Consider the following 57,671-nt stretch of genomic DNA (forward strand, 5'->3'; position numbering starts at 1 on the left):
CCGAGATCAGTTTTGCAAATAAGTCATATTCATCTGCATCTGTGATTTCTACTTCAAGTAAATCACCTGCTTTAATCACTGACTTATCGATATCTTCAACAAATACATTACCGTCAATTTCAGGTGCATCTGCATAAGAACGCGCAACAGCAACTGGGAACTCTTCTTCAAGATCATCCACCAGTACTGTCATTTTCTGACCGATACGGCTTTGCAATTTCGCAGCAGAGATTTCTTGCTGAACTTGCATGAAACGTTCATAACGCTCTTGTTTGATTTCTTCAGGCACATGATCTGGCAAATCATTTGCAGTCGCGCCTTCAACTGGTGAGTAAGTAAAACAACCCACACGATCAAGCTGCGCTTCTTTTAACCAATCAAGCAACATTTGGAAGTCTTCTTCAGTTTCACCCGGGAAGCCCACAACAAATGTAGAACGAATCACAAGATCAGGACATTTCTCACGCCAAACTTTTAAACGCTCTAGTGTATTTTCACTGTGCGCAGGACGTTTCATGAGTTTTAAAATCTTAGGACTTGCATGTTGGAATGGAATATCCAAATACGGCAGGATTTTGCCTTGTGCCATTAAGTCAATCACAGCATCCACATGTGGATATGGATATACATAGTGCAGACGCACCCAGATACCCAATTGACCCAATGCTTCACACATGTCATAGAATTTGGTTTTAACTGGCTGACCGTTCCAGAAGTCCAATTTGTATTTGGTGTCTACGCCATAAGCCGATGTATCTTGAGAAATCACAAGGACTTCTTTTACGCCTGCTTTTTTCAGCGCTTGAGCTTCAGTCAATACTGAACCTACTGGACGAGAAACCAAATCACCACGCATGCTTGGGATGATGCAGAATGTGCAACGGTGATTACAACCTTCTGAAATCTTCAAATAAGCATAATGTTTTGGTGTTAAACGAATACCTTGTTCAGGTACTAGATCAATAAACGGATTGTGTTTCGGTGGCTCAGGCACGTATTCGTGCACAGCTTCCATCACTTCTTGATATGCCGCAGCACCTGTCACTTTTAAGACATTTGGGTGCATTTGGCGAATTTTGTCTTCGTCTTTACCTAAACAACCAGTCACAATTACGCGACCGTTTGAACTCATCGCTTCGCCAATGGCATCTAGCGACTCTTGTACTGCAGATTCAATAAAACCACAGGTATTTACAACTACTAAATCTGCACCATCATAATCTGATGCTACATCATAACCTTCAGTCTTTAACTGAGTTAAAATTCGTTCGGAATCTACCAATGCCTTAGGACAACCTAAAGAAACAAAACCGACTTTGGGGGATTTCATGAATCTGCGCTCCACTATAATCCGCGTATTGTATGTCTTTTCAAAACATAAAAACAGGTGAAAAGGCCACTCTTTATATCACGCACCAAAATAATGCTATAAATTCATCCATATAATTTCATTTGCACCATTTTAATGCATTTTATATTTACAGCCTGTTTTTAATCGGCTATACACTTTATTTAAAGTCTTAAATAAGCGCATTTATTCAAATAAGCATCAAAACTTAGCGTATTTCTCAAATAGTTGGCTTATATCTTGCATAACTTGCATCAATTCGAACCTTATTAGATTGAACGATTTGCTTTATGAAGATGCCATTGCGCCATTTTAAGACAGGAACCTCTCGCTAATGGATCAGACTATGACGATTGATTACCGGCTTTTAGTGGATAATTTAACCACTGCCATTTTATTGGTCGATAGCAACCTGAATATTTTTTATTTAAATTCATCATGTGAAGCGCTTTTTGACATCAGCTTACTTCGTGCATCAGGTCAGCCTGTATTAAATTTACTCCATATGCCCGATGATGAGTTCAATACGCATGATGCATTAATGAATACACTAACTTCCGGTCAGCACTATACGCGCCGAGAAGCAACGATTAATGTCAACTTTAAAGACATTCATGTTGATTACACCGTGTCACAGCTCAACTCTGGCAAACCCTACCACCCGTTGCTATTGATTGAACTCAATCAAATCGACCGAATGTTAAAAATCTCTAAAGAAGAAAACCTAATTCAACAGCATCAAGTTGCACGACAACTGATTCGTGGTGTTGCTCATGAAATTAAAAATCCACTTGGTGGTATCCGTGGGGCGACACAACTTTTAGCGCGTAGCTTAAATGATCCGAAGTACAGTGAATTCACCGACATTATTATTAGTGAAGTGGATCGATTAAGAAATCTTGCTGACACCATGCTGGGTTCAAGACAATTACCAAGTTACGAGCCAGTCAATGTGCATGAACCACTTGAACGTGTCCGTTCACTGATCGTCAACCAAACCAAGAAGAAAATTAAGATCACCCGTGATTACGACCTTTCTTTACCGGATGTTTTCGCAGATCGTGATCAATTGATTCAGGTCATGCTGAATATCAGTGTTAATGCCGTTCAGGCAATGACGGAAAACAAAGAATTCTTTGTTGAGCACCAACCAGAACTCACTTTGCGCACACGTATTCAACGTTTAGTCACCATCAACGGTGTATTAAAACGCTCTGCGGTACGCATTGATATCGAGGACAATGGACCAGGTGTCCCACAAGAAATATTAGAATCCGTATTTTACCCATTAGTGACAGGACGAGCGAAAGGCACAGGTCTCGGTCTAAGCATTGCACAAAATATTATGCATCAACATAACGGAATGATTGAATGCCAATCAGTTCCTGGAAAAACAGTATTTAGCCTATATTTACCTTGGGAGTCAGATCATGTCGCGTAATAAGATTTGGGTCATCGATGATGATCGCGCCATGCGTTGGGTGCTGGAAAAAACATTCAAAGAAGAAGGTTTTGATGTTACCAGTTTTGAAGAAGCACAATCCGCTTTAGATCAATTAAGTGTCGATGCGCCAGATGTTATTTTGACAGACATCCGTATGCCGGGTATTGATGGACTGACCTTTTTAGGTAAAGTCAAAGGCAACTACCCTGACTTACCTGTAATTATCATGACCGCACATTCAGATTTAGAATCTGCTGTGTCGAGCTATCAAACGGGTGCTTTTGAATATCTACCAAAACCTTTTGATATTGATGAAGCTTTAGCACTTGTAAACCGTGCAATTTTGCATATTGCCAAATTACAACAACAAGAATCTGCTAAAACCGTTCAACCGATTCAATCTACAGAGATTATTGGTGAATCACCTGCTATGCAGGAAGTCTTCCGTGCCATTGGTCGTCTTTCTCAATCACACATTACTGTATTAATTAATGGTGAATCAGGCACAGGGAAAGAATTGGTTGCGCATGCGCTGCATAAGCATTCACCACGTGGCAACAAGCCTTTTATTGCGCTCAACATGGCGGCAATTCCAAAGGATTTGATCGAAACTGAATTATTTGGTCATGAAAAAGGAGCGTTCACCGGTGCCAACACACAGCGTCAAGGGCGTTTCGAACAAGCCAATGGCGGGACTCTTTTCCTTGATGAAATTGGCGACATGCCATTTGAAACCCAAACACGTTTACTGCGTGTTTTAGCGGATGGCGAATTCTACCGCGTTGGTGGTCACATCCCAGTCAAGGTGGATGTCCGTATCGTTGCGGCAACGCACCAAGACTTAGAAAAGTTAGTACATGAAGGTCGCTTCCGTGAAGACTTGTACCACCGTCTAAACGTCATTCGTATTCATATTCCAAAACTTGCACATCGTAGTGAAGATATTCCGATGCTTGCACAGCATTTCCTTGCAAGTGCAGGTAAAGAACTTGGGGTGAGTCCGAAGATTCTGCGTCCTGAAACGCAAGAATACATGCAAAAACTGCCATGGCAAGGTAATGTGCGTCAGCTTGAAAATACCTGTCGTTGGTTAACGGTTATGATCACAGGCCGTGAAGTGTATCCAGAAGATTTACCATCTGAATTAAAACAGATTCCAATTCAAGGCACAGATGGCAATCCTGCTACTCAAGGGATTGATCGTATTGGTGTGCATCACTGGGATGAGTTACTTGGTCAATGGGCCGTACAAAAACTTAAAAATGGTGAGATGAAAATTCTCGACATTGCCACACCAATGTTTGAACGCACCCTCATCAATGCTGCACTACAGCAAACACGTGGGCGTAAGCGCCATGCAGCAGAACTTTTAGGTTGGGGTCGCAACACTTTAACCCGTAAACTTAAAGAACTCGGTATGGACAGTGCCGAAGATGATGTCGAAGAAGAATTAGAAAGTTAATTTTCTGATTTTCATTAAAAAAGCCAGTCACTTGACTGGCTTTTTTATTTTGAGATTTTTTAGCAATATTTTATGCCGTAAAGCCGACATAGCGTGAATAACCTTCCACCCCTAAATCAGACTTATATATCAGAAACTCAGGGAAACTTGAGGCGGTAATTTCAGTAAACATATGATACTGATCATCATTGGCATGTAAGTCATCGACTGTATGCTGCATGGTTTGCTCAAATTCATCGGTAATAAACTCAAAACCAATATCCATTGCAATAAACAGCACATGCTCACATGGCTGCACATACTGTTCTTCTGACCAATCAATCACTTGCTGCTGGCAATGTGGACACTGAATGTTATCTGACGGAGAAATATCAAGTTCGATCAATTGATAAGACATAAAAGTAAATTTATTCATAAATATTAGATTTATTCTAACAAAACTTAGTTTCAGCTAAAGATATTTATTCAATAAAAAAGGAGCCGTAGCTCCTTTAAATTTGACTGATTTCGATTATTTCTTAAGGGATGACTTATAGGCAGATAATGCAGCCACCGCGATAGCCGACAAAGCAATACCCGGCGCACTTGCAATTAAAATACCTGTCGTTCCTAGACCTAACGCCAAAATCTTGCCTGTAAGTAATGGACCTGTCATTGCACCCAAACGTCCCCATGAAATTGCACTTCCCACACCTGTCACTTTCCCAGCTGGTGTATAGAAAATTGGAGAGATCCCATACAAAATCGATTGACCACCTGTAGAGAAAATTCCGCCCATGATGCCTGCTGCAATGAGTACAGGAATGGAATTTGTTGTAAACAGCACAAACAATGCCACAAACAAACCTGAATAGATAATCACTGCCATTTGCCATAATTTTAGGCGATCCAGCAAGTAGCCTAAACCCAGCGTACCAATCACTGCGCCCACTTGGAACATCAACATGATCATAAAAGCTTGTTGCTTTTCCAACCCTTGTTCCATAAGCAAGTTAGGCAACCAACTGATCAGAATATAGTTCACCATTAAGGTAAAGAAGAAACTCAGCCAAAGCGGCAATGTATACTTATAACGCTGTTCAGCAAAAAGGATTTGCCCCATCGGTGGAACCGTTTCCTTGGTTTCTGCCTGAACTTTTTCTGTACGCTTATCTTTTAAGATAATCGCCATGAATGGAATCAAGATTAAAGGCGTTAAACCACCAATTAAAAATAGTGTATGCCATGAGATATCTTTAAAGACAATACCCAAGCCAGCAACAAAGATTGCACCTACGGGTAAGCCACAGTACATCAAACTATTTAAGCGCCCACGGTTAGCATCCGTCGCTTCATCACCCACCACCGAGATCATCGTTGGCATCGCAGCACCCAAACCTAAACCTGTAAAGAATCGTGCGATATATAAAATTTCAATACTTGGTGCAACTGCCGTAATCGACATAAATACACCGAAGATAAAAATCGACAGCATCAGGACTTTCTTCTGTCCCAAATAGTCAGCGACACGCCCCCCAAAGAACGCGCCAAATAACATACCAAATACACCCAAGCTAAACACATAGCCCATTTGCACTTGATCTAAGGAAAATGTCGCTGCGATTCCTTTTGCTGCGATACCGGGTGCTTGTAGGTCAAAACCTTCAAAAAATGCCACCCAGAAACACAAAAATACTGTTAGAAATTTTTGCATTTTTCCCGATTGTTGATTTGCCATAATCGAACTCCATTCATGTAGCGTAAACCCACTTGTACGCCATGCCCTGAAGTTTCGGCTTTATTGGGTAGAATAAATACCACTACAAAGGTCGGAATTCACACGACCAAAAGCCCACCATTAAGACCTAAAACTTTGTATATCAATAGTTTTTAGATCTTATTTTTTGCATTTATAATTCATTATCAATCACTTAGGTTTATGAAAGATTTTAATAATCAAACCATAGCTAAAACTAATGATGATCAAAATATTCATTTAATCCGATCAAATACCAACAGCCAATAATTTATTGGCAATAAAAAACCCGCAACTGAGCGGGTTTTTTATTTAACTCTAAATCTTATGCAGATTTTTTTGCTGCATTATTCTTACGGATGGTAATCATCACCAATTGAACAGCCGCAGGTGTAACACCCGGAATACGACTTGCTTGTGCCAATGTTTCAGGCAATACATTTTTCAGCTTCATGGTGATTTCACGTGAAAGACCAGAAACGACATCATAATCAAAATCAGCTGGAATACGCGTATCTTCCAAACGCTTCATTTGCGCAACGTCTTCTTGCTGACGGTTAATATAACCTGCATATTTCACAGCAATTTCAATTTGCTCACCCACAAATGCTGAAACTTCAGAACCCGTCAATTCAGCAATTTGTGCAAAGTTGATATTTGGACGTTTGAGCAAATCAATTGCATTGGTTTCTTTTGACAGGTCATCGCCAGTCATTTCAACGAATTTTTTGCCTAGTGGATTGTTTGGCGCTGCCCAAAGGTGTTGTAAACGACCTTTTTCAGTTTCAACAGCTTCCATTTTTTGACAGAAAGAATCCCAACGTGCGTCATCCACCAGCCCCATTTCACGGCCAATCGCAGTTAAACGCTGATCCGCATTGTCTTCACGAAGCATCAAACGGTATTCCGCACGTGACGTGAACATACGGTATGGTTCTTTAGTACCGAGAGTAATCAAGTCATCAACCAATACACCCATGTACGCTTCATCGCGTTTTGGTGTCCATTGATCTTGATCCCATGCACGACGTGCTGCGTTTAAGCCTGCAAGCAAACCTTGCGCTCCCGCTTCTTCATAACCTGTTGTACCGTTAATTTGACCTGCAAAATACAGGTTATTAATCGATTTGGTTTCTAAAGAGAATTTCAATGATTGTGGGTTGAAATAGTCGTACTCAATTGCATAACCCGGACGCAAAATGTGCGCATTTTCCATACCACGAATCGAGCGAACCAATTCAAACTGAACATCGAATGGTAAAGAAGTTGAAATACCGTTTGGATAAAGCTCATGTGTGTCCAAACCTTCAGGTTCCAAGAACACTTGATGCGAATCTTTATCGGCAAATTTATGAATTTTATCTTCAATCGATGGGCAGTAACGTGGACCCACACCTTCAATCACACCAGTATACATTGGTGAACGGTCTAAGCCGCCACGAATGATATCGTGAGTTTTCTCGTTGGTATGTGTGATATAGCAATTGATTTGCTCAGGATGCATCGACGCATCACCCATGAACGACATAGTCGGAGATGGGAAATCACCTGGCTGTGGCGTCATCACAGAGAAATCAACTGATCGTGCATCGATACGTGGTGGTGTACCAGTTTTTAAACGACCTACAGGTAAGTTCAATTCACGAAGGCGCGCAGCCAATGAAATTGAAGGAGGATCGCCCGCACGACCGCCTGAAGCATTATTTAGACCTACGTGGATCACACCACCCAAGAATGTCCCTGTAGTCAATACAACAGTTTTCGCATCAAAGCGAATACCCATTTGGGTAACCACACCTTTTACAGTGTCGCCTTCAACAATAAGGTCATCAGCTGCTTGTTGGAAAATATCCAAGTTCGCTTGATTTTCGAGGGTTTCACGAATCGCAGCTTTATAACGAATACGGTCAGCCTGTGCGCGTGTCGCACGAACAGCCGCACCTTTACGTGAGTTTAAAATACGGAATTGAATACCACCTTTGTCGGCAGCCAATGCCATAGCACCGCCAAGCGCATCAATTTCACGGACTAAATGTGATTTACCAATACCACCAATGGCTGGGTTACAGCTCATCTGCCCTAAAGTCTCAATATTATGAGTTAAGAGTAAAGTCTGTCGACCCATACGTGCCGCAGCAAGAGCTGCCTCAGTACCCGCGTGACCGCCGCCGATAACAATGACATCGTAAACTTTAGGATAATGCATAGTGGTAAAGGAGATTAAAAAAGGATGACGGAAGATTATAGCAAAAATTCACCGATAAGTTGACTGATTAACTCGATTTTATTGTTATTGGCTACTGTTTTGTGCCTATATATTTCTTTATGAACATACATACTTTGCATATTCCACATAAAAATATACATTTCTCAAGCAAATGTTACTCGAAGATTGTTGTTTTATTCTGATGATTTTTTATTCTGTTATAGATCCCATGAGAATCATAAGGACCATAAGCATGAATAAGAATATTTTGCTATCCACGGTTTTATGCGGTTTATGTTTATCACCACTTGCTGCCTCAGCCAATGATAAAGTTGAGAAAGTGTATGATGCACAGCGATATCAACAAGTCTGTAAAGGTAAAAGCCAAGGCGCTCAAGTTTCATTTGCCTATCGCGGTATTATCTGGAATGGTACCTGCGAACCACAATTTTTTAGCTCGTCCAAAAATGCAAATCTTCATGGTGAAGAAGCCGAATTATTAAGCACATGTAGTGCAGATGCAAAAGCCACTACTGCAACGATTAATGGACAAGAAATAAAAGGAAAATGTGCTTTAGGGTTCACTCCTCCTCGTCCTAAATAAACAGTTGTCGATGAAAATATCGACCAATTAACAGATCAAAAATAAAGCGGGTAAAACATCAGTTTTTTTACTCGCTTTTATTTATTGCTTATTTATTAAACTGAGATAAACTCAAAAAATACTATAAGGATAAAAATATCAGGAAATTCCATGGATTCGGGATTATTTGCATTTTTTCTACCCATTGCTTTAGCCATTATGATGATGGGTTTGGGGCTTGAACTTTCAGTCAAAGACTTTTTACGCGTTGGACGCTATCCAAAAGTTATTTTCATCGCTTTATTTACTCAGCTTATTCTACTGACCAGTATTGCTTTTTTCCTGTGTAAGTTGCTTGAGTTACCCCCTTTACTCGCGGTCGGGCTCATGCTGCTTGCAGCTTCACCCGGTGGCCCCACAGCAAACCTTTTTAGCTACTTATATAAAGGTGACGTTGCATTAAACATTAGCTTAACGGCCATTAACTCAGTGGTTTCGTGCTTTACACTGCCTTTTATTGTCAACCTATCCATTTTGCATTTTGTTGGTGAAAGTACCAGTATTGGCATGCCTATCGACAAGATCACCCATGTATTTCTGATTATTTTGATACCGGTATGTTTCGGTATGTTTATTCGCAACTCCTTTCCGACTATTGCATATCACATCAACAAGCCGATGCGAATGTTGTCTATTTTCTTATTAATTCTTATCTTTACACTCGCAGTTTTGCGTGAACAATCCAACATTATTACGTATTTTGCCAGCGTCGGAATTGCGACCTGTTTACTCTGTTTCAGTGGCTTATTTTTGGGTTACCTAATTCCGTTCCTCGCAGGTGTACCGGAAAAGCAGGCACGTGCGTGTACCTTTGAGATTGGCATTCATAACACCAGTATCGCCCTAACCATCGCACTGAGTGTGCTTGAAAACACCACAGTGGCAATACCTGCCGGTGTTTATTCTATTTTTATGTATTTATTGGCAACCTTATTTGGTTTTATTTTGACACGCCGTGGCAGTCATCTGATCCAACAAGTGAAAACCTAAACTTTTTTTCAAACGTAATCACCATAAGGACTTTGGTGAAAAACCATTAAATATGCTCAAGGAGAATAAATAAGATGGATTCTGGAATTATTACGGTTCTTTTGCCATTAGCACTGGCCTTTATTATGATCGGGCTTGGGCTAGAACTTACCCCCAAAGATTTCGCACGTGTCACCAAACATCCTAAAGCCGTGTTAATCGCTTTATTCTGCCAACTCGTGTTACTTGTCGGCGTTGCCTTTTTATTATGTAAACTGCTGGCCTTGCCACCACTGCTTGCAGTCGGACTGATGCTACTCGCAGCCTCACCCGGTGGTAGTACAGCCAACTTATTTAGTTATCTATTTAAAGGTGACTTGGCTTTAAATATAACCCTGACCGCCATCAATTCAGTCATTGCAGCATTAACCCTTCCATTGATCGTAAATTTTTCGATCATGCACTTCATGCAAGAAGGCCAACAAATCAGTCTGCAATTTGGAAAAATCCTCCAAGTTTTCGGCATCATTATCATCCCTGTCTGTATAGGTATGTTACTTCGTCACTATGCACCTAAACTAACTGAGAAACTGCATAAACCACTCCGTATCTTTGCTGTGTTCTTTCTTATCTTAATTATTATTGGCGCCATTTATTCTGAACGACATAATATTGCGGCTTATCTAACCCAAGTTGGCTTAGCTACGGTTCTATTCTGTATTTTCAGCTTATGTATCGGTTATTTTGTTCCGAGACTATTCGGCATCAATAGTGCTCAGGCACGTGCTTGTGCATTTGAAATCGGGATTCATAACAGCACGTTGGCCATGACCATCGCCTTAACAGTGATGGCAAGCTCTGCAGTTGCAATGCCTGCGGCAGTATATTCAATCTTTATGTACATCTTTGCCGCTGTATTTGGCTTCCTAATTACACGTTTTGCACCGATCTCGACAACAACGACCGAAACAATTAAAAGTTAAGTCGCTGAAAACTTAAAAGGATGCCACGTGCATCCTTTTATTTTTTGTCAATTTTGATAATGGCTAGCTGCAAGTTGCCGAGTTCCGTTACAATAGCTTTTTATAAAACTCATTTAGGTTATGTCCGTGAAGTGGTTACAAATTCATATTACTGTTGAAAAAGCTCAAGTTGATTACACTGAAACACTGCTCAGCTCTTTAGGTGCAGTCAGTGTCACGCTAGATGATGCAGAAAATCAGGATTTACTTGAACCACTTCCAGGTGAAACACCTCTTTGGAATAAAGTGATCGTTACTGGTATCTATGCACAAGAAGATGATGAAGAAATTGATGTTGCTGCATTAGAAACATTTATTAAAGCTCAACTTACTGATGCGCCAATGCGTAGCGAATTCATTGAAGACCAAGAATGGGAACGCACATGGATGGATGCCTATGAGCCTATTCAAATTGGTGAGAAATATTGGATCGTCCCAGAATGGATGGAAGCGCCAGAAGCAGACGCCGTAAACATCAAACTAGACCCAGGTCTGGCATTTGGTACTGGCAACCATGCATCAACATTCTTATGCCTACAATGGTTAGGTAAAGTTGATCTTAAGGATAAAATCGTAATCGACTACGGTTGTGGTTCTGGTATTTTAGGTGTTGCCGCTTTACTTTTGGGTGCAAAAAAAGTTTATGCCACTGATATTGACCCACAAGCGGTTTTAGCAACACAACAAAATGCCGAATTAAATGGTGTACTGGAAAATCTGTATGTAGGCCTACCTGAAGAGTTCAACCAAGAGCTTGCTGGACAAAAAGCCGATGTGTTTGTTGCCAATATTCTTGCAGGCCCTCTAATGGCCTTGGCTGCAGAATTCTCAACTTTAATTAAATCTGAGGGAGAGTTCGCACTTGCAGGTGTAATTGAAGAGCAAGTTTCTGATGTTTCTAGTGTTTATTCTGAATTTTTTGATATATTAGACGTAGAAAAACGTGACGAAACATGGTGCCGAATTTCGGGTAAACGCCAACAGTATTAAAATTTAAAATGTGTACTTATGAGCGACAAATTAACTAACTGCCCTACTTGTTTTACAACATATAAAGTAACTGTTCCGCAGCTTACTGTCGCTCAGGGCATGGTTTGTTGCCCAAAGTGCTCTACATCTTTTAATGCACTGTCTCATTTGGTGGTAGATAAAGCGTTGTCTTTTTCTACCCCTGAGCCAGAAAATGCACCGCAAAAAAATACCAATACTATTATTAATGTCAGCGAATTTAATAATACGCTTACGCCAGTGACTGTTGAAGAAACACCAACCCACCATTTATTAAAACTATTTGATCAAAAAGTCGAAAACTCTAATATCGATCTAAAAACTTATTTAAATAACTTAAATTATTTCAGCACCGAACCAATCGGCAACCTGCCTGCTGTAAATTGGGCAGAACAGGCTGAAAAAGATAAAAAACGTACCCCACTGAACTATTTTATGTGGTTCTGTATTAATGCTTTCTTATTTGGTGCACTTATATTCCAGTTTTTCTGGTTCAATCCTCAATATTTAAAAAATAGTCCAGTGATGGGTGCTGCATTTACTGCGGTCTGTGATGTATTCAATTGTTCACGTCTAGAGGAACATTACAGTTTAATTAGTACCAAAAAAGTCAAAATTCGTAGCATTGGAAATAATGAAACACGTTTTACAGGTGAAATGATCAATTTTCATGACCGTAGCCTTGCCTTACCCAATATGAAAATTTCACTAAAAGAAAATGGTACTGAAATAGCAAACTATACGCTTTTACCTGAAGAGTATTTGGACAAAAGTCTGCATGGCATCCAACGGATCCCAAAAAGTAGTCCTTTTAAATTCCAATTTAGTCTACCAATTGCACGCAAAAGCTTCGATAATTATTCAATTGAGTTGATTCGCCCCTAATATTGGAAAAAACTATTAAAAAAGTAAAAAAAACATAAAAAAAATGCAGTTTTCTTGCTCACTTTTTCCTAGACAATGGTATGATACGCGCCACGAAAGCTTTGTGCTGCAAACTCCTCGCTAATTTTTCACAACAAATACAATCCCAACCGTGCGCTTTATTACTTATTGCGTATTGAGTAGATTTTTTGTTTGTTTTTTAGGCTGTAACAATTATTAATCTATTGTTACGCTTATTTTTCGAACAATTTTGCGAGTTGTGTCAAGCTACAAGTAATGTACAAGTTTTAGAACTCCGCATTAGGAACTAAAACGGAGTTCATTCAAGTTTATAGACCACTTTTAACAAATCACTTTACCCAAGTGATATTTGATTTTTCGGATTAATTCGCATGAATAGCAAATCTCCTATTTTTACTGCACAATCTGATGTCGCTCTTCGTATTCACGTAGATCGCGCAGTTCGCCATTACTTTGCACAATTGCAAGGCGAGCAACCATCTCAGGTATACGATATGGTGCTGGCGGAAATGGAGAAGCCTCTTCTATCTGTAGTTCTTGAATATACGCGTGGTAATCAAACCCGCGCTGCTGAGATTCTCGGCTTAAACCGTGGTACTTTACGTAAAAAGTTGAAAGCTCACGGTTTAATGAGTGAATAAATGATAAAATGCTTGCGGCTTCCGCAGGCATTTTTTTTAACCTGTATTTTGCTAATTTTGTTTTAATCTGTTCCTTGAAAACTGTGACGAAGATCATGACTATTAAACGCGCTTTAATCTCTGTGTCTGACAAGACTGGAATTGTTGAATTTGCACAAGAACTTGCTGCTCTAGGGGTAGAAATTTTATCTACTGGCGGAACATACAAATTGTTGAAAGACAATAATGTTGCCGTAGTTGAAGTTTCAGAGCACACAGGTTTCCCAGAGATGATGGACGGCCGTGTAAAAACGCTACATCCGAAAATTCATGGTGGTATCTTAGCTCGTCGCGGTCTAGACGAAGCTGTGATGGCTGAACACAACATCGATGCAATCGATCTTGTAGTTGTTAACCTTTATCCGTTTGCTGCAACTGTTGCAAAACCAAACTGTTCACTTGCTGATGCGATTGAAAACATCGACATCGGTGGTCCGACTATGGTTCGTGCTGCTGCGAAAAACCATGCATCTGTTGGTATCGTGGTAAATGCTGCTGACTATGCAACTGTCGTTGCTGAGCTTAAAGCTGAAGGTTCACTTTCACATGCAACTCGTTTTGACCTTGCGGTTAAAGCATTTGAACATACTGCTCAATACGACGGTATGATCGCTTCTTACTTAGGCGCTCGCGTAGGTAAAGATGAAGGTCAAGCTGACAAATTTGCACGTACATTCAACACGCAATTAAATAAAGTCCAAGATCTTCGTTACGGTGAAAACCCGCATCAATCTGCTGCATTCTATGTAGAAGACACAGCAACTGAAGCATCTGTTTCTACTGCGAAACAGCTTCAAGGTAAAGAACTCTCTTATAACAACATTGCAGACACTGACGCAGCACTTGAATGTGTTAAATCATTCGCTAAACCTGCATGTGTCATCGTAAAACACGCAAACCCATGTGGCGTTGCAGTATCTTTAGACGGCATCCAAGCCGCTTATGACCTTGCATATGCAACTGACCCTGAATCTGCATTCGGTGGCATCATTGCATTCAACCGTGAATTAGACGTTGCAACTGCGCAAGCTATTGTTGACCGTCAATTCGTTGAAGTGATCATTGCTCCGAGCGTTGCTGAAGGCGTGCTTGAAGTGACTGGTGCGAAGAAAAACGTACGTGTACTTGTATGTGGCGAACTTCCGAACATCGACGAACGTCAAGCTCAGTTGGATTACAAACGTGTAAATGGCGGTCTATTGGTTCAAGACCAAGACTTAGGCATGATCACGAAAGATGATCTTAAAGTTGTGACTAAACGTGCACCAACTGAAGCAGAAATTGATGATTTAATCTTCGCTTGGAAAGTTGCGAAATACGTTAAATCTAACGCGATTGTTTATGCGAAAGGCCGTCAAACGATTGGTGTTGGCGCAGGTCAAATGAGCCGCGTTAACTCTGCTCGTATTGCTGCGATCAAAGCTGAACATGCTGGTTTAGTAGTTGAAGGCGCTGTAATGGCATCTGATGCATTCTTCCCATTCCGTGATGGTATTGATAACGCTGCCAAAGCGGGTATCAAATGCATTATCCAACCGGGTGGTTCTATGCGTGATGAAGAAACAATTGCTGCTGCTGATGAAGCTGGTATTGCAATGGTCTTCACTGGCATGCGTCACTTCCGTCACTAATTTGGCGACTTGATCATGACAATTAAGCACAGTCTTTTGCTTAATACATTAGATTTCTAATCTTGCATAAAGTCCTCTCCTGCTTTCAGGTTGAGGACTTTATGTCATTTTCGATTCATGGAGTATGAACCGATGAATATTTTAGTTTTGGGTAATGGCGGTCGTGAACATGCGCTTGCATGGAAAATCGCACAAGATGATAAAGTCGCAAAAGTATTTGTAGCACCGGGTAATGCAGGTTCTGCAACTGAAAATAAATGCGAAAATGTTGCGCTTAACATTTTGGACAATGCAGCGATTATCGACTTTGCAAAAAACAATGCAGTTGATTTAATAGTGGTTGGCCCTGAAGCACCGCTTGTAAATGGTGTGGTGGATGCTTGCCGTGAAGCAGGTGTAAAAATTTGGGGTCCTACTCAATTTGCAGCGCAGCTTGAAGGCTCTAAAGCATTTGCGAAGCACTTCTTAAAACGCCACAACATTCCAACTGCTTTCTATGACGTGTTCACAGAAGTAGATGCAGCGAAAGCATTTGTTGAAAAAAATGGCGCGCCAATCGTGATCAAGGCTGACGGTCTTGCAGCAGGTAAAGGCGTAATCGTTGCCATGACCAATCAAGAAGCATTTGATGCGATTGATGATATGCTTGCAGGCAACAAATTTGGTGATGCGGGTTCTCGTGTTGTGATTGAAGAATTCCTTGCGGGTGAAGAAGCGTCTTTCATTTGTATGATTGATGGCGACAACATCTTGCCGATGGCGACTTCACAAGATCACAAACGTATCTTTGAAGGTGACCAAGGTCCGAACACTGGCGGAATGGGTGCTTACTCTCCTGCGCCTGTAGTGACTGCTGACGTGTTTGAAAAAACCATGAATGAAGTGATGCGTCCTACCGTTGAAGGTATGAAAAAAGACGGTCATGTTTATACAGGTTTCTTATACGCAGGCTTAATGATTGATGAACAAGGTCAACCAAAAGTGATCGAGTTCAACTGTCGTTTTGGCGACCCTGAAACTCAACCAATTATGATGCGTTTAAAATCATCTTTAGTTGATTTGGTTGAAGCTGGTATCGCTGGTAACTTACCTGCGGAAGCTGAATGGGATGAGCGTAAGACTGTAGGTATCGTACTTGCATCTAAAGGCTACCCAGAAACTTCTAGCAATGGTGATGTGATTTCTGGTTTAGACACAGAAATGGCTGATGCAAAAGTATTCCATGCAGGTACAAAAGCGCTTGAGAATGGTGATATTGTGACTGCTGGTGGTCGTGTACTTTGTGTGACTGCGCTAGGCAACACCATTGGCGAAGCGCAAGCGAAAGCATTAGAGCTGTGCCAAAAAGTAACGTTTGACGGCATTCAATACCGTAAAGATATTGGTTACCGTGCGATTGCGCGTGAAAATGCTTAATCATTCATCGGATTAAATAAAAACCCTGATTCGTTCGGGGTTTTTTTAGAACTATATGTATTTGGTAATCCTAAATAAAAAAATTAAATATTATAAACTACTTTATTCGTTACTTATCTAACACTAAGTATTGCTTATACTTTTTTGAGATAAACATAAATATTTATTCAAAAATATCTGCCTTACTTAATCAATAGAACTATTTCTACATATGGTTTTAAAGGTCTCTCCATTATTTTTGGCATATTTTTTCCTTATATACAAAACTATCGGTATCTATAAGCTGCCAGTCATCAATCTCACTTAAATCCTTAAAGTAATTATATTTTTCCAGCACTATTGGATTAGGGTTAGGTTTATATTCAAAATCATTCATATTAAGCGTTTTATACCAAATAGCCATGCGATGATTCTTACAATCAAATATCACACTATAAGTCGTTGATGTAGATGTTTTGTCTAAGTATTCTTCTACTTTATAAACCTTTACCTCCAATCTAAAAGGCACAAAATTAGAAATCTTATCTAAATCATTAATATTTAAGTAATGATATCTTGGTGAGTTTTCAATTCGTATAGGTATCCAACCCAATTTTTCTTGAGTTTTATTTACAAAGTCATCGAGTTTTTTAGTTTTTTTTAATTTAGAGCAATAAGTTGATATGGAGGTATCTTTTGGAATTTGCTGCCAAATTTCATCAGATAGATCAAAACTATAGTCAGGTATCAAATAACGATTCGAATGAATAATTGGCTCCGAATTAGGAATCATTAGTACATCCTCATAACTTACAGTTGCCGAACGAGAATTAAAACATTCAACTAACGAATAGATTATTTCATCCCTATCCTCAGTACTTATTCCTCCTATCGTTCTATAGGATGTTTTTGTTCTAATAATTAATGGTTCTTTATAGGTCCATCTACTTATAGTACTGATATCCATATATTCTGTGATCATTAGATCGGAATAGGCTGACTCGTTTTTTACTTCAACCCAGTTAGGCTCATTAGCCAATAAAAATTGAAAATCTGGTTCGAGATTTTCTGTATTTGAGCAAGAAATCAAACCTATAGAAATTAAAACTATAAACATTTTAAAAAGGTTAAATGAGCTCATTTTTGATTATTTTTTAAATAAAATTTATTTTTCTCTTTATATACTATAAAGTCAAGGACTTAAGCTTATTAATGATAATTCAGTTGCTGATGATTCCTATCCAAACCCCTCGCCTCATTCTCCGTCAATGGCAAGACTCCGACACCGCCCCATTTATTCAAATGTGTGCAGATGACGAAGTCATGCGCTATTTCCCTAAAAAACTCGATGCTTCTGAAGCTACTGCCTTTATACAACGCATACGTGATGCAATCGAAACACGCGGCTGGGGCTTATATGCTGTCGAGCTTAAAGCTACAGGAGAATTTATTGGCTTTATTGGTTTACATATCCATCCACCTGAGCTTGAAATAGCCGATGCACCAGAAATTGGTTGGCGCTTACTGCCACAATATTGGCATCAAGGCTATGCCACCGAAGGAGCAAAAGCTGTACTTAAACATGCTTTTCGAAACTTAAGATTAGATAAAGTCATTTCATTTACAGCGATTTTAAACACGCCTTCGGAACGTGTGATGCAGCGCATTGGTATGCAAAAAGTCCGCGAGTTCAATCATCCGCTTGTACCAGCTGAACACCCACTAAACCGTCACGTACTTTATGAAATACAGCGTAGTGATTACTTGCACATTCCATTTTGCTAATTCAATAATTATTCACGGCAAAACTAAAGTACATTAACTCTGCCAAACAGTGACTATAGGTGATGTTAAATTCTTTAATTTTAGTAACTACAGGATTTCGCATAAGAAAGCTAAATCATTCATTAAATCATATAAAAAACCCTGCTAAATGCAGGGTTAAGAAAAAATATCAAATTCGATCACTAGCGATTAAAACATCTTGAGGTGTAAGCTGAAGCAACTGCAAACTTGTCTAAGCATGCTTAATCAAAATGGAATACATAGTCGACAACATCAGTATATTGCACTTTAAAAAATTGAATCTTGAGGAACAATAAACCTTTCGCCAGAAGTATATTGAACAAACTCGACCTGCTCCCCAATTTGCACAACACACTATCTTGATGTGAATTCAACACGTTCTTTCACATGCACCTCAAACGTCATAGGTTGTTCTGATATCAAAAATACACCAATGGTTTTTTGGCTACCATCTTCAATTTTTAAAACATGGCTCACCCATCTACCGCCATAATGTACCGTAGGCTTTTTTACAATTGAGACGAAATCAAACTGATTTAACATAGCGTGCCGCACATAGCAATTTATTATGATCAATTATTAAGCAGTTTATATTAAACAATATAGTGGATTCAATCTTCATCAGATTTAGATCTAAAATTTTGAAAAACCATGAATCAAAGTTGAACTTCAAATATATCAATAAAGATTTCAACTCAGCTTAGATTGAAGCACTTCGTTATTTTCACATATGAATGTTACAAATTTTGTGTATGACAGGACTTATTTCATTTTTATCATTTTTTCAGCAATACTTTTTAAAATTTGTTATATAGACCTAAACTTATACAAATGACGTACTTAAATAGTTTAATTATAAATAATATATTGTTTTTACTTATTAAATTATTTAATTAAACATATTCCATATACATTTTTGGTGCTAAGCATAACTTTTTAAATCACTATATTGAATAATAAAAAATTGATATGATGCCTAGCGAAATATAGAGATTTGCTTTATTAAATCTTTTGTTTACAGCAGCTTGCAATGGCTATCTTTTCCCATTTGGAAATAGACTCAGATCTAATTGTATAAGTCTGTGTAGCATTTTAAATTATTAAGCATCTATCAGCCTGTCTGATAAAAGACTTAAGTAAATCTCTCCATAATATGATTTGTGAATTTATTAATTTTATAAATTTACTCGGGTGAATATATGAAAAAGCTCCTAGGATTAGTTCTCGGTTTATCTGTGGGCCTTTCAGGCTGTGGTAAACAAGAAGCTCCTGCAACTGACGCCGCACAACAAAAAGACACTGCAGAAGTGCAAACTGTTACCATGGCTTCGACTGGTTCAGATGCTGATATTTGGCGCTATATTGCTACGCTTCCTGAAACCAAAGAAGCTGGCATTAAACTTGAAGTGAAAAACTTTACTGACTATGTGTCTATGAACACTGCTGTAGCGAACAAAGAAATTGATGTTAATGCATTCCAGTCATATGCCTATATGGTTGCGTTTAATGACAACAATAAAGATAAAATCGCACCGCTTTCGACTACTTATTTAGAGCCAATGGGTATCTATTCAAGCAAAGTCAAAAAACTTGAAGAGTTCAAAACAGGTGCAACAATTGCGATTCCAAATGATGGCGCAAACGAATCACGTGCATTGTTACTACTTCAATCTGCTGGCTTAATCAAACTTAAAGCTGATTTTGACGATGTAAAAGGCACACCTGCTGACGTAACTGAAAATGCGAAAAAAATCGTAATCAAACCAATTCAAATGGCGACTGCGGTTCGTGTTAAAGACGAAGTTGATGCGATTGTTTTGGGTAATACCCTTGCGATGGAAGGTGGTTTAAACGTACTAAAAGATGCGGTTTACTATGAACCAATCGATCAAAGTACAAAAATGAACGTGAACATTCTTGCTGTTGCTGCTGACCGTCAAAATGACCCAGTTCTACAAAAAGTAGGCGCGCTTTATCACACTCCAGCAGTTAAAGCTTACATCGATGAACATTTTGGTGGTACTAAAATTGATGTAAACAAACCAACTAGCTACCTCACTGAAGCAAAATAGTAATATAATTTCTTCAAATAAACAGGCAAAGTTTACTTTGCCTGTTTTTTCATTTTTGAACCCTTTTTTGACGCTATGATCCAATTTAAAAATATCTCCAAGCATTTTGAGCTAAAAGGCCAAACCGTTACAGCACTGGATCAGATTAATCTGGACATTCCAGATGGCTGTATTTTCGGTCTAATTGGCTACAGTGGTGCAGGCAAAAGTACCTTAATCCGTTTAATTAATTTGCTAGAACGTCCTAGTGAAGGGCAAATTATTATTCATGATAAAGACTTTACTGCTTTAAATTCGGCAGAGCTTCGTCAAGAGAGAACCAATATTGGCATGATCTTCCAGCACTTCAATTTACTGCAAACCAAAACTGTTGCAGAAAATATTGAAATGCCGCTTAAACTTTTAGGTGTTTCTAAAGCTGAACGCCAAAAACGTTTAGAAGAGTTGCTCGAATTTATTGACTTAAAACATAAGAAATATGCCTATCCGGATGAGCTCTCTGGTGGTCAAAAACAACGTGTCGGGATTGCCCGTGCGCTTGCCAATCATCCTAAAATTTTACTGTGTGATGAAGCAACATCTGCTCTCGATCCGCAAACCACCAAGTCGGTATTGGCGTTATTAAAGAAAATCAATCAAGAACAAGGCATTACTATTGTGATGGTCACCCATGAAATGGATGTGATTGAATCTGTTTGTGATTATGTTGCGGTGATGGAACAAGGGAAAATCATCGAACACAGCTCAACCTTAGAGATTTTTAGTCAGCCAAAACACAATACAACCAAAAACTTTATTCAAACTGTATTGCAGCAACAGCTTCCTGTTAATATTTTAAATAATCTAGAAAATCAAAACCATAACAGTATTTATTGTTTAAAATTTCTGGGCAGTTCGGCACAGGAAACCGTCATTCAAGCAGTAATTAAACAGTTTGATATTAGCCTGAATATTTTGTTTGCCAATATGACTGAAATTAATGGTGCGGTGATTGGACAAATGTTCGTTCAGCTATTAGGTGATGCAGCATTGATTCAACAAGCGGTGGCGTTCTTAGAACAACATGGCGTTGAAGTCACTCAAGCAGGAGTTCAGCAATGAGAGATTTAATTGTTCAATGGCTGACTCAAATTACAGCACCCTTTTGGAAAAGTTCTTTGTCTATGGATCAGTTCGTTACTGCCCTACAAGAAACTTTTCACATGGTGTTCTTTGCCATGCTCTTCGGCTGTATATGGGGTTTTATCCAGGCCGTGATTTTATATGTCTCACGTCCACAAGGCATTTTGCCTAACCGTGTCATCTACCATGGTTTGAACCCGATTGTGAATGCGCTGCGTTCATTGCCATTTATTATCCTCTTGATTGCGGTCATTCCTTTGACCAAAGTCATTGTAGGGACTTCCATTGGGACTTGGGCTGCAATTGTTCCGCTCACTATCTATGTTGGTCCTTACATTGGTCGTTTGATTGAAACTTCGTTGCTTGAAGTGAATGACGGCATCATTGAGTCTGCTCAAGCGATGGGTGCATCTCCGCTGCAAATCATTACTAAATTTGTCCTACCAGAGTCTCGTAGCTCTTTGATTTTAAACTTAACGACTGCAACCATTAGCTTAATTGGCGCAACAGCCATGGCGGGTGCAGTAGGTGCAGGCGGAATCGGTGACCTTGCTATTTCTTATGGTTATCAACGTTTTGATAGTAGCGTGGTCATCATGACCGTGATTGTCTTATTGATCTTGGTACAAATCGTACAAAGTCTGGGTGACTGGTTATCAAAATTACGCTAGGCCTGCATAATTCATATATTTAAGCTCTCCTCGGAGGGCTTTTTAGTTTCTTAGATTCTAAAATTTAGTTTTTAATGCCGCAATTAAACCAAAATTTTTTTTAGTTTTAAATTATTTTGACGGCAAATTAGCAACACCATAAAATTTAAAATATGACCTTCAATATTACGTTTACAAAAACTTGAATGAGTACAAACTATCAAAAGAATAGAATTTTATATTCTCCATGCAAACAATACTGCTAACACAAATTTTCCGCTTAAATTTTTTTCACAACAGCAATATTGATCACTTCAGCTGCATCTACATCCATTGCTGATTATGACTATGTCACTAGTATTAAGGTAAATGATGTTGACTTAGCCTTACCCTTGCCTGCATCAAAAGCAAATGCATTAATCAGCAAAAATCCAGTAAAGCTTAAAATTTGAATATTCAGAATGTACCGGCAATACTGAATTTCATATCACATCAAAAGGTAAATTTCTAAAATTTGAAATTTATGCTGAGGACAATCCTCAAGTTAAAAATGATTCATTCTATAAAAATAAAAGCAGCTTCGTCCAACTTGGACAGACCAAAGGGGATGTTTGGATGGAATGGGATAAATCCACTCAAATATGCGATAAAATTCAAATTAGACAAAAAATCCTGACAAGCCAATATAACTTTCTACAATTTAAAAAAGACTTTCCCAAAAGTGCAAAATCCGCCAATCCAAATGAAGTGGCTTATGTGATTTTACTCTCACCTACTCATGCCAAATCCGTGCTGAAAGAGCCGCAAAATTATGATTTACTCTATATTGGTAATCTGGCCTTCAACTTTAAAAATGGCAAATTAATAGCTCTTTCAGTTAATCAAGGTATTGCTTGCTAAATCGTGCTTGTCATACAGCGTTTATTGCTTAAACAGTGAATTTATAAATCTGCATAAAGCCATGCAATAAACGCAAGTTTGATCTCAGAGCATGCTAAAATCAGCAGCTGTTTTCGCAGGGACTCATCTATGCACTTTGTACATCTTGGTATTTTTACAGAATTTTCCATTACTGAATCTATTGTACGTATACCTGATCTTGTAAAAGCTGCAGCTGCAGATGAAATGCCCGCTCTGGCCATTACTGACCTTTCAAATCTACATGCTGCTGTAAAATTCTATAAAAAGTGCTTAGATAAAGGCATTAAACCCATATTTGGTTCAACCATTCGTTTGAATGATGCTGAACACAAAGCTACTCTTCTAGCGATGACCAATAAAGGTTGGCGCAGTCTAACAGAGTTGGTTTCTGAAGGTTATATTTCAGGTCAACAGCTTGATATTCCTTGCGTAAAAAAAGATTGGATTTTAAATCAACACCAAGACTTGATTGTTTTACTGGGTATGCAAAGTGATGTCGGCAAAATGCTTTGCTCTTCCAACCCGCAAAAAGCTGAACCTCTGTTAGCTGAATGGGTCGAAAAATTTGGCAATCGTGCTTATTTAGCGATTACACGAACTGAGCGCTCGGGTGAAGAAGACTTCATTCACGAAGCAGTAAAACTTGCGAAGAAATTTAACATTGGTGTGGTTGCTCATAACGATGTGCATTTTATACGTAAAGAAGATTTCGAGGCACATGAAGCACGCGTTTGTATTGCCGATGGCTATGTCCTCGGTGACAATCGTCGCCCTAAAAATTACAGTCCTGAACAGTATTTTAAAACTGCCGAGGAAATGACGGAGCTGTTTGCAGACATTCCAACGGCTATAGAAAATACCTATCACATTGCGCGACGCTGTAATGTGTCATTACGTTTAGGCTTCCATGACCTTCCCGATTATCCAATTCCTGAAGGTCATACAATTGACACCTATTTTGAACATTTATCAAAAGAAGGTTTAGAAGAACGTTTAGCGCATTTGTACCCTGTCGAACAACGTGGTGACGACTGGCCAGAAATTCGTAAGCCTTATGATGAACGTTTGGCTTATGAAGTCGGGATCATCCTGACCATGCAATTCCCGGGTTACTTCCTGATTGTCATGGACTTTATTCAATGGTCTAAAGGTAATGGCGTCCCTGTTGGTCCAGGCCGTGGTTCGGGTGCAGGTTCATTGGTTGCCTATAGTTTAAAAATTACCGACCTTGATCCACTGCGTTATGACCTACTGTTCGAGCGTTTCTTAAACCCTGAACGTGTATCAATGCCCGACTTTGACGTCGATTTCTGTATTGCAGGTCGTGACCGTGTTATTGACTATGTAGCACGTACCTATGGTCGTGATGCGGTTTCTCAGATTGCAACTTTCGGGACCATGGCAGCAAAAGGTGCGATTCGTGACGTAGCCCGTGTCTTGGGTAAATCTTATGGTTTGGCTGACCGTATTTCGAAAATGATTCCAACCAAGCCTTTAGGTTTAAGTTTGGAAGAATCGATTGAGGCCGAACCACAGCTCAAAGATATTGTCACCAATCCATCAAACCCAGATAACGACGATGCTGCCGAAATTTGGGAAATGGCACTCAAACTTGAAGGCATTACCCGTAATACAGGTAAGCACGCTGGTGGTGTGGTCATTGCACCAACCAAGTTAACAGACTATTCGGCAGTACTCTGTGATGCAGATGGAACTAACCGTGTCGCCCAATTCGATAAAGACGATGTGGAAGCAGCAGGCCTAGTTAAATTCGACTTCTTGGGCTTACGTAACTTAACGGTAATTGAAGATGCCATTAAGCACATCAATGCCCGTCCAGATATCACCACACCTGTCGATATTTCCTTAATTCCTTTGGATGATAAACCTGCCTATGCCGTGTTCGCAGATGCAAACACCACAGCGGTCTTCCAGTTTGAATCCGTTGGCATGAAAAAAATGCTGAAAGAGGCACGTCCAAGTAAGTTCGAAGAAATTATTGCTTTCGTGTCTTTATATCGTCCTGGCCCGATGGATCTGATTCCTGACTTTATTTACCGTATGCATGGTGGCGAGTTTGAATACTTACATCCATTACTAGAAAGTGTCCTTGAACCGACATACGGCATTATGGTGTATCAGGAACAGGTAATGCAGGCAGCGCAGTTCTGTGCTGGCTATAGCTTGGGTGGCGCGGATTTACTTCGTCGTGCCATGGGTAAAAAGAAAGTCGAAGAAATGATTAAGCACCGTCAGATCTTTACTGAAGGTGCTGCAACCAAAGGTATTGATGCAGATACGGCCAACCATATCTTCGATTATATGGAAAAATTCGCAGGCTATGGTTTTAACAAATCCCATGCCGCAGCCTATGCCCTTGTTGCATATCAAACCGCTTGGTTAAAAGCACATTTCCCTGCTGAATTTATGTCAGCAGTGATGACCTCGGAAATGCAGAATACCGATAACGTGGTGTTCTTGATCGATGACTGTCGTATTAATGGTCTTGAAGTCTTGCCACCTTCGGTCAATATGTCTTTATATAATTTCCATGCCAGCGATCCAAAAACCATCGTCTATGGTTTAGGTGCGATCAAGGGTGTCGGTGAAGCTGCCATGCAGTCTGTGATTGACTCACGTATCCAAGATGGCCCATATAAAGATCTGTTTGACTTCTGCCATCGTATTGACCTAAAAAAAATCAATAAGCGCACGCTTGAAGCATTGATTCGTGGTGGCGCATTGGATTGTTTAGGATTAGAGCGCGCTAACTTGATGGCGCAATTGCCAGAAGCTGTACAAGCGGCGGACCAAGCCCGCACTAACCGCGAAACAGGGATGATGGATTTATTTGGTGAAGTTGAAGAAGTTCAGCGTAAACCTTCTAAACCTGTTAAACCGTGGTCTGATGAAGTTCGTCTTAAAGGTGAAAAAGATACTCTTGGGCTTTATCTAACAGGTCATCCGATCGATGTGTATCGATCGGAGCTAAAAGCCTTTATTTCACAGCGCATTAATGAGCTTACGCCTACACGACGTGGTACCACTACAGTATTTGCAGGCCTAGTCGTCGATGTTGCCAACTTCCCGAACCGCATGATGGTGACGCTCGATGATGGTACTGCACGTATTGAAGTGTCTGCGAATCACGAACGTTTTAACCGCTTCAAAGATGTGATTCAAAACGAAAAAGTGGTGGTCATTGAAGGTGAAATTTACGAACGTGAAGGTTTTGATCGGCCAATGGGTCGCTTAACTAAAGCCTTCAGCTTGAATGAAATCCGTCAAAAACGTGCCAATGCCATTCAAATTAAATTAACACCTGAACATTTTAGTAAAACGCTATCACGCGACATCCAAAATATTTTACTGCCTTTTTGCAATGTCGATATGTGTACGCATATACCTGTGCAGTTATATATAGACTATCCATATGCGACGGCCGACATTCATTTGGGCTTAAACTGGAAAGTTGCCCCACTAGATGAATTACTGTCTAAGCTGCGTGACTACTTCGGTAAAGAATCTTTGCATGTCGAATATCATGTCAAATCCAAAGCTGCCAAAGCGGTAAGTTATGAACAAGCCTCTATTCCTGCGCAGGTTCCGCCACCGCCAGATGGGATGAGCATGGATGATGCCATGGATTTATACCAAGCAGAAGCCAATCAATTTTCTTAAAGTTTAAACGCTGTTTGAACTGCTTTTTTAAATAAACATATTGGAAATATCATGAATCAAACTGACAATGCTGCGGTTTCAGCACATCTCTCCCATGTGCGTATTGTCATGGTGAATACAACATTACCCGCAAATATTGGTAGTGCATTACGTGCCATGAAAACCATGGGACTTTCAAAGTTGGTCTTAGTTGCACCGAAGACTTACCCGCATCCTGACATTAATGCTTTGGCTGCCGGTGCTGTCGATTTAATTGATCAAATTGAAATCGTTGAATCACTAGAAGATGCCATTAAAGATTGTCATATTGTCTTTGGTACTAGTGCGCGTAGTCGTACCATCCCATGGCCATTACTTGATGCTCGCCCTGCTGCCGAAATGTCTCTCAAAGCGGTCTGTGAACAACAGCAAGAAATTGCCGTGGTGTTTGGCCGTGAAGACCGTGGTTTGACCAATGAAGAATTGGCAATGGCCAACTACCACGTCACTATTCCAGTAAATACTGAATATGGCGTATTGAACGTTGCCCAAGCGATTCAAGTCATTTGCTATGAAATGCGCATGGCCGCCCTTGCACATACCGAGTTAACGGCAAATCCTGATGCCAATATGCATGTTACCGATGACATCGATATGGAATGGGATGAACCTTTGGTGACCCATGAAATGATGGAACAGTTCTACCCGCATATTGAAAAAATGCTGGCAGAGATTGAATTTATGGATCCAAAAAATCCAAGATTATTACCTTTACGCTTGCGTCGCCTATTTGGACGTATACAATTAGATCGTATGGAATACCACTTATTACGTGGCATCTTTAGCCGAGTACAGGCTTTAAATAACGGAACATGGAAAAAATCTACAGACAATGAGGATCAATCTAATGCTTAAGCAGCTCAAAGAAGATATACAGGCTGTATTCGCGCGCGATCCTGCTGCACGAAATACGCTCGAAGTCTTAACCACTTATCCAGGAATTCATGCCTTGATCATGCATCGTATGGCACATGAACTTTGGAAAAAAGAGTGTAAAGGCTCAGCTCGTCTATTGTCTTCTTTTAGCCGCTTTGCCACAGGCATTGAGATTCATCCGGGTGCGAAAATCGGTCGTCGTTTTTTTATTGACCATGGTATGGGTGTGGTAATTGGTGAAACTGCTGAAATTGGTGATGATGTCACCCTTTACCATGGTGTGACCTTAGGGGGTACAACATGGAACAAAGGCAAACGTCACCCCACCTTGGAAGATGGCGTAGTGGTTGGCGCTGGTGCAAAGATCTTAGGCCCATTTACGGTAGGTAAAAATGCCAAAGTCGGTTCAAATGCCGTGGTGACCAAAGAAGTTCCTGCGGATACTACCGCAGTGGGTAATCCAGCACGCTTTATCACGAAAGATAAGCCAAAAGATGAAGCCGAAACACGTCGTCGCGATTATGCAGAAAGTATTGGTTTCCAACCTTATGCTGCAACGCAAGACCAAACCGACCCGATGTTAGAAGGTATGCGTGTATTGTTAGATCGTATTCAGCACAATGAAAAACGTATGAATAATTTGTGTCAGCGTTTGTCTCTACTTGACCCAACGTTCAAAAAGCAACAGCTCAATGAACAACCTTTTAGTCAGGAAGAACTTAAAATCATTGAAGATGTGCGCCGCGAATGCGAAGCTCAAAGTAATCAATCTAAAGCTTAACCAAAAGCAATCATAATAAGTTGCCTTTAACTTGCATGTTGTTCAGAGTTTTTTTAGACTGACCAACATGCTTTTTTGTATAAAATAAATTAATGGATGAATCATATGACGCTTAAGCCCTTGGCAGTTGCTTGTATTGCTTTAACCCTTGCCGCTTGTGGAAGCGCCCCAACTAAAAATAATGCTCCTAAAGATGCCATGATTTTTGTAGAGCCTGAACTGACTCCACCGTTCTACGCACTCAACCCATTTAACTACGATGCACCACCTCCTTTTGAATTAAATTTACAAAAAGCTGCAGCACAGCCTGTGACTAAGATGGTGGTAACTAGCCCGACCGACCCATCTAAACAACTGACACTTGAAGAAAACCGTCTGATTATTCCAATTGTAGACAGCAAAGTACGTTCAATGAAATTTGCTGCTTTAGCGGGTGATAATGAAATCGACATTACTGAAATTGATGATTTCTTACAGCTCGTTGAAGGTAAAGCACGTCACTATCCACCTCGTTTTGTTCAACGCCAAGAACGTAAAGGGTTTGAACTTAAACTTAAAGAAGTGACGCAAAAATTAGATACCCTTGCATCTAAAGATAACGCTTCTTTTGATGTTTTAGTTCGTGCATTTAAAGCCAGTGTGATGGCACGTAACCTCGACTTAGGTTCTGTATACACCACTAAATCATTAACTTATGCACAGCGTATTTTAAAAATCAACCAAGATGATGCTGAAGCAAATTTCTGGTTCGGTTTCGGTTTATCTGAAGGTGGCGGTCAACGTGAAGCGATTCCATACCTAGACAAAGCGATGAAAGCGGGTGTTCAAGAAGCGTATCTTTCTGCAGCAAATAACTACATTGCGATGGAACAAAAAAAGAACGCCATTCAGGTTTTAAAGAACTATAAAGTGAAATACCCACAAGAAGGCGAAGTCGCTGACCGCTTAATTCAAGAAATTGAAAAGCAAGGCCGTTGGAATGTTTGGCAAGTTCTAAATCCACCTAAAGCTACATCTTAATTGTAACGATTTAGAAAATTCTTTTGAAAAAAGACCGTTTTAACGGTCTTTTTTCATTTAAGGCGAATTGAAAATCCTGACAATTATCGTATGATTTGAAAATATTCAACCCAATGTGCGACCCCTTTATGCAGCTAAATACTAAAACAATACTGCTCCTTGGAATCATGAGTACCAGCGTACTGAGTGGATGTCAGGTCGTCAGTGTCAAAAACCAAAAACTCAACGTTTCTATTGCCAATGAACGTGAAAGTATTATTTCTCGAAACAAACTCAGCGAAGCCAGTTTAAATGTCTTGTCGATGACAGGTCGTGAAGCCAAAGCGTGTATAGAAGACCCGAAAGCCTGTGTTGATGAACTACAACAGATCCCTCAAATTCAAGATGAACAATTATTGTCTACGGCAAGTGAATTATATTTAGCCAAAGCCATCGAATATGAGTCTTCTTCAGCCTGTAAATTAGGTCTTCTCAGTAGCCACAAATCAGAAGAAAAACAAAAAATTGAACAAGACACTTATAACAAATGTTTAGATCAACAGCTGACGCTACTGGATAAAAGTATCCGCTATAGCTATGCCTATATGTTTAAAACCAAACGTGCGCCTGCTGACCGTATTTTTGATAACCGCCAAGTTCAAATCCGAGATTTCTATAATCAAGGGATTGCCAAACTGGTCAGCAGCTATGCGCTACGTTATAAACCGCAAGAAGTCACCCAACAGATCAAAGTCGGACAAACCACCTATCATATTGACTTCAGCCACTATCCTGAACTCAAAAATCGTAAAATTGAACAATTGATGTCAACCTATAACCTTAACTTCTCAGGTTTACGTTCAATTACCCGACGAGATGGTTTTGGCTCCGAATTTCTTGTAGTTTTACCCGAAGAACATACGATTGAAACAGGCAAAGCAAAATATATTATCAACCCGATTGATTTTAAATATCCGTCTGGTTCAAATCCTAATATCCATCAAGCGCGCTATTTAGCTGCAACCTTAACGGCTGAACCACTAAGCGCTACAACTACAGTTGATCAAATTTTGAATCAACATGAGTTTCAAATTAAAGCTTACGATCCGTATAAATATGAACAGGTCAATATTGCCAATAAAAACTATGCGCTTGCTGCCAATTTTTCTGCTCCATATGGTCTTTGGTTAGCACAAAATAACTTGGGTAAGGCAGCTTATTTATCACTGATTGACCGAGATGAAAAACTGACGATGCCGCATCTCTACATGCTTGAACCATATAATCCTGACAAGAAAGTTATCGTCTTGGTACATGGCCTTGCTAGCAGCCCTGAAGCATGGATTCGTCTGACTAACGATATTATGGGCGATTCAGTGCTACGTGAACATTATCAAGTGTGGCAAGTCTTCTATTCAACGAATATGCCGATTATTGAAAGCCGCTTCCAAATTTATTCCATTTTGACTCAGACCTTTAGCAAAGTAGACGCCAATGCCGCAGCTAAAAAAGATGCTGTTCTAGTCGGTCATAGTATGGGCGGCATTATTGCACGACTACTGGTCAGCCAAGCCGATACCACGCAAGCAGCTTTGAAAATGATGAATTCACGTCAATTAAATCAGTACCGAAATATTCCAGTCGTGAAGCAGCGTATGGTAATTGACGATATTCCAAATTTCAGCCGTGCGATTTTCTTGGCTGCACCTCATCGTGGGACTGAATATGCAGATCGCTGGTTTACCAAAGCTGCTCGAAAAATCATTAAACTTCCAGGCGCTTTCTTATCGGCCATGGGTGATGTCTTAACCCAAGAAGAAGACCTGAAAGATTTATTCCGTGAAATCGACCATGGCTTAATCCAAAATGGACCAAGTGACTTAAGCCATCAATCTAAATTTATTGCGCTCACTGAAGATATTCAGCCGCGTAAGGGTTTGAAGTTTCATTCAATTATGGGAAATAACACCAACAGTCAAGATAAAAATATTATGACGGATGATATTGTACCATACACTAGTGCTCATCTAGAGGGTGCTGTTTCAGAAAAGATCATTAAAGGTGGTCATTCAATTCAAGAAACCCCAGAAGCTGTACTCGAACTGCGCCGTATACTACGATTGCATTTGATTGAACTTGGCCTCTATAAACCATAATCCAATACAGCATTTAATTTGATCTACATATTTTAAAACCGATCTCAGGATCGGTTTTTTTCATTTCTGCATTTACTTGAATATGCCAATATTCACATAATTATTATATAAGCCTTTATTTTTTAATCATTTTAAAACTAAAAATCACTTGTTAAATTTTATACAAATCTTATATTAGAGATAAATACGGGTTAAATATAGACAAAAAAGTTGTGCACATATCCTAAATTTTTTATGAGCATATCGAATTATGAAATTAAAAGGCTCAAAGTTACTTCATCGGGATGAAATTGAGGGTTTAATCAAAACTCGATTAAATAAAGTTTATTTTACGCCAAATTTAGAATCCATTTATCAGCCGCTCTACCGTGATGAAGCGGCGAAAGAATTTCGTTTTCGCGGGATCATTATTTTTCTCCTGTATGCCCTGTTATGTTCGGGGATTTATCAAGTGATCCCTGCGGGTCATGACGCAGTTTTATGGATTTCTCTGTACATTTGGGTGGGGATTATCATTCTGAGTGCATGGGTTTTATCTTTTATTCCGCGTTTAAACCCTTATTTTGATGCTTATACTTGTCTAGGTTCGATGTGCGCTGTTGCGATCACATTTATCATCATTACTATGATTGGTAATTATCACAATGATGCGCTATTACATGCTGCCATGATGTATGCCGTGGTCATCATCTATGCCTTTGTTGGTATGCGTTTTTATACTGCCGTGGTTGCGGGTTGGTGCGGTGGCTTGATTGGATACATCATTACTAAAGCTTTTGATTTTCAAATTGACTGGACGTTCTTAAATCGTACCTATACCTATAGTAGCTTTCTGGGTATGGCGATTGCCTATGTAATTGACCGTCAACACCGTGAAAACTTCTTACAAAATTGTATTATTGAACTGCATCAAAATGAGATGCAAAAGCAATCTGAACAATTGAAAAAAATGACAGAGCATGACCCACTGACTGGGCTAGCAAACCGTCGTCCGTTATAAGGAGCTTTAGAACAGCTATGGCATTATGCCCTACGCCATCAAAAGCCTTTAAGCATCATGGTGATCGATATCGATTTTTTGAAAATTAAAATGATCATTTAGGACATCAGGCGGGTGATATCTGCCTGACCCAAATTGCAGAGGTTTTATCTCAAATCACCAATCGAAGTGGTGAGTTAGCCGCGCTATGGTGGCGAAGAGTTTTTACTCCTCTTTCCGATGTTAACTGAAGCTGAGATTGCACCTTTGGCAGCAGATTTATTACACCGTATTCAATCACTTGAACTTCCACATCCAGCCAGCCATATTTCCAAATTTGTAACGATTAGCATCGGCACGGCAACGATCATTCCATCTGAATCTGATCAAATTCAAAAATTTATATTGGCTGCCGATCAAGCGATTTACCTTGCTAAAGGCAGCGGTCGCAACCAATATCGATTAGCTCAGGCTGAAGCGCAGCTAGATGTTTGAGTCAGTCTATCGCTTTGTGAATTTATCCATTGTTGAATTTACACACAGACTTTTTAGCGTTTATAAATAATATTTTGACTGCTTTTTTTACATGCAGACAAACCTTTTCTGGCATTTTCCTGTCACTTTTTTTGCTAGAATCAGCAACACGATTTGTTAACGTACACCTGTGGTTTTGAATGAAGAGACAAAATAAATATAAGGACTTTTTCTAAATCCAATTTTCATCAAAACAGTGTTTTTCGTTTAGCAGCGCACAAATTTTTATTTTAAGGTATTTCGTTTCATGCAAGCTGATAATTCCAAAGTTGACCTTTCAACCCTGACCCCGATGATGCAACAGTACATGTCAGTCAAAATGCAAAATCCGCATTCACTGATGTTTTATCGGATGGGTGATTTTTATGAGCTCTTTTTTGAAGATGCGCATAAGGCAGCAAAACTTTTAGGAATTACACTAACACATCGTGGTAAAGCCAATGGTGAGCCTATTCCTATGGCGGGTGTCCCATACCATGCAGCTGAAGGCTATTTAGCCCGCCTTGTAAAAAAAGGGGAAACGGTGGTGATCTGCGAACAAATTGGTGAGGTAACTGGCAAAGGGCCGGTTGAGCGCGGCATTGTTCGTATCATTACACCGGGGACATTAACGGATGATGCACTAATTGCCTCTCATCAAAGTTCAAATTTAGTCGCGATCTGCTTACAACAAAATCAGATCGGGATTGCTTTACTAGACCTCAGTGCAGGTATTTTCAAAGTTCAGCAAATGGACTATCAGCTGGAACAATTAGCAATCGAACTTTCACGTTTAATGCCGAGCGAAATTTTGATTGATGAAGATCTTATTGATCCGAATATTGTCGAGCAAATTAAACGTCAATTAGACTGCCCTGTCACTAAACGTCCAAACGTCGACTTCAATTTAAATAACGCGCAAAAAACGCTGTGTGACCAATTTGCAGTTGCCACACTTTCAGGTTTTGGTATTGACCATTTACCTTTGGCGAAAGCTGCCGCAGCGGCTTTGATTCACTATGCAAAAGTGACTCAAAAAACTGCTTTACCACATATCCGCAGCATTCAACTCGAACAAAGTAGTGATTTTGTGGCGCTCGACCCCGTCACTCGTCGTAACTTAGAACTGCTTGATCCCCTATTTGAACATGGTACTTCCCTGTTCCAACTAATCAATGATTGCCAAACTGCGATGGGTGGCCGTCTATTAAGTCGTACCTTAATGCAGCCTTTACGAGATACCGCTTTATTGGATGCACGTTTAGATGCATCACAAGCGATGCTGCAAGGCTATCATGAGTCTCCGATCCGCTTAGTTCTCAAAGAAATTGGTGATATTGAACGTGTGCTATCTCGTGTAGCTCTCGGCAGTGCTCGTCCACGAGACCTTGTTCAGTTACGTCAAACTTGTGCACAAATTCCCTATCTTCGACATGCACTTGAACCGATCATTCAGTCACACCAATCTAAGCTGATCGCTCAGTTAAATGATGAAATGGGTGATTTTCACGGCTTACATGAGCGTCTTATGTCTGCCATCGTAGAAAACCCGCCAGTGCTTTTACGTGATGGAAATGTGATTGCCGAGGGTTTCGACACTGAACTTGATGAACTGCGGAAAATTCGTGACCATGCGGGACAATTCCTCATCGATCTAGAAATCAAAGAACGTGAACAAACCGGCATTGCAACCTTAAAAATTGGCTATAACCGTGTCAGTGGCTACTATATTGAACTAACACGCGCACAAGCTGAGCAAGCACCTGATCATTATATTCGCCGCCAAACCCTTAAAAATGCTGAACGCTACATTACCCCTGAGCTGAAATCCTTTGAAGATAAGGTGCTTTCGAGTGAGTCACGTGCATTAGCGCGCGAAAAAATGCTTTTTGAACTATTACTCGATGAATTACGTGCAGATATTGGCAACTTACAAATGATGAGCGCCGCTATAGCGCAAATTGATTTACTGGCTAATTTTGCCCATCAAGCTCGATTACGCAATTGGTCACGTCCGGAATATAGCCCTGAAGTTGGGATCAAAATCAAAGCCGGACGTCACCCTGTTGTGGAATCTGTGAGCAAATCGGCATTTACCCCAAATGATACCAGTTTGGACTTTAATCACCGTATGGCGATTATCACAGGGCCAAATATGGGCGGTAAATCGACCTTTATGCGCCAAACTGCCTTAATCAGCTTATTAGCCTACTGTGGTAGCTTTGTCCCTGCCCAATCTGCCATTTTAGGGCCTATCGACCGGATATTTACCCGTATTGGATCTGCCGACGACTTGTCTACAGGCAAATCAACCTTCATGGTGGAAATGACTGAAACCTCTCAGATTCTTCATCATGCAACCAATCAATCACTGGTACTGATGGATGAAGTTGGGCGTGGTACGAGTACCTATGACGGCTTATCTTTGGCGTGGGCATGTGTACTCGATCTCACGCGTCGTATTAAATGTTTATGCCTATTTGCAACGCATTATTTTGAACTCACCGAGTTAGGCAAAGACGCTAATATCGATAACTATCATGTGACTGCTCGTGAGCTAAATGGCAACCTGATCTTACTGCATAAAGTTCAACAAGGCCCGGCGAGTCAAAGTCATGGTCTACAGGTGGCAAAGCTTGCAGGTATTCCTGCGGCAGTGATCAAAGAAGCACAAAATCGCCTTCGCATTTTAGAAACTCAGCAAAAGCAGCAACTCAATACGGCTGTACAAACCGATTTATTCTCTGCACTAGCAGAGCCAGAAGTCATCGAACGCGTGGTTGAAGTTGAAAAAACATCGCCCGTACTTGATGCCTTAGCAGATTTAGATGTCGATAACTTAAGTCCACGTGAAGCACTACAACAACTTTACGCCTTGAAAGATTTACTTAAGATCTAATTAAGCAGAAACGATAGATAAGAAACGCAAAGAGCACCTATAAAGGTGTTCTTTGCATTGACACCATTCAAACGCGTAAATTAGTGAATGTTTGCTATCTACCACTGCGGCTATTCAGCAATAAATTGATAAAAAAAATTATGTTTTAAAATATTTCATGCTTAAAATGCACATAAAAATATTGTTCGATAAACAGATGTAATTTAATCAGTTTTTTGAGTATGATTCTCATTTATTGTGAAATTTACATAAATTGTTCAGTTTTTAGTGATTTTAACAGCACTGCATATAATAATTATCAATAAAAGGAATTGTTAGTTACCCTATTTTTTGCCTAAAATACACCATTAGTTTATTAGAACCATATTTTTTAGGTAGCTGTCGCCATGACCTTTGTTGTCACTGAAAACTGTATTAAATGTAAATATCAAGACTGCGTAGAAGTTTGCCCTGTTGACTGTTTCTATGAAGGTCCAAACTTCCTTGTTATTAATCCAGATGAATGTATCGACTGTGCGCTATGTGAACCTGAGTGTCCAGCTAACGCGATTTTCTCTGAAGATGAGTTACCTGAAGGTCAAGAAGTATTTATCGAACTTAATACTGAACTTTCTCAAAAATGGCCGAACATCACTCAAATTGGTGATCAACCTGCCGACCGTGAAGAATGGAACGGTAAAGCTGATAAATTACAATATCTTGAAAAGTAATTTTACGCTTTCATGAAAAGATCAGCACATGCTGATCTTTTTTTATACTTAAAGCACACATTTCATTGCAAATTATTCAAATTTTCTCAATCAAATTGGATTAAAATAGAACGAGTTTATAAATAATTGATTTCTATAATGAAGCATTTACTCAAGGGATTATTGTCCGTTGCAATATTCCCTCTTGTTTTCATTGGTTGTACAACTACACCACAAAAACAAGGTCACACTATTACAACTCCCGACGGTAAACGTATTTACATACCTCAAGAAAAAGTGACGACCATCAGACAAGCCCCGCCTAAAGTGGTGCCTTATGCATACAACTCATGGGTCGCATCTGTTGATAATTTACGTCGCGTTCGAGACTATGAAGTCTTTTTAGAGAAAAATGGTGTAGGCAATATCATCCCTTCATTTGAGCTGATGCGTACTGCACGTGATTGGCAAAAATGTGGTCGCTCAGAATTTATGGTGCCTAACCGTGAATTATGGCAAAACCAAATTGCAACCTTACGTGTCTTTAAATATTTAGTTGCGGCCAATATCTTAACGGACTTTGAAGTGACTTCGGTTTATCGTGATTTGCCTTTGAACCAATGTGCCGGTGGTGCAAGTTCATCTCGTCACCTATATAACTCGGCGATTGATTTCCGTATTGGACCTGCGTACCCGCAGCCCGAAGACTACAGTTATATTGAAAATACCAAGTTCCGTTTATGCCAATTTTGGTCACAACACGGGCAGAGTCTCAATATGGGATTAGGTTTATATGCCAGCGGACAAATTCATATTGATACTCAAGGCTACCGTACTTGGGGGCCTGATCACTCAAGTCGCTCATCAATGTGTAATTACTAAAACATTACATCGTCATAGCAAGACCTTTTCGTAGGTCTTTTTTGTACATAAAATATTCAAATATAGAACAATAAATTGCGATGTTGGTGGAAAGGTTTAAAATGCTTGCATCAATCACGAGGTGCGACAACATGCAACAAATGTGGACAGACATTGATGCTTACATCGATTCACATTTAATTCCTGAAGATCCAATATTGACCCAAACACTTCAACATACGGATGAACGTGGCTTTCCTGATCATCTTGCTGTAGCGGCTAATCAAGGCATGCTGCTTCAAATGTTAATCCAAATGAACAAGTGTAAACGCGTTTTAGAACTTGGAACTTTTGCAGCCTATAGCACCATGTGGTTAGCACGTGCCTTACCTAATGATGGTTACATTCTGACCATTGAAGGTCGTGATACACATGCTGCCCTCGGTCAAGAAAATATTGATAATGCAAAGCTTGCACAAACGATAGAACTGAAATGTGGTCGTGCGGCAGATATTTTACGTGCCCTTCCTGAAGATACCGAAGCTTTTGACTTTATTTTTGTCGATGCAGACAAACAGAGCTACCCTGAATATTTAGAATTAAGCTTAAATTTATCTCATTCAGGTACAGTGATTGTTTTAGACAATGTAATTCGTGCAGGTGAGATTCTAAATGCTGAAAACCACAAACCAAGCATTGAAGGTATCCGTGATATGTTCAAAGCCATGCAAAATCATCCGAAAATTTTATCTTGCACAGCACTTCAAACTGTTGGTTGCAAAGGTCATGACGGTTTTGCAATTGCAATCGTTAAATAATTTCAATCGAGGTGTTTTTTAAACACCTCGAATAAAGGTATAAAAAACAATCAATATAATATTTTATTTTAAAAACAATTACTTACAAATACTACACACAGAGTTATCCACAATTTTTGAGGATAACTCTGATTATTTTTAAATCAACAACTTATTATTTATTTACTCGTAATTGTCCGTCTATTAAATCAACTCTGTTCGTTTGCTCAACTTATTTTACAACCAACAATGGAACACTGGAATTTCTGAAAATACTGGTAGTGATACTGCCCAAGAAGAACTGATGGATTTTACTGTGGCTAAAAGCGCCAAGTACGATTAACTGAATGCCATGCTCTTGTTGATAGTCCAGAATATTTTCCGAAACATCGCCATAACGGTATTCTGTCACCACATCGAGACCGGCATTGGTTAAATAATTTTTTGGATCATCCAAGATTTGTGGGTGATCTCCAACATAAACTAAATGACATTGTAAGAGTTTGAGTAGATCACTTTGTGCCACACGCTTCATTAACTCAACGCATTTAGGCGAATATTCATAGGCAAAAATAAAGCGAGTCGGTGGTTTAAACGTTGGTCCTACGGTCATAACTGTACACCTTGCACCACGAATAAAGTTTTCAACATTACTACCCAGCGGCTTATTACGCTCTGCTGAACGTTCACCAACGCGACCAATTAAAACAATATCGTCATCTTGCAAAATATTAAAACTTTGCTCTAAGAAGTCACCCTTTTCCTGAATATGGGTGGTTTGAATCCCATGCTTATCTTGGATCATTTCAGAAATGTGTTTGAGCAAGTTATTACTATAATCTAACGCTAAATCACTTTGTTTTTGTTCTAACTCCGCGAGTTCTTTTAAGAGCATGGCATTACTTTCAAATCCAATCACGCCACTGATTTCACCTAAGTGATAACTTGCCGGATAGTAATCAAGTATTTGCAGTAAAACCAACTCACGGTGAGTTTGTTTAGCAACCCAAGCAGCAGCATCAGCTAGTGCATTAATGCATGGAGAAGAGTCGATACAGGCGATAACTCGTTTCATGATTAGCCCTCGTTTTATTATTGCTTGGCTATAAAATGTTGTTTGTTATTTTTAACTTATCACAACTCTGTTTCACTGTGCATGCAATTGTGTAAGCATAAAAAATATTTATGACGTATTTGGCGATTATTTATTCACGATATCGAATGAATTTTGCAGGATTTCCAGCAATGATTGCACGCGCTTCGACATTTTTCGTCACCATACTGTTCATACCGACTACAGCCTGCTCAGCAATGTGAATGCCATCCTTGATTCCAACATGCGCACCTAGCCAAACATCACGTTCTATCTCAATCCCTTGTGATCGTACAGCTTGCTGATAGATCGGTTGATTGACATCCATTCCATGATCAAAAGCATATAAATGGCAATACGCCGCCATACGGACTTGATTGTGAATTTTGATGCCCACGCGCCCACCATCTAAAATACAGTGATGATTGATCGCCACTTCATTGCCAATTTCTATTGGGCCATGCAGGGTGCAATCCGCCGCAATAAAGCTGTTATCTCCAATGACAATCTTACGTCCCGGTTCGGCAAAAATATGAGCCAATGGCGATATAAAACAGTTTTCACCAATTTCAACAGTTTCCATCGATTTGAGATAGTCTTGATATTCCTGTTGCCAAGCTTCGGCCCAACCACGATTTTTCGGTTTGAGTGACCAATACAACCAAGGCATATAATTCAGACGATGCTTATGTTGCTCTCGATATTTCAATAATGGATCTTGTTCATTCATCTTCAGCAGCCTCAACGATATGCAATTGTTCACGTCCGCGAGTTACATCTTGAATCTTTAACTGTAGCGGTTGGATTTGATGAATTTGCAATGATGCAAGTACATTTACGCCCTGCGCTGTATAGTCTTCCTGAAATTCAATTTGCTGCTGATTGAGTTCGTATTGGAAAATTGCCCATTCATTAAACTGACAACTAAATTGCACTTTTTTCTTCTCAATTAGTTCAATTTTTTCAGCTTGTAAAAGGCATTGACCTGCACAGCCACCATAGGCACGTACCAATCCCCCTGTCCCGAGCTTAATTCCGCCATACCAACGATTAACCAAGACCAACACGTTGGTTAGGTCATTCCCTTCTATGGTTGCTAGAATGGGCCGACCTGCTGTGCCTGAAGGCTCACCATCATCATTAAAACGTACGGTATGTCCAATTTTCCATGCCCAACACTGATGTGTTGTTGAGATATCTTTATGGGCTTCGAGAAATTCTTTAACGGCTTGTTCATTTTCCACAGGAACTGCGATGGCTTGAAAACGACTTTTTTTAATGTTTTCTTCATATTCAAACTGTGCGGCGAGTGTAAATGGCATAACGTCTTTAGATCCTGTATCAAAGGATATTATAGCGTTTTTTGAAAGACTTACATCCACAAAAAAGCCCCCAATGCTGGAGGCTTGATTGGCACTGCGCTATTAACGTTCGCGAAGTGCTTCTTTTGCTTTATTGAATGGCTTGATTAAGTACTCAAGTACAGTTTTCGAGCCGGTACGGATATCAACTGTCGCCACCATACCCGGAGTGATACTAAAACTTTTACCTTCTTTATTGCTTAATTTATCACTATCTGTACGGATATAAACACGATAATAGAACTGATCTTGTTTCACTTCATCACGTAAAGTATCTGGTGAAATGACGGTCACTTTACCTTTTAGACCACCATAGATCGAATAGTCATATGCCGTAATTTTCACTAAGGCTTCTTGACCCGGACGAATAAAAGCAATATCTCGCGGTGAAATACGTGCTTCTACCAAAAGCTGTTCATCCAAAGGTACAATGGTCATCAATTTACCATTTTGCGGAATCACACCGCCCAATGTCATCACATCAATCTCTTTGACCACACCACGAACTGGAGATTTAAAAACGGTACGGCTGAGTGTATCTGATTTGCCTTTCACCACTTGTTGCTGTGATTCAATATCAGTATTGGCTTTCGACAATTCTTCCCGTGATTTTACCAAATATTGGTTACGGACATCATTTAACTGATTTTGTAAGTCATTCGCTGAACGCTTTAAACGAAGTACTTCAACTTCACTTGCTGCCCCTTTAGCAACGAGCGGTTCAGTCATGGCCAATTCTTGTTGAACTAACACCAATGCCTGTTTTAAGCCGGCAACAGATTCTTCCAAGTTTGCACGACGTGAATGATATAAAGCTGTTTCTTCCTTCACTAAAGCTGGAATCTTTTGAACATCTTCAGGAAAGGTTAATGGTGTACCATTCACTTCTGCACGTAAACGTGCTGCTGTCGCACGTGATGCCACAAGTAAAGACTCGGTTTCACCAACATTTGATGCGAAGCGTGTTGGATCGAGTTGCGCAAGGACTTGACCTTGTTCAACAATTTGACCTTCCTTCACATTCAACTTGGTTAAAATACCTCCCTCAAGCGACTGAACAATTTGTTCTTTCGAAGATGGAATCACTTTACCTGTCCCTGTAGAGACTTCTTCTAATTTAAACAACCAAGCCCAAACTAAAAGGATTGCCAGACCAATCGTAATAATCCAAATGATTAAACTCGATTTCGGTAATGGTGGCTCTTTAAAGCTGACTTTGGTCGAGCGTTGTATTTCTTGTTTATTTTCTCTCATGATTTAAGCCCCAGCTACTTTTTTCTGAGCATTCTGATTCAGAATTTGATCACGAGGCCCATCCATGACAATTTTACCTTCATTCACCACAATAATGCGGTCAACCAACTCAAGTACCGCACGGCGATGTGTTGCCACCACCATAGTTCGGTTTTGTAAATAACCTTTTAAATGATCGATCAACTGCTTCTCAGATACGTCATCAATGGCTGCTGTAGGTTCATCAAGCAATAAAATATTGGGTTGACGAATCAATAAGCGTGCAAGCAACAAAGCTTGGCGTTGACCGCCAGAGAAGCCTACACCACCTTCTAAAATGATATGGTCTAGCCCTTCTTTTTTCTCTTGAACAAAGTGAATTGCACCCGTAATTTTCAGTACTTCAATCAATTGTTCATCAGTCGCCAGCGGAGCGCCCAAGGTCAAGTTTTCACGAATCGTACCATAAAATAACTGTGAATTTTGGTTCAATAGCCCCATATCACGGCGTACATCTGCGGGGTCAATTAAAGACAGCTCAATCCCATCTAATTTAACTTTGCCTTGTACTGGCGTTTGCATACCCGATAACAATTGGAGTAGCGTCGACTTACCAGCACCGTTACGGCCCAAAATTGCGATTTTTTCTCCAGCCTTAATTTCCAGTTTTGGAATTAAAAGACTTGGACGTGGATCATCTTCACCATACTTAAATGACACACCATTGAGTTCATAATGACCATTAATTGATGGTCGATGAATAAGGTGAGAATAATCCGGTTGATCGACAGGTTTCTTCATGAGTTCATCAAGACCTGCTTTCGCCACTTTAGCCTGTTGTAAACGACCTAATACCCCAGCCAGTGCAGAAATTGGTGCCAACATTCGTGAGGACAAAATCGAACAAGCCACCAAAGCACCTGTGGTCATTTCACCTTTCATCACAGCAAAACAGCCGACGAGTACAACGATTGCAAATGTTAGACCCTGAATTTTTTGTGTCCATGCCGACATTAAGCCCACGATTTTACGTTGACGCATGCTGACATCAGCAGATACTTCATTCATGTGGTTCCATTGGTTTTGGAAGCGTGATTCCGCACGAAGTAATTTGATATCTTCCATGCCTTGCACAGATTCAACCAATAAGGCATTACGAATCGAAGACTCGCGCATACCCATTTGTGCAAGTTTAGCCAATGGTTTTTGCGCCAAAATCCCTGGAATAATCATCAAAGGAACAACCAACAGCATGACCCAGAATAGATTGCCGCCAATTAACCAGAAGATGAACAGGAACAAGAAGAAAAACGGTAAATCGGCAATCGCGGTAACAGTCGTCGAGGTGACCATCTCGCGCACCCCTTCTAATTCACGAATCTGTGAAATAAAAGTACCTGTAGATTTTGAGCGTTCGCTATTTTTAATTCTTAATGCATGACCAAATACACGATCGGAAATTTTCAAATCGGCACGTTTACCAATAATATCCGATAAATAAATTCGTGAAACACGTAGTGCAAACTCAAATATCGCTGCAATTAATACCCCACCTGCAAGTACCCATAAGGTTGGCACAGATTGAGATGGAATGACACGGTCGTACACGTTCATTGAGAACAAAATGGTGGCAAGGGCCAAAATATTCGCCATTAATGATGCAAACATAATGTCGATATAACGCTTCCAGTCTTTTAAAACAATCGACCAGAACCAATTTTTTTCAAACGGTTTGATGTATTCATCGACACGTGCATCGGGTACAGATGACTCTGGACGCAGAATATAAATATTGCGAACACCATGGCTCAATCGCTCAATAGAGAAGACTTGAGATAGGCCTTCATCACCGCTTAGTTGAACACTGGCATTGCCGTCTACGTCGATGCGTTCTACCACACCCACTTCACCACTGATGAACTCGACCAATACAGGTAAGCGCCATGGATTAAGTAGATTTATGTCGTATTTGTTTTTACGAACACTTAATCCAATTTGGCGTGCCATCACTGCGACCAGTTCATCGGCATTTTTGTGTTGATCCCAATCCAACTGCAACCGTATACGTTCTTCAGAGGGTTCAATTCGATAATGCTTTGCAATATTCATAACCGCTTGTAGCCACGGTTGATAATTTATTGTATTACTCATGGCTGAACTTCAAACCCCTGAATAGATATATTATTAAGTTCATAAATATTTCGTGAACGTCCTGTCACTTGGATGTACTGCGCAAGTGCTGAGTAGATATCATATTGTGATGTCACAATTTCTTGTGCGGCACTATGTATGGCTTGCTCTGCATTCAGTAGATCGACAACCGTTCGAGTTCCTAATTTATATTGTTCTTGATACAGTTCTTTAGTTCTTACAGTTGTTTCACGACGCTGCACCAATATCGACATTTGACGCTTTTTATTTTCGATTTGTTCTCGAATCATTCGGACTTGATCAATCACATCCAAATAGACTGTATTTACTTGTGCTTTTGCTGCTTCTTCTGCATAGCTAGCGGCACGTGTTTGCGCTGCAATTGCCCCACCTTGGTAAAAATTACTGGTGGCTTCCAACATGATTGAATTATATAAACCATCATCTTCATCATTATTTGGATTACGGCCATTCACCGCCTGACTCAGACTGCCTTTGACATTGAGGGTTGGATAAGCACTTAATTTTGACTGTTGCTTTTGCAATTTGGCAATTTCAACCCCAGCCTGTGCTTTCATCATGCTCGGAATCATCTTGAAGTCCGGATCCTCATATAAAGCCGCTGCTGTTAAGATGCGATCGGGTATCACCCAATTGATCTGACTTACATCAAAACCTAACAAGGTACGAAGTCGCTGTTGGTACTGTCGAAGTTGAGTTTCTTGCACAATTAAATTTGATTCCGCAGCTTCTAAATTTGACTTGGCTTGAATAGGGTCTGCTTGACTACTGATCCCTGCGGTTGCACGTAAGTTAGCAATCTCAGCAATCCGACTCACACCGGCAATTTGCTGCTGCGCAATTTTAGCCACTTCTTGATATCGTTTAATGTTGATAATTGCATTTGCAACATCAAAAGAAACTTCATCTAAATTTACAAGCACATTGGCCTGCTCTTGTAACATTTTTGCTTCTTCAATGCCTACTGCACTTTTGGTTTTACCAAAGTCATATAGCATCTGCGTCGCATTTAAAGACACCAACTGACGTCCACGCTCGCCTTTTGTCAGATCTGCGGTGCTCAATCCACCTGAAATTTGGGGATAATATGCAGCATTCGCAAGGTCAATATTGGCGTTTTGCGATGCGACTGTAGCAATACTTTGTGTGATTTCTGGACGTCTTTGGACGGCGATATGTATCGCATCAATAAAACTTAGATTCTTCGCTACTGTGTTTGGATTATAGCTGCCTTGTTGCGTTCGACCATAAGCAACGGCTGGCATTTCTTGGACACGTGAGGTATCTAAATTATATTTACTGAGTTCTGTGATGTTAATTTTTTCGGCAGAAGGTTTCGGCTTATTAGGTAAAAAAATCTTATCTAATGTCTTTTGAATGGTACTTTGTGCAGTGCCGGTATCTGCTGCATACACTGAACCAATGGAAAAGGGTAATAATAATATACAAAAGAAATTGCACTTATTTTTACGCGGACGCCCAACTTCTGGACCATTCATCTTTCGTAATCGCATGATTTTTGCAGGTCGTATTTTTAGTTTAAAGTATACTGAATTCTTGTTAATTTTTTAGATTAATCGCTCAGTTTTTGTCATTTCAGACAATAACATAAACCCGCTGAATGAAACTAGCGCCATTCAACGGGAAATTTCTTATTTTATTCAATTAAACGGTAAAATCATCACCAAGATAAACTTTACGTACAGTTTCATCCGCAAGGACTTCTTCTGGAGTACCTTCTGCAATCACTGAACCTTCGCTCACGATATAGGCATGCTCACAAATCGCAAGGGTTTCTCGCACATTATGGTCGGTAATTAATACACCAATACCACGATCTTTCAATGTTCGGATAATGTCTTTAATATCACCCACTGAAATAGGATCGACCCCTGCAAAAGGTTCATCGAGCAACATAAATTTAGGGTCTGCAGCTAAAGCACGTGCGATTTCCGCACGACGACGCTCACCACCCGACACACTCATACCAAGAGAATCTTTGATGTGTGTGATTTTAAAGTCAGCAAGCAATTCCGTTAGACGTTGCTGACGTTGTTGCTTATTTAGATCTTTACGGGTTTCTAAAATCGACATGATATTTTCAGAAATCGTTAATTTTCTAAAAATAGATGCTTCTTGAGGTAGATAACCAATACCTTTACGTGCGCGCTCATGCATTGCCAAGTCAGACAAATCAAGATCATCTAAATGAATCTCACCTTTATCCATACGCACTAGGCCAACAACCATATAGAAACTTGTAGTTTTACCTGCACCATTTGGACCAAGTAAACCCACAATTTGACCACTTTGCATGCTAAAGGACACATCCTTTACCACCCAACGCTTACTATAGTTTTTGGCTAAATGTTTAATACATAAAGTTTGAACTTGCGAGGTCTGCTCCATTAATCACGTGCTCCTGGGAAGGACTTAGTGCTTGACGGTGGAATCACGATTTGAACACGACCCGAAGAAGATCCAGATTTATTTGGTGTACCCTCAGCAACGATGTCACCTTTATTCATACTGTATTTCAAGCTATTACCACGAATACTTGCACCATCTTGTTGTAACAAAGCACCACCCGTCATGGTGATAATACCCGTTTCAGCATTGTAGACGATCTTCTGAGCTTGGCCTTTTGCAAAGCCTTTGGCAGGATCAGTTTTTTGTTGGAAATGTGCTGGTCCGCCCGTTGCTGTAATCGTACTGATCTCTTTTTTGCTGTTTAAGTTCGCAACGATTGAGTTTGCCTGCAGCTTCATTGAACCCTGTTCAATGATGACATTACCGGTATACGTCGTAATCCCGGTTTTTTCATTAAACGTTGCACGATCGGCAACCAATGAAATCGGTTGATTACGATCTGAAGGCAAAGCAAAAGCTGCAACTGAACATAACGCCAGTGAACCGAGTAGCGCTGTACGTTTTAGGAAAGTTTTTGCAGTTTTTCGATTAAAATTATGGTTCATACTTTCCTCGAATATTAAAAAATTCGTATTGACCGTCGTTTAAATTTGCTTTTAAACCTTGGCTGACAAATTCGGCTTGTGGTGAAATCACCGTTACAGTCTTGTCCGTTTCTATTTCACGCTTTTTTGGAAAAGCAGTTAGTTCCTCAGTACGAAACTCCATTTGCCCTTCACGCATCAATTTCGTTGCAACCACATTGTCACTCAGTACGACTTTTTGGTTATCATCCATACCATTGGCTTGTTTGGCAAAGAACGTGGCATCGACAGCACCATCTTGATAGGTCGATGCTTTCAGGTTGACCAAATGAGAAGTTTGCTTTTGCAAATCCTGCTCAAGTCGATCGACTTGCGCACGAATATGCAATTTTCCCTGCTCATCAGTCTGCGTCAGGTTAATGTTTTCAGCTGAGTAAGTCATACTTTTCGAAGAGTCCGCCTGAAGCTTATTACCCTTTCCACCGAAATAGTAAAAACCACCGCTTACTGCAGCAATGACCACAGCTGTCACGTATAAAACTTTAGTATCCATAAGCGGAGATTCAATCCAATGACTGCATCAATTTATTAATAAGGTGCACTTGCATATTTTTCAAGTAGTTCCTGGTATACACCTTTAGAGACTAAAAGCATATCGCAAATTTCACGAACAGCACCACGTCCACCCATCGCCTGAGTGACAAGATCTGCACGGCGACGTACTTCTAAATGTCCATTCGGCACGGTCACTTTCATCCCTGCAATAGCAAAGGCTGAAAGATCGGGCCAGTCATCACCCATATATAGGCAATCTGAAGGATCAATACCGAACTGTGCGCAGGCTTCTGTCAAAGCAACGCCTTTGTCTTCACGACCTTGAAACACCAAATCCACACCTAAGTCAGACATGCGTTTTTCAACGATATTACTTTTACGGCCAGTAATAATGATGACTTTGATACCTGCTTTTTGCACTAACTTCATGCCTAAGCCATCACGAATATCAAAAGATTTGATTTCATCGCCGCTATTGGTCAATGTTACAAATCCATCACTTAAAATTCCATCAACATCCAGTACCAGTGCTTCTATGTGACGCGCTTGTTCTAGCAATACATACGATGCCATTTTCTTAATTTACCCCAGCCTGAATCAAATCATGCATGCTGATAATCCCAATCACTTTATTGACATCATCAACAACTACAAATTGTGTAATTTTCTTTTCGTTCATACGTTCTAAAGCATGTACCGCGCGTTCTTCTTGTGAAATGGTCAAAGGATTTTTAATCATCACTTCTGAGACTTTCATATTCACATCAAAGCCTTGCTGTTTATCAATCAAACGACGTAAGTCACCGTCGGTAAAGATACCCAATAAGGTATCGTTTTCATCGACAATCGTGGTGAGTCCCAAACGTTTATTTGAAATTTCGTAGAGAACTTTATTCATTGGTGTCTCTGGCGACACTTTGGGTAAGTCTTCACCTGTATGCATTAGATGTTTTACATGCAATAACAAACGTTTACCCAATGCTCCCGCAGGATGAGAGCGTGCAAAATCATCTGAGGTAAAACCACGTGCATCCAATAATGCAACTGCAAGGGCATCACCTAAGGCTAATGTTGCAGTGGTACTTGAGGTCGGAGCTAGACCCAAAGGGCATGCTTCTTGAATATTACCCAAGGTCAATGCGACATCGGCATTTTGTGGCATTGGGCCTTTATTGTCACCACTCATGGTAATAAGAGGAATGCCCAAATGTTTGATCAATGGCATCAGCATCATAATTTCATCACTCTTACCTGAGTTTGAAATTGCAATGAGCACATCACCTTTAACCAACATGCCCAAATCACCATGTCCAGCTTCACCCGGATGCATGAAGAAAGATGGCGTACCTGTCGAGGCAAACGTAGCGGCCATTTTACGACCGATATGACCCGATTTGCCCATACCAGTAATCACTAAACGCCCTTTGCACTGTAAAATGATTTCGCAGGCTTGGCTAAAACGATCATCTATTTGCGTCGCTAATACTTGTAAAGCATGCTCTTCAATACGCAAAGTTTCTAATGCGACTTTCTGAAAATCGACTTGATTCGGCATATTTGGTGGATTCAAAGTTGTTATACCTTAAGCCGTGAGAGGTGCGCTCTCACTTTCAAAATAAAAAATTTTCACAATTTTATCATATCTATGCAAATAGCACGTTTCCAAATGTATAAGAATTCATGAATTATGCAGAAAAGATGCATTTCTTCTTTTTTATCTTAGGAACAGATAAATTGAATTCAACTCTCAAATGAAATTCAGCCCGAATCAAATGAGCCTTCAACTTCTTTTTCCAGCAGTACAATTACATCAAGCATTAAAAAATATCTGCTTTTTTGGGTTTTAACTTTATGAAAAAAAATGCTTAGGTTAAGATGAGCCATCTTTTGGTAGAAACAATTTGAAGACCTATGCAACCTTTTGTTCTATATAACTCAGAGCAACGTAAAAAAGTAGAATTCGTACCTCGCAAAGAAGGACATATCGACATGTATGTCTGTGGAATGACTGTGTATGACTACTGTCATATTGGTCATGCTCGAGTTATGGTTGCATTTGACTATATTATCCGTTTCCTGCGCAGTCAGGGCTGGAGCGTTAAATACGTTCGAAACATTACCGATATTGACGATAAGATCATTGCCCGTGCCAATGAAAATGGCGAAAGCATTACTGCTTTAACCGACCGTTTTATAAAGGCCATGAACGAAGATGCTGCCAATTTAGGTTGTGCAGCACCTGATGAAGCACCACGTGCAACAGACTATATCGATCAAATGCAGAATATGATTGGTAGCTTGGTTAACAAAGGTACAGCATATCCATCTGCAAATGGCGATGTTTATTTTGAAGTTGAAAAGTTTGCCAAATATGGTCGTCTTTCGGGTCGTAAACTTGACGATATGCAGGCTGGTGCTTCTGAACGCGTTGATGTAGAAGTAGAAAAGAAACATCCTTTTGACTTCGTGCTTTGGAAACATGCCAAAGAAAATGAACCTTCTTGGGCTTCGCCTTGGGGCAATGGCCGTCCGGGCTGGCATATTGAATGTTCAGCGATGTCGACCTGCTGCTTAGGTAACCATTTTGATATTCATGGTGGCGGTTCAGACTTAACTTTCCCGCATCATGAAAATGAAATTGCGCAATCTGAGGCATCTACTGGCGAACAGTATGTTAATTACTGGATGCATGTCGGCTTTATTAATGTCGATGGCGAAAAAATGTCGAAGTCTTTAGGTAACTTCTTCACTATTCGTGATGTGATGGATAAATTCCACCCTGAAGTGATTCGCTTCTTTATTGTGTCATCACATTACCGTAGCCCAGTAAACTTCTCTGACACTGCTTTAAAAGAAGCGAAAAATACCCTTTCCCGTTTCTATCATTCATTTAAAGCTTATCAGCAAGTCTATGGTGAAAAAACCGTAGAAACTTTGGATGATGCTTTAGTTGAGCGCTTTAATACCGCTATGCGTGATGATTTCAACACCGCAGAAGCAATTGCGGTATTGTTTGAAGTCAACAAAGAATTGAACCGTGCCGTAAAAGATGAAAATGCTGAACAAGCGGCTGTGTATTATTCGACATTGCGTCACTTGACCAATATTTTAGGTTTGGTGCAACACAATGTTGATGATTTCCTGAAATCTGATATCGGTCAGGAAGCATTAGGCTTATCAGAAGAACAGATTGAAGATTTAATTCAACAACGTAAAGATGCGAAAAAGGCCAAAGAATTTGCCAAAGCAGATGAAATTCGTCAATCTTTGTTAGATCAAGGTGTTGTCCTTGAAGATACTCGTCAAGGTACTATTTGGCGCCGTGCTGATTAATTGAGCAAACAGAAGCATAGAGAGTTGACAGTTGTGTGAAATTCTCTATAATTCACCTCATTGCGGGAATAGCTCAGTTGGTAGAGCATAACCTTGCCAAGGTTGGGGTCGGGAGTTCGAGTCTCCTTTCCCGCTCCAAAATACGAAAAACCCTCATCGAAAGATGAGGGTTTTTTTATGTCTAAATTTTTCTTCAACGGCTTATTTTTAGATTTATTTACTCATGTTATGCACATGAAAGCCATTTCACATTTTTAAAATAATATTTAAATCTATTCGACGAAGTCTTACATTCAGGGATTGAATACAGGGATTAGCTTTCGGCTGGAGGTACGCTTACGAAACGTTGTTTCTCATTCGGCAAAATGAGATGCGAAGCTTCGCAAGGAAAGTATTTTTCGGTGCAATGGCTTCACTGACAAAACTCATTCACTACTGTTAAATTATTCAAAGTATTACAAAAACATTTTTGAAGAGAAGTCTTCCCATCTCAAACAATTGCAGATGACATTACCGCGTATCTTTACTATTTGAAGCAAAGTACGCTTCTGATGTAACTGCGTCACATCAGTGATTTATTATATTGTAGCGAAGTTAATAGGCCTGAATTATCTTCCAACCATTTAAACTTCCCTATTGCAATATGACCTTTCGCCTACCTGTTAAAAATAATCTAACGAAATGTTCATCTCGGCTATTTTCCTCAATTTTTCCCCATAATTTTCCGTTATTCTTTGCCAAAATTACATTTGGACAACCAAATAATGCACGGCGCGCACACCACACTCAAACTGACCAGCTTAAGTTACGCATTACTTACAATATCAACATCAATTTGGGCCGCAGATACTGTTCAAAATCCGCAAGAATCTGCAGCAGTTCAGCAAATGGAAGCTTTAACATTTGAAATTCCAACAGCAAGCACTAAGCCCAAAGACCCAGATATCAGTGCTGTCGCAAAAACTATTATAAGCCGTGATGAAATGTTGAAATTTGGCGATCAGTCCATCAATGATGCGCTGCGTCGTGCTGCAGGATTTCAACTCCCCGGTGCTGGCGGTGGTCCACGTGGTGGTGCAGGTGCTGGCGGCATGCGTTTCCGTGGTGGTGGTGCACCCGTTTTCTTAATCAATAGTGAACCTGTACAAGGTGGTCCTCGTGGTGGCATGTCAGTTGTTGATAGCATTACGCCCGAAATGATCGAACGCCTTGAAATCACCAAACAACCGAGCGTCGCTCAAGGCTCGGTTGCTTCATCTGCAGTCATTAATATTATTTTAAAAGAACCATTGAATGGCACGCGTTTGAGTGGATCTGTACGAGCTGGTTATGGCCTAACAAAGTCAAATACACGTGAAGAAGAACGCACCAATTTAAACTTTCAAATGGATGGTCGTTCAGACCCGTGGATCTATAGTTTATCTGGGAGCCAAATGTGGAATGATTCAGATACGCTCACCCGCACACAAGATGCAACAGGGACGAAAACTCAAAAACGCATCACCAATCGTGCGTCGCAAATGCTCACCCCACGTGTTGAATATCAACTTGATGATCAACAAAAACTGGTCGCTGAAATGTTTTATCGCAACAATGAAAGCGAAGGCACAAGTGGCTCCCAAGTCCAAAAAGATAAAAATGACAGTATTCGACTCAACACACGATATGAGCGTAAAGACCAAGGCAATTCCGACAAAATTCGCTTATCAATCGAACAGCAAAATGAAACGGAATTAACAGAGTATAGAAATTCTCAATCATATATTGATGAACAAATTAATGAATATGGCTTAGGCTACGACGGTGTCCGCAAGTTCGACTCAAAACGCCAAATAAAATTTGGTACTGATCTACGTAGCAATGAACTTGAAAGCAATATTGCAGAGACCTTGGATGAACAATTGTATGCTGCTTATGTTGAAGGAAGTTGGAAATATACGCCGCGCCAAACCTTAACTCTAGGTGTACGCCAAGAGTGGATTGATCGTTCAGGTTTAGTGGATTATCAAGATCAGCATTTAAGTCCTGTATTAGCACACCGTTTTGACTTTAATGACCAATGGTCACTTCAAACCAATTTGAGTCAGGCTTTTAAAAACCCACGTAGCAATCAATTGATGCCGACGGTTTCAGTTTCTACAGATAGTGATGCAGGGACACTAAACAACCCTGATCGTGGTGGTAATCCTGACCTAAGACCTGAAACTATTAATGCTTACGAAACAACCTTAGGCTATAACACCCCTGCTGGCGGTGTAAATATCACTGCCTATTATCGAGAAATTAATGACTATATCGAAAAATCGATCCTGTCAGAAAATGCTACAGGCGGTCGTTGTGAAACAGGAAATACCGATTGCCGTTTTGTCGAACGTCCTTATAACCAAGACAGTGCAACCACCTATGGTGTGGAAATTTCTGGACGCTATGCACTGAAGCAAACGGAGAATGGCCATTCATTTATGTTGAATGCTCAACTTTCAACTGTACGTGCAAAAATTGAAGAAACTGACGGCTCTGACCGTTTGGCAAGTGATGTTGCACCTTATACCGCAAGTGCTGGTTTATCTTATAACTATCAACCGTGGCGTATTGCAACAAGTGTGAACCTCAATTATACCCCTGAATATACACGTGCGCTGAGTAACGAACCGTACAATCGCACCAGCAATGAACGCGTCAATATGGATGTGAGTTTTACTAAACGCTTTGATCAAAATTGGTCTGCATCGGTGAATGCACGTAATATTCTCAGCTCAGATTATAAAGAAGTGTTAAAAGAACAAAGTTCTGGCGCGCTATACCAATCTCGTATCAATGAAGCAATTCCAAGCTTTATGTTTACCTTAGAAAAGAAATTCTAAACCGTTTATAAGAAACTGCTAAGAGATTTAGACTAAAAAACCGATACGGACAACGAATCGGTTTTTTTATGCGTACACGACCGCAAACTAGCGCTCAATTGCCTTCAACATTTTCGCAATTTTTAGGGTATGTTCCTTCTGCCCTTTTTTCTCTAAGACCTTTTGCTCAACCCACCATAAATATTCAAAAATTTCTGATTCACTTGAATCCTCTTGAATTAATTTAAAAATGTTGGGCAAATAATCATCATATTCATCACGTAAAGCAGGAATACGGCGAATCCCTAACGGGTCCCATTCCTTCAATAAAATTTTATGTATCGCATGCAAGAGACTGGCATCTCGATTATGTTTTGACTGCATACAAGTTCCCTGGCTTATATTTTTTTACTTTTAAAATCAGTTATCTAATTATGTGATGATATTAAAAGAAAAATGAACTGTTGTTTGTCGAAGATTTCATCATACGCATCTCTAAACGCTTTTCCATTGGTTTTTCATCTTTTTTTTATACTAAACCAAAGCTTTATCAAAATATCATGCACTTTTTCTCATAAATTTTGCCAATAAAGCCTTTCGAGAATCCCTTACTTCACAGTACAAAAGTTTTAAATGCTAAGTTCAATTTTCAGACCTAATCATTCAAAGAAAAAAACAATACGCTTCAGCCAACTTCTATATTTATCTCTTTTCGCAATTGTGAAAAATTTACAGTTTTCCTTTTTAATCTCCGACAATTCAAGCTACATTCTATTTTGAAATTTTAATCCTGAAAAATCCCTATGAGTACTGCATTAAACGAAACCATTTACGTCATTCAACACCTTGCATTTGAAGATTTGGGTTCATTGGAAGATGTATTTTATCAACTGGGTTATCGGGTGAGATACTTCGAAGCTGGTATCGATGACCTCAGTAAAGCTATGCAACATACAGGGCTTACCATCATTTTGGGCGGCCCGATCGGAGTTTATGAAACTAATGACTACCCTTTTCTACAAAAAGAAATAGACTTACTTAAAGTACGTTTAGAGAGTAATTTACCGACTTTAGGCATTTGCTTAGGTGCTCAGCTAATTGCGCATGCATTGGGAGCGAAAGTTTATGCAGGTCATAGCAAAGAAATCGGTTGGAGCAACTTAGAACTTGATGCTATTACTCACAATATATTAGCGCCATTAGATCAAGTGCCTGTACTGCATTGGCATGGTGATACCTTTGATTTACCTGTAAATGCACAGTTACTCGCCAGCTCAGCAATTTATCCAAATCAAGCGTTTAGCTATGGGCCCAATATTCTAGCTCTACAGTTTCATATTGAAGCAGAAGCACAGGCCATGGAAAAATGGCTAATTGGGCATACATGTGAACTGCATAAAGCACAAATTAACATCCCAAATTTACGCATGGAAAGCCAACAACATGCACCTCATTTAGAACGTGTTGCTCCCATGATTTTGCAACAATTTTTACAACAGCTTGAGCTTTAAAATAGCTATTAATTTAAAGCTAAATGGCTTATAACAGTTGCACTTCAAAACGTATAAGCCATTAGAATGACTCCCTTACTCAGTATTGCGCTCATCCACTTTTTTGCTCTCATCAGCCCAGGCCCAGACTTCTTTTTCGTCACTCAAAGTGCTATTCGACAATCCAGATCACATGCATTATTTGCCGCATTAGGTATATCACTTAGTATTTTAGTTTGGTCAATTTGTGCAATAAGTGGCTTACATTTTCTATTTCAAAAAATGGCTTGGTTACAACAATGCCTCATGATTTTGGGTGGCTTATATCTTTTATATTTAGGCTCTCAGTTATTAAAATCTGCATGGAGTAAAGACCTCGGCACAATAACGAAACCAACCGAGCAAGCTGTACAGAAAAAATCACCTTTGACGCTGTTATTCCAAGGTTTCTTGACCAATATGGCCAATCCTAAAGCATTGGTTTATTTCACTAGTGTATTTTCCATTGGGATCAGTGCAAAGGTCAGCATTTTTGATCAAAGCTCTTTATTGGCTTTAGTCTTTATTGAAAGTTTGATTTGGTTTGCATTGGTTGCGGTCTTATTCTCAGCACCTAAAATGACCCATTACTATCAAAAATTTAGTAAAAAAATTGACGCCATTACCGGTGGAATTTTCATCAGTTTTGGCTGCCTATTGCTGCTCAATCGCAGTTGATCACACACCAGTTAAATAAGACATAAAAAAGCACCCAAATGGGTGCTTTCTTAACTTAGCTGAGGGAGCTAAATCTTATTTCGCTGCTGCCTTTGCTGTAGATACAGCCGCTTCAGTCGTAATATTTACCGTAATTTTGTCGCCTACATTTGGTACATATGCACCGACACCAAATGCTGAACGATCAAAAGAAGTCGTTGCATTGAAACCAATCGTTTCCGCCTTAGTCATTGGGTGAACGGCTTGCTTGTTCAATACAGCATCCAATACCACTGGTTTAGTCACATTTTTAACTTTTAAATCACCCGTGATTTTGTATTTAGTTTTGCTGATCGCTTGAACTTTTGTACTTTTAAACGTGATATTTGGATATTTTTCAGCATCAAAGAAATCAGCTGTTTTTAAATGATCATCTAATGCTTTGACATTGGTATTTAAGCTCGATAATGGAATCGTCACATTCACAGACGAATTTGCAGGTTTTGCATTATCGACATTAATTGTCCCTTGAATGTCACTAAAGTTTGCAGAAGGCGTTGAGAAACCAAAATGATTCCAAGTAAATACTGTTGCTGTATGAGTAGGATCAATTTGATAGGCAACAGGTTTTGCCATAGAAATTGTTGTAACTGATGCTACCGCCAAACCGATTGTTAATGCTTTAAAGTTCATGTTTTTATCTCACTATCGAATACTATTAAGTCTATAGGTTTTTAGCCGTATTACAGCTTTAAAGATAAAACGTTTTGTTGCATGTTTAGAACGATAGTTTTGTAAAATCTGTAGCAGCATCTATAACCACTCTCAATTATTAAATTTCCCATATATTTCAAATAATTAATAATTTAATTGATCCATGAGTTATTTATCCTAAATTTAGGAAACATCAACCTATCTGAGTCGTAGGTTTTCTAAACAAATCCACTTAAGATTTTTAGACATCATAAAAATCTGAGTACCCAAAAATGACAGAACAATCGCTGGCTATTGAAAAAGCCTTAAATACTAAAATGCCCAAAGATGTCGTTTTGGCATTTCTTATGAATACTTCAAAAGAACTCGTCGAAAATGCAATTCAGCTGCTAGTTGCAGAAGACGCGGCGTATGTTTCCTTAAACTTCAGCAACCCAGAACTTAAACAAATTGAGCCGTGGGCTGGGTCTGGCACAGGCAGAGACATTTATATTTATACCTTTGCCAACGTCGGGACCTACTGGAATATCGACGACTTTCAAATCACGGATATGATCGCTGAAGATGAAACCGTAGCTGTATTTGGTCAATTCACCTACACCTCAGTCTATGCAAAAAATACTTTCACCTCGCCTTTTTCAATTAAAGCCAAAGTTCAAAATGGTTTAATCAGCTATTTCCAATTCATGGAAGATACCTATGCCTCAGCATCATCTTTCCGCGTAGGCGGAGAATGGATCATTCAGCAAGATGCAGACTCAGCTAAAAACTTTAAAGTTTCAGCTTAATACTTAGATGCAGCAGCTCTTCACGCAAGAGCTGCTGTTGATTTGGAATGGCCTTTTACATTAAGTTAATGACAGCGATATTGGATAAACCCAGTTTTTCTCGCGATTTGATCATACAGCTTTTGCGCAGTTTCATTGTCCTGATGCGT

At 39.8% G+C, this 57,671-nt stretch carries 49 protein-coding genes, 1 tRNA gene and 1 pseudogene (2 of these 51 running past the window's edge); 31 read left to right on the forward strand and 20 right to left on the reverse strand.

Annotated elements, in window-relative coordinates; translation table 11 throughout:
• Nucleotides 1-1,330, reverse strand: partial view of a 30S ribosomal protein S12 methylthiotransferase RimO gene (rimO, locus tag LXF01_RS09730; RefSeq protein ID WP_111883759.1) — the 5' portion only. The gene continues 14 nt to the left of window position 1, outside the view; only the first 1,330 of its 1,344 coding nucleotides appear in the window; its start codon is at nucleotides 1,328-1,330; its stop codon lies beyond the left edge, outside the window.
• 352 nt (nucleotides 1,331-1,682) lie between these two features.
• On the opposite strand from rimO, the gene glnL reads away from it, so the two are divergent.
• A complete protein-coding gene (gene glnL / locus LXF01_RS09735; RefSeq protein WP_078193537.1) occupies nucleotides 1,683-2,789 on the forward strand; it encodes a nitrogen regulation protein NR(II) in 1,107 nt (368 codons plus the stop codon).
• On the forward strand, nucleotides 2,779-4,254 hold the full coding sequence (glnG, locus tag LXF01_RS09740; protein WP_078188728.1) for a nitrogen regulation protein NR(I): 1,476 nt from the start codon (nucleotides 2,779-2,781) through the stop codon (nucleotides 4,252-4,254). Before glnL ends, glnG begins: the two co-directional genes overlap by 11 nt.
• A gap of 70 nt (nucleotides 4,255-4,324) precedes the next feature.
• Here glnG and LXF01_RS09745 read toward each other — a convergent pair whose 3' ends face one another.
• From LXF01_RS09745 to mnmG, 3 genes are all read right to left on the reverse strand, one after another.
• On the reverse strand, nucleotides 4,325-4,651 hold the full coding sequence (locus tag LXF01_RS09745) for a hypothetical protein (RefSeq protein WP_078193710.1): 327 nt from the start codon (nucleotides 4,649-4,651) through the stop codon (nucleotides 4,325-4,327).
• Nucleotides 4,652-4,765: 114 nt separating this feature from the next.
• The gene (mhpT, locus tag LXF01_RS09750; protein ID WP_180010134.1) at nucleotides 4,766-5,971 is read right to left on the reverse strand and encodes a 3-(3-hydroxy-phenyl)propionate transporter MhpT; all 1,206 of its coding nucleotides are present in this window, start codon (nucleotides 5,969-5,971) and stop codon (nucleotides 4,766-4,768) included.
• A gap of 343 nt (nucleotides 5,972-6,314) precedes the next feature.
• Nucleotides 6,315-8,195 carry a tRNA uridine-5-carboxymethylaminomethyl(34) synthesis enzyme MnmG gene (mnmG, locus tag LXF01_RS09755; protein ID WP_233944231.1) on the reverse strand — a complete coding sequence of 627 codons (1,881 nt, stop codon included), beginning with the start codon at nucleotides 8,193-8,195 and terminating at the stop codon, nucleotides 6,315-6,317.
• Nucleotides 8,196-8,448: 253 nt separating this feature from the next.
• Here mnmG and LXF01_RS09760 point away from each other — a divergent pair, with 253 nt between their 5' ends.
• The 8 genes from LXF01_RS09760 (at nucleotide 8,449) to purD (ending at nucleotide 16,470) form a co-directional block, all read left to right on the forward strand.
• Nucleotides 8,449-8,799, forward strand: a complete 351-nt coding sequence (locus LXF01_RS09760) for a hypothetical protein (protein WP_078188731.1) — start codon at nucleotides 8,449-8,451, stop codon at nucleotides 8,797-8,799.
• A gap of 150 nt (nucleotides 8,800-8,949) precedes the next feature.
• Nucleotides 8,950-9,828, forward strand: coding sequence for a bile acid:sodium symporter family protein (locus LXF01_RS09765; protein ID WP_078188732.1), 879 nt, complete (start codon nucleotides 8,950-8,952; stop codon nucleotides 9,826-9,828).
• Nucleotides 9,829-9,902: 74 nt separating this feature from the next.
• Nucleotides 9,903-10,790 carry a bile acid:sodium symporter family protein gene (locus LXF01_RS09770; protein ID WP_233944232.1) on the forward strand — a complete coding sequence of 296 codons (888 nt, stop codon included), beginning with the start codon at nucleotides 9,903-9,905 and terminating at the stop codon, nucleotides 10,788-10,790.
• Between the two features lie 126 nt (nucleotides 10,791-10,916).
• On the forward strand, nucleotides 10,917-11,819 hold the full coding sequence (gene prmA / locus LXF01_RS09775; protein WP_233944233.1) for a 50S ribosomal protein L11 methyltransferase: 903 nt from the start codon (nucleotides 10,917-10,919) through the stop codon (nucleotides 11,817-11,819).
• 18 nt (nucleotides 11,820-11,837) lie between these two features.
• Nucleotides 11,838-12,722, forward strand: coding sequence for a DUF3426 domain-containing protein (locus LXF01_RS09780; RefSeq protein ID WP_180048907.1), 885 nt, complete (start codon nucleotides 11,838-11,840; stop codon nucleotides 12,720-12,722).
• A gap of 392 nt (nucleotides 12,723-13,114) precedes the next feature.
• Nucleotides 13,115-13,384, forward strand: a complete 270-nt coding sequence (gene fis / locus LXF01_RS09785; protein ID WP_001086304.1) for a DNA-binding transcriptional regulator Fis — start codon at nucleotides 13,115-13,117, stop codon at nucleotides 13,382-13,384.
• Nucleotides 13,385-13,479: 95 nt separating this feature from the next.
• The gene (gene purH, locus LXF01_RS09790) at nucleotides 13,480-15,054 is read left to right on the forward strand and encodes a bifunctional phosphoribosylaminoimidazolecarboxamide formyltransferase/IMP cyclohydrolase (RefSeq protein ID WP_233944234.1); all 1,575 of its coding nucleotides are present in this window, start codon (nucleotides 13,480-13,482) and stop codon (nucleotides 15,052-15,054) included.
• Between the two features lie 132 nt (nucleotides 15,055-15,186).
• Nucleotides 15,187-16,470 carry a phosphoribosylamine--glycine ligase gene (gene purD / locus LXF01_RS09795; protein WP_233944235.1) on the forward strand — a complete coding sequence of 428 codons (1,284 nt, stop codon included), beginning with the start codon at nucleotides 15,187-15,189 and terminating at the stop codon, nucleotides 16,468-16,470.
• 232 nt (nucleotides 16,471-16,702) lie between these two features.
• On the opposite strand, the gene LXF01_RS09800 is transcribed toward purD, so the two are convergent.
• Entirely contained in the window at nucleotides 16,703-17,590 is an 888-nt protein-coding gene (locus tag LXF01_RS09800) for a hypothetical protein (RefSeq protein ID WP_233944236.1), read from the reverse strand.
• Nucleotides 17,591-17,679: 89 nt separating this feature from the next.
• Between LXF01_RS09800 and LXF01_RS09805 the strand changes: the two genes are divergently transcribed.
• The gene (locus LXF01_RS09805; RefSeq protein WP_233945455.1) at nucleotides 17,680-18,234 is read left to right on the forward strand and encodes a GNAT family N-acetyltransferase; all 555 of its coding nucleotides are present in this window, start codon (nucleotides 17,680-17,682) and stop codon (nucleotides 18,232-18,234) included.
• 375 nt (nucleotides 18,235-18,609) lie between these two features.
• On the opposite strand, the gene LXF01_RS17595 is transcribed toward LXF01_RS09805, so the two are convergent.
• Nucleotides 18,610-18,798 (reverse strand): hypothetical protein, encoded by a 189-nt coding sequence (locus tag LXF01_RS17595; protein ID WP_442781336.1) that lies wholly within the window; start codon nucleotides 18,796-18,798, stop codon nucleotides 18,610-18,612.
• A 656-nt stretch (nucleotides 18,799-19,454) separates the two neighbouring features.
• Here LXF01_RS17595 and LXF01_RS09815 point away from each other — a divergent pair.
• The 14 genes and pseudogenes from LXF01_RS09815 (at nucleotide 19,455) to LXF01_RS09880 (ending at nucleotide 38,311) form a co-directional block, all read left to right on the forward strand.
• On the forward strand, nucleotides 19,455-20,327 hold the full coding sequence (locus LXF01_RS09815) for a MetQ/NlpA family ABC transporter substrate-binding protein (protein WP_180007758.1): 873 nt from the start codon (nucleotides 19,455-19,457) through the stop codon (nucleotides 20,325-20,327).
• Nucleotides 20,328-20,402: 75 nt separating this feature from the next.
• Nucleotides 20,403-21,428, forward strand: coding sequence for a methionine ABC transporter ATP-binding protein (locus LXF01_RS09820; protein ID WP_233944237.1), 1,026 nt, complete (start codon nucleotides 20,403-20,405; stop codon nucleotides 21,426-21,428).
• Entirely contained in the window at nucleotides 21,425-22,120 is a 696-nt protein-coding gene (locus LXF01_RS09825; protein WP_078188742.1) for a methionine ABC transporter permease, read from the forward strand. Before LXF01_RS09820 ends, LXF01_RS09825 begins: the two co-directional genes overlap by 4 nt.
• Before the next feature lie 594 nt (nucleotides 22,121-22,714).
• Nucleotides 22,715-22,999, forward strand: coding sequence for a hypothetical protein (locus LXF01_RS09830; RefSeq protein WP_233944238.1), 285 nt, complete (start codon nucleotides 22,715-22,717; stop codon nucleotides 22,997-22,999).
• 129 nt (nucleotides 23,000-23,128) lie between these two features.
• Nucleotides 23,129-26,701 carry a DNA polymerase III subunit alpha gene (gene dnaE / locus LXF01_RS09835; protein WP_233944239.1) on the forward strand — a complete coding sequence of 1,191 codons (3,573 nt, stop codon included), beginning with the start codon at nucleotides 23,129-23,131 and terminating at the stop codon, nucleotides 26,699-26,701.
• A 51-nt stretch (nucleotides 26,702-26,752) separates the two neighbouring features.
• Entirely contained in the window at nucleotides 26,753-27,595 is an 843-nt protein-coding gene (locus LXF01_RS09840) for an RNA methyltransferase (RefSeq protein ID WP_078193553.1), read from the forward strand.
• Complete coding sequence (gene cysE / locus LXF01_RS09845; protein ID WP_078188746.1) at nucleotides 27,588-28,397, forward strand: serine O-acetyltransferase; 810 nt, start codon at nucleotides 27,588-27,590, stop codon at nucleotides 28,395-28,397. The genes LXF01_RS09840 and cysE overlap by 8 nt, the downstream gene beginning before the upstream one ends.
• Nucleotides 28,398-28,502: 105 nt before the next feature.
• Nucleotides 28,503-29,417, forward strand: coding sequence for an ABUW_2363 family tetratricopeptide repeat lipoprotein (locus tag LXF01_RS09850; RefSeq protein WP_168377627.1), 915 nt, complete (start codon nucleotides 28,503-28,505; stop codon nucleotides 29,415-29,417).
• Nucleotides 29,418-29,584: 167 nt separating this feature from the next.
• Nucleotides 29,585-31,552, forward strand: coding sequence for an esterase/lipase family protein (locus tag LXF01_RS09855; RefSeq protein ID WP_442781337.1), 1,968 nt, complete (start codon nucleotides 29,585-29,587; stop codon nucleotides 31,550-31,552).
• 250 nt (nucleotides 31,553-31,802) lie between these two features.
• Nucleotides 31,803-33,026: pseudogene (locus tag LXF01_RS09860) on the forward strand (GGDEF domain-containing protein).
• A gap of 286 nt (nucleotides 33,027-33,312) precedes the next feature.
• Nucleotides 33,313-35,943: a DNA mismatch repair protein MutS gene (mutS, locus tag LXF01_RS09865; protein WP_233944241.1), complete on the forward strand. Its 2,631-nt coding sequence runs from the start codon at nucleotides 33,313-33,315 to the stop codon at nucleotides 35,941-35,943.
• A gap of 386 nt (nucleotides 35,944-36,329) precedes the next feature.
• Nucleotides 36,330-36,653 carry a ferredoxin FdxA gene (fdxA, locus tag LXF01_RS09870; RefSeq protein ID WP_004651686.1) on the forward strand — a complete coding sequence of 108 codons (324 nt, stop codon included), beginning with the start codon at nucleotides 36,330-36,332 and terminating at the stop codon, nucleotides 36,651-36,653.
• Nucleotides 36,654-36,791: 138 nt separating this feature from the next.
• Nucleotides 36,792-37,514: a D-Ala-D-Ala carboxypeptidase family metallohydrolase gene (locus tag LXF01_RS09875; RefSeq protein WP_233944242.1), complete on the forward strand. Its 723-nt coding sequence runs from the start codon at nucleotides 36,792-36,794 to the stop codon at nucleotides 37,512-37,514.
• A gap of 131 nt (nucleotides 37,515-37,645) precedes the next feature.
• Entirely contained in the window at nucleotides 37,646-38,311 is a 666-nt protein-coding gene (locus tag LXF01_RS09880) for an O-methyltransferase (RefSeq protein ID WP_233944243.1), read from the forward strand.
• A gap of 211 nt (nucleotides 38,312-38,522) precedes the next feature.
• On the opposite strand, the gene LXF01_RS09885 is transcribed toward LXF01_RS09880, so the two are convergent.
• The 11 genes from LXF01_RS09885 to LXF01_RS09935 all read right to left on the reverse strand — a co-directional run bounded on the left by LXF01_RS09885 (nucleotide 38,523) and on the right by LXF01_RS09935 (nucleotide 49,213).
• Nucleotides 38,523-39,365 (reverse strand): universal stress protein, encoded by an 843-nt coding sequence (locus tag LXF01_RS09885; protein ID WP_233944244.1) that lies wholly within the window; start codon nucleotides 39,363-39,365, stop codon nucleotides 38,523-38,525.
• A 130-nt stretch (nucleotides 39,366-39,495) separates the two neighbouring features.
• A complete protein-coding gene (locus LXF01_RS09890; RefSeq protein ID WP_180034770.1) occupies nucleotides 39,496-40,113 on the reverse strand; it encodes an acyltransferase in 618 nt (205 codons plus the stop codon).
• A complete protein-coding gene (locus LXF01_RS09895; RefSeq protein WP_233944245.1) occupies nucleotides 40,106-40,705 on the reverse strand; it encodes an IMPACT family protein in 600 nt (199 codons plus the stop codon). The genes LXF01_RS09890 and LXF01_RS09895 overlap by 8 nt, the downstream gene beginning before the upstream one ends.
• A 102-nt stretch (nucleotides 40,706-40,807) precedes the next feature.
• Nucleotides 40,808-41,998 carry an HlyD family type I secretion periplasmic adaptor subunit gene (locus LXF01_RS09900; RefSeq protein WP_233944246.1) on the reverse strand — a complete coding sequence of 397 codons (1,191 nt, stop codon included), beginning with the start codon at nucleotides 41,996-41,998 and terminating at the stop codon, nucleotides 40,808-40,810.
• 3 nt (nucleotides 41,999-42,001) lie between these two features.
• Nucleotides 42,002-44,128 (reverse strand): type I secretion system permease/ATPase, encoded by a 2,127-nt coding sequence (locus tag LXF01_RS09905; protein ID WP_233944247.1) that lies wholly within the window; start codon nucleotides 44,126-44,128, stop codon nucleotides 42,002-42,004.
• Nucleotides 44,125-45,648 (reverse strand): TolC family protein, encoded by a 1,524-nt coding sequence (locus LXF01_RS09910; protein ID WP_180171607.1) that lies wholly within the window; start codon nucleotides 45,646-45,648, stop codon nucleotides 44,125-44,127. The genes LXF01_RS09905 and LXF01_RS09910 overlap by 4 nt, the downstream gene beginning before the upstream one ends.
• Before the next feature lie 166 nt (nucleotides 45,649-45,814).
• On the reverse strand, nucleotides 45,815-46,558 hold the full coding sequence (gene lptB / locus LXF01_RS09915; RefSeq protein ID WP_078188759.1) for an LPS export ABC transporter ATP-binding protein: 744 nt from the start codon (nucleotides 46,556-46,558) through the stop codon (nucleotides 45,815-45,817).
• Entirely contained in the window at nucleotides 46,558-47,124 is a 567-nt protein-coding gene (gene lptA / locus LXF01_RS09920; protein ID WP_168377635.1) for a lipopolysaccharide transport periplasmic protein LptA, read from the reverse strand. The genes lptB and lptA overlap by 1 nt, the downstream gene beginning before the upstream one ends.
• Entirely contained in the window at nucleotides 47,114-47,656 is a 543-nt protein-coding gene (lptC, locus tag LXF01_RS09925; RefSeq protein WP_180027055.1) for an LPS export ABC transporter periplasmic protein LptC, read from the reverse strand. Before lptC ends, lptA begins: the two co-directional genes overlap by 11 nt.
• A 35-nt stretch (nucleotides 47,657-47,691) precedes the next feature.
• Entirely contained in the window at nucleotides 47,692-48,231 is a 540-nt protein-coding gene (locus LXF01_RS09930; RefSeq protein ID WP_078188762.1) for a KdsC family phosphatase, read from the reverse strand.
• Between the two features lie 4 nt (nucleotides 48,232-48,235).
• A complete protein-coding gene (locus tag LXF01_RS09935; protein ID WP_078193567.1) occupies nucleotides 48,236-49,213 on the reverse strand; it encodes a KpsF/GutQ family sugar-phosphate isomerase in 978 nt (325 codons plus the stop codon).
• 356 nt (nucleotides 49,214-49,569) lie between these two features.
• Between LXF01_RS09935 and cysS the strand changes: the two genes are divergently transcribed.
• The 3 genes from cysS to LXF01_RS09950 all read left to right on the forward strand — a co-directional run bounded on the left by cysS (nucleotide 49,570) and on the right by LXF01_RS09950 (nucleotide 53,855).
• Nucleotides 49,570-50,991 (forward strand): cysteine--tRNA ligase, encoded by a 1,422-nt coding sequence (gene cysS / locus LXF01_RS09940; protein ID WP_233944248.1) that lies wholly within the window; start codon nucleotides 49,570-49,572, stop codon nucleotides 50,989-50,991.
• Between the two features lie 62 nt (nucleotides 50,992-51,053).
• Nucleotides 51,054-51,129 (forward strand) — tRNA-Gly (locus LXF01_RS09945).
• 626 nt (nucleotides 51,130-51,755) lie between these two features.
• The gene (locus tag LXF01_RS09950) at nucleotides 51,756-53,855 is read left to right on the forward strand and encodes a TonB-dependent receptor plug domain-containing protein (RefSeq protein WP_233944249.1); all 2,100 of its coding nucleotides are present in this window, start codon (nucleotides 51,756-51,758) and stop codon (nucleotides 53,853-53,855) included.
• Between the two features lie 87 nt (nucleotides 53,856-53,942).
• Here the strand turns inward: LXF01_RS09950 and LXF01_RS09955 are convergent, their stop codons facing one another.
• Entirely contained in the window at nucleotides 53,943-54,218 is a 276-nt protein-coding gene (locus LXF01_RS09955) for a hypothetical protein (RefSeq protein WP_078193570.1), read from the reverse strand.
• 419 nt (nucleotides 54,219-54,637) lie between these two features.
• On the opposite strand from LXF01_RS09955, the gene LXF01_RS09960 reads away from it, so the two are divergent.
• Both LXF01_RS09960 and LXF01_RS09965 read left to right on the forward strand, forming a co-directional pair.
• Nucleotides 54,638-55,345, forward strand: a complete 708-nt coding sequence (locus LXF01_RS09960) for a glutamine amidotransferase (protein WP_233944250.1) — start codon at nucleotides 54,638-54,640, stop codon at nucleotides 55,343-55,345.
• 66 nt (nucleotides 55,346-55,411) lie between these two features.
• Nucleotides 55,412-56,041: a LysE family transporter gene (locus LXF01_RS09965; protein WP_180007745.1), complete on the forward strand. Its 630-nt coding sequence runs from the start codon at nucleotides 55,412-55,414 to the stop codon at nucleotides 56,039-56,041.
• Between the two features lie 75 nt (nucleotides 56,042-56,116).
• Here the strand turns inward: LXF01_RS09965 and LXF01_RS09970 are convergent, their stop codons facing one another.
• The gene (locus LXF01_RS09970; protein WP_233944251.1) at nucleotides 56,117-56,713 is read right to left on the reverse strand and encodes a YceI family protein; all 597 of its coding nucleotides are present in this window, start codon (nucleotides 56,711-56,713) and stop codon (nucleotides 56,117-56,119) included.
• Between the two features lie 293 nt (nucleotides 56,714-57,006).
• On the opposite strand from LXF01_RS09970, the gene LXF01_RS09975 reads away from it, so the two are divergent.
• A complete protein-coding gene (locus LXF01_RS09975) occupies nucleotides 57,007-57,522 on the forward strand; it encodes a nuclear transport factor 2 family protein (RefSeq protein ID WP_233944252.1) in 516 nt (171 codons plus the stop codon).
• Between the two features lie 65 nt (nucleotides 57,523-57,587).
• On the opposite strand, the gene LXF01_RS09980 is transcribed toward LXF01_RS09975, so the two are convergent.
• Nucleotides 57,588-57,671: the end of a GNAT family N-acetyltransferase gene (locus LXF01_RS09980; protein WP_442781338.1), read on the reverse strand. Its footprint extends 360 nt past the window's final position; only the last 84 of its 444 coding nucleotides appear in the window; its start codon lies off the right edge, out of view; its stop codon occupies nucleotides 57,588-57,590.

The sequence above is a fragment of the Acinetobacter sp. SH20PTE14 genome (assembly GCF_021391555.1).
Classification (GTDB): domain Bacteria; phylum Pseudomonadota; class Gammaproteobacteria; order Pseudomonadales; family Moraxellaceae; genus Acinetobacter; species Acinetobacter amyesii.

Bases quoted from the DNA above. Each gene is read 5' to 3' on its own strand.
- LXF01_RS09890 (WP_180034770.1), bottom strand. From the start codon at position 40,113: ATGAATGAACAAGATCCATTATTGAAATATCGAGAGCAACATAAGCAT.
- mnmG (WP_233944231.1), bottom strand. From the start codon at position 8,195: ATGCATTATCCTAAAGTTTACGATGTCATTGTTATCGGCGGCGGTCAC.
- LXF01_RS09965 (WP_180007745.1), top strand. From the start codon at position 55,412: ATGACTCCCTTACTCAGTATTGCGCTCATCCACTTTTTTGCTCTCATC.
- LXF01_RS09880 (WP_233944243.1), top strand. From the start codon at position 37,646: ATGCAACAAATGTGGACAGACATTGATGCTTACATCGATTCACATTTA.
- LXF01_RS09885 (WP_233944244.1), bottom strand. From the start codon at position 39,365: ATGAAACGAGTTATCGCCTGTATCGACTCTTCTCCATGCATTAATGCA.
- LXF01_RS09930 (WP_078188762.1), bottom strand. From the start codon at position 48,231: ATGGCATCGTATGTATTGCTAGAACAAGCGCGTCACATAGAAGCACTG.
- LXF01_RS17595 (WP_442781336.1), bottom strand. From the start codon at position 18,798: ATGTTAAATCAGTTTGATTTCGTCTCAATTGTAAAAAAGCCTACGGTA.
- LXF01_RS09805 (WP_233945455.1), top strand. From the start codon at position 17,680: ATGATTCCTATCCAAACCCCTCGCCTCATTCTCCGTCAATGGCAAGAC.
- LXF01_RS09770 (WP_233944232.1), top strand. From the start codon at position 9,903: ATGGATTCTGGAATTATTACGGTTCTTTTGCCATTAGCACTGGCCTTT.
- lptA (WP_168377635.1), bottom strand. From the start codon at position 47,124: ATGAACCATAATTTTAATCGAAAAACTGCAAAAACTTTCCTAAAACGT.
- LXF01_RS09905 (WP_233944247.1), bottom strand. From the start codon at position 44,128: ATGAGTAATACAATAAATTATCAACCGTGGCTACAAGCGGTTATGAAT.
- LXF01_RS09830 (WP_233944238.1), top strand. From the start codon at position 22,715: ATGGAATGGGATAAATCCACTCAAATATGCGATAAAATTCAAATTAGA.
- LXF01_RS09900 (WP_233944246.1), bottom strand. From the start codon at position 41,998: ATGAGAGAAAATAAACAAGAAATACAACGCTCGACCAAAGTCAGCTTT.
- LXF01_RS09955 (WP_078193570.1), bottom strand. From the start codon at position 54,218: ATGCAGTCAAAACATAATCGAGATGCCAGTCTCTTGCATGCGATACAT.
- cysS (WP_233944248.1), top strand. From the start codon at position 49,570: ATGCAACCTTTTGTTCTATATAACTCAGAGCAACGTAAAAAAGTAGAA.
- lptC (WP_180027055.1), bottom strand. From the start codon at position 47,656: ATGGATACTAAAGTTTTATACGTGACAGCTGTGGTCATTGCTGCAGTA.
- LXF01_RS09765 (WP_078188732.1), top strand. From the start codon at position 8,950: ATGGATTCGGGATTATTTGCATTTTTTCTACCCATTGCTTTAGCCATT.
- LXF01_RS09935 (WP_078193567.1), bottom strand. From the start codon at position 49,213: ATGCCGAATCAAGTCGATTTTCAGAAAGTCGCATTAGAAACTTTGCGT.
- mutS (WP_233944241.1), top strand. From the start codon at position 33,313: ATGCAAGCTGATAATTCCAAAGTTGACCTTTCAACCCTGACCCCGATG.
- LXF01_RS09855 (WP_442781337.1), top strand. From the start codon at position 29,585: ATGAGTACCAGCGTACTGAGTGGATGTCAGGTCGTCAGTGTCAAAAAC.
- cysE (WP_078188746.1), top strand. From the start codon at position 27,588: ATGCTTAAGCAGCTCAAAGAAGATATACAGGCTGTATTCGCGCGCGAT.
- mhpT (WP_180010134.1), bottom strand. From the start codon at position 5,971: ATGGCAAATCAACAATCGGGAAAAATGCAAAAATTTCTAACAGTATTT.
- LXF01_RS09780 (WP_180048907.1), top strand. From the start codon at position 11,838: ATGAGCGACAAATTAACTAACTGCCCTACTTGTTTTACAACATATAAA.
- LXF01_RS09820 (WP_233944237.1), top strand. From the start codon at position 20,403: ATGATCCAATTTAAAAATATCTCCAAGCATTTTGAGCTAAAAGGCCAA.
- LXF01_RS09970 (WP_233944251.1), bottom strand. From the start codon at position 56,713: ATGAACTTTAAAGCATTAACAATCGGTTTGGCGGTAGCATCAGTTACA.
- LXF01_RS09800 (WP_233944236.1), bottom strand. From the start codon at position 17,590: ATGAGCTCATTTAACCTTTTTAAAATGTTTATAGTTTTAATTTCTATA.
- LXF01_RS09745 (WP_078193710.1), bottom strand. From the start codon at position 4,651: ATGTCTTATCAATTGATCGAACTTGATATTTCTCCGTCAGATAACATT.
- LXF01_RS09840 (WP_078193553.1), top strand. From the start codon at position 26,753: ATGAATCAAACTGACAATGCTGCGGTTTCAGCACATCTCTCCCATGTG.
- LXF01_RS09895 (WP_233944245.1), bottom strand. From the start codon at position 40,705: ATGCCATTTACACTCGCCGCACAGTTTGAATATGAAGAAAACATTAAA.
- purH (WP_233944234.1), top strand. From the start codon at position 13,480: ATGACTATTAAACGCGCTTTAATCTCTGTGTCTGACAAGACTGGAATT.
- fis (WP_001086304.1), top strand. From the start codon at position 13,115: ATGAATAGCAAATCTCCTATTTTTACTGCACAATCTGATGTCGCTCTT.
- LXF01_RS09950 (WP_233944249.1), top strand. From the start codon at position 51,756: ATGCACGGCGCGCACACCACACTCAAACTGACCAGCTTAAGTTACGCA.
- LXF01_RS09825 (WP_078188742.1), top strand. From the start codon at position 21,425: ATGAGAGATTTAATTGTTCAATGGCTGACTCAAATTACAGCACCCTTT.
- lptB (WP_078188759.1), bottom strand. From the start codon at position 46,558: ATGGAGCAGACCTCGCAAGTTCAAACTTTATGTATTAAACATTTAGCC.
- dnaE (WP_233944239.1), top strand. From the start codon at position 23,129: ATGCACTTTGTACATCTTGGTATTTTTACAGAATTTTCCATTACTGAA.
- LXF01_RS09910 (WP_180171607.1), bottom strand. From the start codon at position 45,648: ATGAATGGTCCAGAAGTTGGGCGTCCGCGTAAAAATAAGTGCAATTTC.
- fdxA (WP_004651686.1), top strand. From the start codon at position 36,330: ATGACCTTTGTTGTCACTGAAAACTGTATTAAATGTAAATATCAAGAC.
- LXF01_RS09850 (WP_168377627.1), top strand. From the start codon at position 28,503: ATGACGCTTAAGCCCTTGGCAGTTGCTTGTATTGCTTTAACCCTTGCC.
- LXF01_RS09815 (WP_180007758.1), top strand. From the start codon at position 19,455: ATGAAAAAGCTCCTAGGATTAGTTCTCGGTTTATCTGTGGGCCTTTCA.
- glnL (WP_078193537.1), top strand. From the start codon at position 1,683: ATGGATCAGACTATGACGATTGATTACCGGCTTTTAGTGGATAATTTA.
- purD (WP_233944235.1), top strand. From the start codon at position 15,187: ATGAATATTTTAGTTTTGGGTAATGGCGGTCGTGAACATGCGCTTGCA.
- LXF01_RS09760 (WP_078188731.1), top strand. From the start codon at position 8,449: ATGAATAAGAATATTTTGCTATCCACGGTTTTATGCGGTTTATGTTTA.
- LXF01_RS09960 (WP_233944250.1), top strand. From the start codon at position 54,638: ATGAGTACTGCATTAAACGAAACCATTTACGTCATTCAACACCTTGCA.
- LXF01_RS09975 (WP_233944252.1), top strand. From the start codon at position 57,007: ATGACAGAACAATCGCTGGCTATTGAAAAAGCCTTAAATACTAAAATG.
- LXF01_RS09875 (WP_233944242.1), top strand. From the start codon at position 36,792: ATGAAGCATTTACTCAAGGGATTATTGTCCGTTGCAATATTCCCTCTT.
- glnG (WP_078188728.1), top strand. From the start codon at position 2,779: ATGTCGCGTAATAAGATTTGGGTCATCGATGATGATCGCGCCATGCGT.